The following is a 57671-nucleotide window of genomic DNA, read 5'->3' as shown; positions in this document are numbered from 1 at the left end:
ACGCGAATCCGAACAGCAGCATGCCAACCAAGGCGCCGGAAACGTCAAGCAGTCTCTTTAAAAAAAGTTGTCCTTCATTGAGGCTGACTAAGTGAAATTTGAGAACTGGGATTTTGCCTACCATAGCCACATCTGCTTTTGTCAAGTCAGTATTTTGAAGCTCCAGTACCATAGTAATCGTTATGCCCGTGCACTGGCACTGATTAAGCTTTCCTTTAATCCTTGGATCAAAGGAAAGCGGCTTAACCACTGCCAGTTCGTCGACGACTTGCGTGGAGGTGATCTGATCCAGGTGCTCCAGCGTCCCTAAGTCCTTAAGGTCATCATAAACATCAGAGTCGAGGATCTTTACGTATCCAATTATATTAAGATTTAAATAACTGTGTTTTTGTATTTCCGCGACATATCTTCTGCCCACGTCTGAAGCGCCAATAACCAAAATATTCCTGGTTTGAATGGCTTCACTCTTTCCAAATTCAATGTATTTAAGCACCGCTCTGGAAAGCGTTTGAAGGATTAGTATTAAGGAGACTAAGAGCACAACGCATTTATAGGTAATAGGCGCCTTGAAGGCGGCAGTTGAAATGTGAATAAGAAGGATCGCGAGGACGCTGCATGCGGCCGTTTTCATCAGAATTCTTCCAGTGAACTTTCCTTCAGCCTCAATGATATTCTCATATAGGCTGGTCAAATAAAAGAGGGTGACATATATAGTGGACACCAGACTCCAAAGACCAATAAACTCAAGCGAACTCAATTCATCCAAAGACACAGCAGAGCCTCTGAACAGAGATTTGAACAGCAGCAGTGCGCAGAGAATAGTAAGAATATCTATTATGATATAAGCCATATATCTTATTTTTCTTCTCCAACGCAGCATAGGATCACCTCACGAAAGCTGCATAATAAATCAAGAAAGTGCCATTGTTTTAAGCCTTCGGAAGAGTCTCTGGTTCCAGATCCATCTCATAAAAATGGTCTTCCGTTTGATTCTGGTTGAGTAACCGGCCAATGACTGGCAATTACAGGTTATTTATTCGTGAATTATGATTATGAAGTTTGTGACAAAGGGTATAAATGAGAAAACAAAGCACTTTATGAATGTTCTATTCTAAGACTATTGTACCCATTTAAAACAATTCTAAATTCTGGATTTCCTTTGAGGAGGTTATGTGATTGAAAATTGCCATGATCGGTCAAAAAGGAATGCCCTCTCGAGCGGGAGGGATCGAAATACATGTGGAAGAAATTGGATGCCGGCTCGCCCAATTTGGGCATGAACTTATAATTTACGCCAGAGGTGATTATTGCAGCGAGATCCTGGATGACTACAAGGGTATGCGGATCGTACATATTTCAAGTGTGAACACAAAGCACTTTGACACCATCAGTTATACAGCAGCCGCTACTATCCATGCTTTGAAATCAGGGGCAGAGCTCGTTCATTTCCATGCGCTTGGACCATCCTTATTTGCATTTCTTCCCAGATTTTTTGGTCGTAAAGTGATTTGTACGGTGCACGGTCTTGATTGGAAGCGGGAAAAATGGGGAAGACTGACAAAGCTGATTCTAAAGCTGGGCGAGCAGATCGGTGTGCGGTTTGCTAATCAGACAATCAGCGTCAGCGAAACACTTCTTCCATACTTTGAAGAGAAGTACCGCAAAGTACCCAGGTATATTCCGAATGGAGTCTATGTGAAGCCGAAACCATCGGCAGAGATCCTGCTTGAGAAATTTGGACTGGAAGAGGAATCCTACATACTTTTTCTGAGCAGGATAGTTCCGGAAAAAGGCCTTCATTTGCTAATTGAGGCGTTTAAAGGCCTGAAGACTGACAAGAAGCTGGTAATCGCGGGTGGGGCCAGCCATTCTGATCAGTATTTGAAAGAAGTTAATCGTCAGGCGGAGGACAACCCCCAAATTCTATTCACTGGATTTGTCGAAGGTGAGCTTCTGGAAGCGCTCTTCGGTCATGCTTATCTCTATGTGCTGCCCTCTACTGTAGAAGGCCTTCCAATTTCACTCCTGGAAGCTATGAGTTATGGTACGCTTTGTCTGACCAGTGATATTGAGGAAAATAAGGCTGTATTGGGCGATCATGGCTATACCTTCCGAAGCAGAGATGCAGAGGATTTAAGGGACTGTCTGGAAAGACTTCTAACTTCAAAAAACGGTTATGATGATCAGGAAACCATTAATTACATCAAAGGGAGATTTTCCTGGGATGCTGTAGCAGCAGATACGGAGAATGTTTATAAATCTGTGTTCTAACCTGAGATTATAGCAGCAGGTCTGATAGGAGGGGCAGCTATGGAAAAGTCATACGAGGATAGAAATTGGGCGAATGATTTCCTGTACTTTTTCAAGAATCTTTGGATCGCTGGAGTTTCAATGGTCGTGGGTGCAGCCATGGCGGTGATTCTAATCGCGAACCTGTCTCCTGTCTATAGAGTGAGCGCGACCTATTACTTAAACAAATCTGAGTTGAATAGTGCTTTCTTTACCATTAATGAGTTCGAATTCTATAATCTTCTGCTTTTGGATATTGAGCAGCTTATTGGGAGTCGGAGTTTTTTTAATGAGGTCAAGGCTGTACCAGGCGTTGAAATAAATATTGACGACCTGACCATGGAGGAATACCTTGAGAATTTGTACATGGAAATTAATACTGACTCCACTTTTTTTAAAGTGGGTTATGACAGCTCGAATACTGAGTTTGCCATGAGTATTTCAAAGCGAATTGAAAGTATTTTATCCCGGGAAGCGGCAAAAATTGTTCGCATTTCAACAGTGGAAAATGTGGATAGCTCATATTTGTCTCAAGAGCCAGTCGCACCCAATAAGGTTATGCTGATCCTTCTTGGCGCGATTTTGGGAGCATTCATTGGAATGAGCGTTATTCTCGTTAAGTTTCTTGTGAACGGGGAGCTCAAGACCTATATTGAGGCTGAAATCATTACCGGGAAAAAGGTACTGAGCTATTCGAAATACAACATGAAAAAGAGAAATATCATGCACCTTCTGAATACCATGAACAATGAGGATTATCATAAAGTCTGGCAGAATGTCCTGAATGACACTGAGCAAAACAGACAGAGATTCTGCACTGTGCTTACCTGTGATGAAACAGGCAAAAATGAGGCTTTTGCTTTGACGCTGGCTCATTATATGGGAAAAACCTTTGAAAAAACTTTGTTTATTCCAGTTAATCCCTCAGAACCCTTCAGCAGCATATTAACCTATAGTTATGGCCATGAAAACAGGCTTATAAAAGCACTTCTTCAGAATGAGCCTTTGTCAAAGCTGATTCGAAACGTATCCTATTCCTTTGACATATTGATTGGGACGGATAACCGCATTGGTTTCAATTCAGAGACAGTGGAAAAGTTTGACACACTCCTTGATGAGATTGAAAAGACTTATGATCTGGTAATTGTAAGTATCAGCACAGAGGAACGCCTGCTCAGCAGCCTGGCTAAAAAAGGTCCTGTCATATTAGCGGCATCCAATAATTCCAGTCGCAGCAAGGTGCGTTATATTGTGTCGAATTTCGAAGAACAGGATGTACGATTCCTAGGAATTGCCTTCCAAGAATAAGGGCGCCTTCACGGCAATGCTGTTGAATAGGTGATCCTTATATAACAGTCAAAGTGTGGCAAGATTGCAGAAGGTAGGGAGCATCATGACACTATTGAAGGAGTCTGCTTTCAGTTTGTTTGGCAAGGCTTATCAGAGCGTTTTGGCACTTGTGTTTGTTATGTTCATATCCAGATTCCTTACTGAAAATCAATATGGAACCTATAGGCAGGCCCTTTTAGTCGCGAATACCATCAATCTAATCCTGCTTCTTGGCATGAATGAGACAATCTCCTACAACTATCGAATCATTGACACTATCAAGCGCAATCAACTCATTACCAACATGTTCGTTATCAAGATCCTGGTTATCCTTCCGGCAGCTTTTATTCTTTTGCTTTCCAGGACATCGTTGAGTAATTTTATGAACAATGATCTCCTGAACGATTATATGCCGGTGATAGCGGCACTGACTATGATTTATGCATTTGAAAGTTTGTTGGAAAGCTATTACTTTGGGTCGGGACAGGCTGTTCTTATGGGAAAGCTTCAGGTCTTATCCTATTCAATTCACTATTCTTTTGCGGTTATAATTATCCTGCTGTCAAAAAGCGAATTTTATTTAATCGTTGAGATTGCGCTGTTTGAGCTGATAAAGAGCGTTGTGATGCTCACAATTATCCTTAGGAAAGAAACATTCAGGTTCAATTTTAACTGGCCGTATCTAAAAGAATTGGTTCGGTTTTCATTTCCAATGGGTGTCTCCTTAATCCTGATTACATTGAATGTCTATGTAGATCAAATGATTGTCTCCGCAAATTTCTCAACAGAGGATTACGCCATATACAACAATGGTGCTATGAACATCCCAATTGTTCAATTGCTGACGGTCACTGTAGGTTCAATCGTACTGCCAAAACTTGCGAAGGAGACCACCGAAAAGTCATTTGAAGATGGACTGCTCCTGTGGAGAGGCGCGGCGACCAATACGGCACTGATTCTCATAACCTTCATGTGGCTGTTCATGATTTTCACTAAAGGCTACGTCCGTTTTGTTTTTTCTGAGCGCTATTTGGATTCCATACCCATCATGAGGGTCTATCTGCTGCGATATATGATTACTTTCGCCATCTATTGCCATCTGTTAATGGTGATTGATAAGAAAAAGTATATTGCCGTTATTTCCCTTTTGGGGATTGTAGGCAACATAATCCTAAGTCTGTATCTAATAAGGATATTTGGGATGATTGGCGCTGCAGTGGCAACTGTGGTTATTCAATATTTTGTTAATTTTATGGAAATATTTACTGTTACAAGATTCACAAAGACAAAGTTCACCGACATTTTTGAATTTAAACGCCTTGCAAAAATTCTGATGACCTCTGGTTCCATTGCAGCCATTTTTGCTTTGATCTCAACACTGTTGCCGCTTGGAGATATCCTCAACTTCTTTGTTTATGGAACCTTATATATTTTGACAACTTTTATCACTTATTTCGCATCAGGTCAAATTGACAAATCACTGATTCAAGTCGTGCTTAAGGGCTTATCCTCGCTGAAAGGAGCCTGATGCATATGGAATATATCATCGTTAAAGTTCTAAGGCTGTCAAAGCGGTATAGGCCATTGTTCATAATGCTTGCAATTTCACTTATTCTCCTGATCTCCTATGTGATGTTCCTTATAGACGGTATTTTTGGAATTCTGACTTTTTTTGGTCTTTCGACTTTGCTTTATTTTCTTATGGCGCATAGAATCAGGGAAATGGTCTTCTTAGCTTTAATTCTAATTGTTGAGAATATCTTCTATATTTTCGATCGATCAAGATTAATATTTATTTACGATCTGAAACAGCTTGCAGGTTTCTTTTTGCTGGTTGTGTTTATCTTGTATCTTCCCAGAATAGTACAGAGCAAGTTTTTACTTTTCAAAAGCATGATGCTGTTTATAGGCTATCACATCATTTCAGTCTTTACTGCTTATTTCACTATTGGCCAGCCACTCATCAAGGGCATCTATAATCTCATGATACCCTCTCTGATTCTTGTCTATTTCTTTGGATGTTTTCTCATTGAGGATCAGAAGCGATATGAGAAATTCAAGACTTTGCTGATCTACTGCTCAATAGTGGCAGGTTTAATTTACATATTGCAGGCTTTTCTGTATCCAAAAATAATTTTTCTGTCTACAGATTTCAGGTACCGATACGGCAATATCCGTTTCACGGAATTCACTGTGTTCATGCTGTTTGGCGCCTTTATTACTATGAACGAGCTTTTAGTCAGACCGGGAAAAGAACTGAAGAGTAAGCGCTTTCTATACGGTCTGGCGCTGCTTATTCAACTTGGCACTTTTCTTTTAATATCTCAAAGCCGCTTTATTACCTTGACATCGCTGATACTGATTGGATTGGCATTGACAACCCTTCAGAGGAGAATCCCAAGGCGTTGGATTCTGGCTTTTCTATTATGGTTTACGCTGGGAATAACCAGTCTGTTAATATTCTTTTATCTTATGGGCAATGTACCACGACTGGATTTTATTTTTGAGACCATTGAGGAAATTGTCACAGTTTCCGGGAATTTGGAAATCAGGTCGTATGCTGTCAAATATTTTTTGGAAAATCTGAAAGGTCATTGGTTATTTGGTTGGGGATCCCTTAATATAGATTATCCGGAAGCGTTGTTTGTATCAGGAAGACGACTTTGGCATTATATGGTGGATGTTGGGATTGTTGGGTACACCTATCAGTATGGTTTTCTTGGGAGCCTTGTCTCGCTTCAACTGACGTTTAAATCACTACAAATTTCATGGTGGATCTACAAGAAAAACCGGAATGTTTTTTTCCCACTTCTGTGTAACGGTGCAGTTTTGATAAATTGTGTGATGGTTTACTTTTTTCAGGAAACAATGGCATTGTTTTATGTAGGACTGATCTATGTCTTTATGGAATTCGAGTATAGAAAAGCCTTTGAGAACGAAAGGGGGGCTCTTAGCAGTGAAAATTCTGATGATCTCACCATGTCCAATGCACCCCTCCAATCAGGGAAACAGAGCCCGTGTTAGAAGTCTTTGCCACGCTATTCAATTAGCAGGTCATGAAGTCGATTTTCTGAATGTGATCATGGAGGCAGGTGACACAGATAAGGATCGACTGTTTGTTGGTGACAGTCACTATCACTCTGTTGAATTCAATTTTAATGAAGCACCCCTCAGCATTGTAAGACGATTTGTAAAAAAGTTTACGGATAGACAATTTATGTTTTATGTCAACAACGGATTAGATGATTATTGTTCTATCAAGACAGTTAACTTTGTCAAGGATCTGGATCAAGTGAGGGGTTATGATGTTCTTTGGGTAGAGTACATATTTTTCAGCAGAATTCTTGAGCACTTTGGATGTGAAAAACTAAAAGTTTTAGATACCCATGATAGATTTACAGATCGTTATAAACTCTATATTCAAAATCACATGCCATACAGGTGGTTTTCTGTATCAGGTGAGGACGAGAAAAAGGCCCTTCTTCGCGCTGACGTCATCATTGCCATCCAGGAGGAAGAAGGCAGGATCTTCGAGCATCTGATCGAGGGACAGAGGCGGGTGAGCGTCATTGGGCATCATGTAACGCTCAGCAAATTGCCTCTTTCGAATCCGAAAGCAATGCTGTTCCTTGCCTCAGGCAATGATTTAAATATCATGACTATTCAACATTTTATCAAAGAGATTTTTCCGATGGTCAGGCGCGAAGTTAGCGACGCTGAGCTCATTATAGCTGGCAGCGTCTGTAATCACCTTCAGGTTGAAGCAGCTGGCATCAGAATGATTGGCATTGTTGAAACACTGGAGACCGCATATGCCATGGCTGACATTGTGATCAATCCAATTTCAAAAGGAACAGGCCTAAAAATCAAAAACGTTGAAGCATTGGCCTTCCACAGGGCCCTTGTCACCTCTTCCAATGGGGCTGAAGGGCTTGATTGTGCCGGTAACACTCATTTTATTGTAGCGGACGAGCCCGAAGAATGCGCGAAGGCCATTGTTGGTCTAATGAAGGATGAAGCCCAGCTTGCAAGAATCGCAGATTCTGGCTATAGTTACGCACAAGGATTCAATGAAGCGGCTGCCAGAGAAATTGATGCTGTTCTAAGCCTGGAAAAGATTATGCGTTGAGGTTTTTATGTCCTTGCGTGATATTCCCAAAGTTTGGTTTGGGGAGGTTAATGCCATGATAATGACAATTTGCGCTTCGAACAACAGAAACGCCATTGTGGATGGCTATGTGGGATTGATCAACCATTTCCACAATAAAAAAGAGCTGATCGCCATCATTCCTGGACTATGCAAATCTGAGGAATTTGATTCAGAGATCCATAGTCTGGTGTTTGAGCACTTCAGAAATAAGGGCAAAATAGCCTCCAAATTATACTGTTTAAGCTTTTACATAAGACTGGCTCAATTGGCCAAGCAGGAGACCGTTGAAGGAATATTTATTTACAGTGATAGCGAATGGCCCAATCTTGTTCACTTGATGATCCCAACACTAAGAAAAATTAAGACGACGGTTTTCATTCATGATCCTAAGCACCATTCGGGAGAACAAAAGATCATTAGGTTTATAAGGAGATTCGCCTACCCGTTTTACGCGAGGAAAGCCACCTGTATTCTATCTTATGAAAAGGCAAAATCAGAGATAGTCGAAATCCATCCGATTTTTAAGGAGGCAAAGCTGGTCTCGGTACGGTTGCCCAGCATGTCAGTCATGGAATTTCAGGATTTGAGGCAAGTGGCAGAGCAGCATAATGCAGCTCTGGAATATGACCTGATTTTTTATGGCAGACTGGAAGCCTATAAAGGTGTGGATTTATTGCTTCAAGCTAACCAATACCTACACACGACAGGCAGATCTGTAAGAATAGTGATTATTGGTGGTCGCGGTGAGTTGAAGGAAGAAGTTAAAAAGGCAGCGGCACAGGATCCAAGTATTACTTTTTTGGATGATTATATATCTAACAGAGCATTAGCAGAATACATAGTGAAATCCAGGGCTGTGATTCTGCCATATCGAGACGCGACAGGGACACAGACTATTCAAATCGCAAATTACTATTATAAACCTGTTATTGTTAATCGTGTAGGCTGCTTTGACGAATATGTCGTTGAAGGGAAAAACGGGTTCTTTATCAGTGAAATGACACCTGAGGGTGTCGGTGAGACTATTCATTCTACGCTGGAGCAAATGGCTGGGCTTGATTATAATCCTGCAAATCTCAGAGAAACATTTGATGCGTTTTTTGACATTGATAATATTGCCAGGGAGATCGAGGACATCATTCAAGGGTAATAAGAATGTTCATTTTTCTTAATCACTCACTGAAGCATAGAGGCAGAAAAGAAGTCACCTAATATATAGAGACGTTAATCTCAATTGCGCGATCAAAAGGGATTTGGACACAAAAAAATAGTGGGGGAGGGTTAATTATGGGATTGCTTGAATTTTACAAGGGAAAAAGTGTGTTTATAACCGGACATACAGGTTTCAAAGGTGCTTGGCTGTGTAAAATTCTTAGTAACGCAGGGGCCAATATTACAGGATATTCACTGGATCCCCCTACCCAACCCAATCTATTTTCTTTGATTCAATCAGATAAGAGGATGAGAACTGTCACAGGAGATGTCAGAGATTTACAAAGTCTCTTGGAATGCATGAGGGAATCGCAGGCAGAAATCGCTATCCATTTGGCAGCTCAACCTATTGTAAGAACTTCATTTACAGAACCACGCTTAACTTATGAGACAAATGTTATGGGAACAGTCAATTTCTTTGAAGCCATCCGGGCATGTGATACGGTCAAGTCTGTGATCAATGTGACAACTGACAAAGTTTACGAGAACAAGGAATGGATCTGGGGGTACAGAGAAAATGATACACTGAATGGTTTTGATCCCTATTCAAACAGCAAATCCTGCTCTGAGCTGGTTACTCATTGCTATAAGGCATCCTTTCTTGGGGATAAGGAAATCAGTGTTTCCACCGCCCGAGCAGGCAATGTGATCGGAGGTGGCGATTTTGCTGCAGACAGAATTATTCCCGATTGTGTCAGGGCGGCACTTGGGAGCAAAATGATCCATGTTAGAAATCCTGATTCCATAAGGCCTTATCAGCATGTTTTAGAGGCTCTTGGTGCCTATCTTTTAATCGCGAGAGCACAGTATGAGAATCGTCAACTTGAAGGGGCGTATAATGTCGGTCCGAATGAGGAAGAATTCATCACTACCGGTGAACTGACGCGATTATTCTGTGAATTGTGGGGAGAAGGCGTTGAGGTCGACTATGAAACCAGCAATGGGCCTCATGAAACTGGCCGCCTAAGATTGGACTGTTCAAAAATAAAAAGCCACTTGGGCTGGAGACCGAAATGGAATATTGAAACTGCTTTGGAAAAAACCATAGTATGGTCAAAGGCTTATTCCGTAGATTCTGACATAAATGAAATTATGGATGAGCAAATCATAGAATATTTTGCAAAGGATTAAGAAATATCAAGCGCGAACCTTCAATAAACTTCAGGAAGATAAGATGTCTGTTTCAAATTTGAAGCATCATTCAATTTGACGTCATATTCTATTAAGAGGTGAAGCTTATGTCTTTTTTATTCATGAAGACCTCTTTGGAGGGTCTGATCTTGATTGAGCCAGATTGTCACTTTGATGAGCGGGGCTATTTTATTAAGGAATTTGAAAAAGGTGAGTTCTTAAAAAATGGAATTGATATTGAGATCTATGAGACGTTTGAGTCTATGTCTCATAAAGGAACTTTGAGGGGGCTTCATTTCCAGTCAAAATTTCCACAGGGAAAACTAATACGTGTGACTCGGGGGTCCGCGTTCGATGTCGCAGTAGACCTCAGGGTGAATTCCCCAACATTAGGACGTTGGGCAGGCTTTGATTTGGATGAACGGAATAATTGCATTCTCTACATCCCGGAGGGTTTCGCGCATGGGTTCCTGGCTCTTGAAGATGAAACAGTCATTACCTACAAGTGTACCGATCGGTACAGTAAGCCTCATGATAGTGGAATCTTGTGGAATGACGAGGATTTGGCAATAAAGTGGCCGCTACATTTAATTGAGGGTGAGCTGACTATCTCTGAGAGAGACTTGTTACATCCTAGTTTTAGGACTTATTTGAAAACCTTGTCATTACCGAAATAAAGACGGCGCGTATCCTATCGTGATATGAAAATAATTCACGATGGGAAACGCGCCTTTGTTATTTTTGCATGTATTATTCTTTAAACAACTCAAACGTAGGGATCCTGCGGTTTTTTTATAAAGAGGTTCTCATTCAGACTGTAAGATCCCTTCATGAAGATTTTATGCTTTACAATCCACCAGGCTGGCACCCAAATGTATTTATGCATCGCTGGTGATGCACTTCCGACCATCCAACAGCGCCTGTCACAGGATTTTGTCTGTTTTCTGATCTCATTGGCCTGCTCAGAATTCCAAAGTTCCTCCCAGCTCTGATCCTTCAGGTTTCCCATAACCGCTTTTTGAACCATTCCGTTGCATGGAATAACATCACTGTATGGATCAATGAAAAATCCGTTTTTTGACATATCGCATGGTAACAGTCTTGGATTTCCATAGAGATAATTGATCAGGCCGTGGTTAAAGTAAGCGCGGAACCATTGTTTTGGAGAATTGCTTTTCAACATCTCATTGATCAGCAGTTCGATATTCTTAGAGACCCGATATGGTTCAGATATTCTATTGTCCATCTTATGAAAATAAAAGGAATTATGGAGAGTTGACGTGGCGAATTCAAGTCCAAGCGATTCCGCGAGATTGTAGAGAGGGATCAGATCTTCACAATTTATATCCTGTATGGTCATGGCCAAGCCAATGTCTTTATGGCCCATATCAACCAGTGTTTTCAGCGTCTGATAACCACGTTCAAACCCGTTTGGGATCCCACGAATCTGATCGTTGGTTTCAGCCAGTCCCTCGATGCTGATGCGAATGCCGACATTTGAGAAATTTCTGCATAAGTTCAGGATCCGGTCTGTGAAAAAGCCATTGGTTGAGATAACAATTCGGTTTGTCTTTTCATAGAGTGCTTCGACTATTTCAGGTAAATCCTGGCGAATGAAAGGCTCACCGCCTGTTATATTAGTGAAAGCCATTTCAGGCAGTTTTCTGATCACCTCAAGTGTGATTTCTTCATTTGGTTCTGTTGGATATTTGAAACAGTCGCACATATTACAGCGCGCGTTGCAGCGATAGGTGACAATAACAGTGCCATAAAGTGATCTCTTACTCATAATATGCCCCCACAAGTCTCAATGCAGATCAGGCTTGGTAGATTTGCATCAGTTGATCGCAATATTCAGGGAGTGTCGCGAATTTTTTGCTTAAGCAATTCATTCTATAAGAAGATAATAGTTCCTGGTCATTCCAGAGACGTTCTATAGAGCTCGTCAGAGCCTTATAGTCGCCACTGGTAAACAACTCGCCTGAGACACCGTCTTCGATCAACTCAGGGATACCACCAATATTGGCGCCAATGACAGGTGTCCCCAGAATTTGAGACTCCATGACGGAGAACGGGCAGTTTTCGTACCATTCAGAGGGGTAAATACTGAAACTGGCTTTCCTTATGAGATCATCCAATGCTGCTCCTGTTAAAAATCCAAGGTTTGTAACGTTAGGCATGCTGCAAAGTTCTTGTTCCAATGGTCCTGTTCCAGCAAAGACAAATGGGATCTGTGGCAGGGACTTACAGGCATTAAGAAGTGTCTTAATACCCTTTTCCACTGAATAACGGCCAAAATATAGGACATACTGCTCTTTATTTGACTGGATTTCCTCAAACTCAGCTATAAAGTTATGAAGCGGTATTGTTTTGCCTTTTAAAGTTGGATTGGCGGAGATTTTATCTTCCATAAAATAGGAAGGACAGATTACATGGTCAATAAACTTATATGTTCCGAGTCGTCTGTAAAGGTATCCCTCAAAGGCACCAATCAGGCTTCTCGCCAGTGAATTGTGTATACATTTCAATTTAACGCAATTCCAGTAGTGGCCTTCCTGACACCGTTCACAGTTTTCTCTCGTGGAAGGTACATTCATCATATGATTGGGACAGATCAACTGGTAATCGTGGGCTGTATATACAATTGAGATTTTTCGCTGTTTTTTTCTCTCAAAAGCTTTGATTTCATAAAGTATGGAAGGGGTGATCTGAAAATTGAAATTATTCAAATGGATCACTTCTGGGTCGAACGCTTCAAGTATAGCTCTAATTTTCCTCCTGGCTTCAAGCGAATAGATAATTTTAAAAGGATAAACCAATTTAACCAGCTTGCCAGAGTGAAAGTCCAGATTTGAAATGTAAGCGTCAGCACGGTTGGAAACAGTTCGTCGTTCATGATCCATTCCAAAGTACTCGACTTCGTGCCCATGAGCTTTTAGATAGTCACCAAGTTTAAAAATATAGGTTTCGGAGCCGCCGTTTGGAAATAGGAATTTGTTGACCATCAATATTTTCATGGTTTAACCAGTCCTTTAAATTATGAGGGTTAAGTGATGATATCGAATAGTTTGATCAGTCATATTTTTCTTCGATATATTACCCGGGAAGTTATTTGTCCCATTTTTTCCAGAATGCGTTATTTTTTCTCCAAAGTGCTTCAAGATAGTTCAAATCACGTTCGTGGTCAACACAGGCCCATAAACCCTCATGCCGAAAGACAGCAACCTTACCTTCAACCGCCAAAGTATCTAAAGTGCCAATTTCGAGATCGCAGGCAGGATCTGTTGAAAGATAATTCATGAGCGTTTTGTTAAATACCATATAGCCACCGTTAATCATACCTTGTGATGCCTGTGCTTTTTCTTCAAAGGCAGTGAGTACATCGCCGTCAGCAGTCAACTCCCCAAATCTGGCAGGGGGGTGAACGCCAGAAATTGTGACAATTTTACCCATCTTCTTGTGAAACTCAATTGTCTCCAGTATGTTGATATCTGCGACACCGTCTCCATAGGTCAACAAATTGATGTCTTCATCCAAAAAGCTCTCAATCCGTTTAAGTCTAGCGCCTTTCAAGGTGTCTAGCCCTGTCTCGACCAAAGTAATTTTCCAGTCATCCTCACAGTGATTGCTGTGATATTCGATACTTTTTTCTTTGAGATTCACTGTAAAATCGCTGTTCTGTGACTCGTAGTGTAAAAAATAATCCTTGATCACGTCGCCTCTGTATCCGAGGCAAATGATAAACTCCTTAATGCCATAGTATGAGTAAATTTTCATGATGTGCCACAGCAGAGGTCTGCCGCCAACTTGTATCATGGGTTTTGGAATGGTATTGGTCAAATTGCCCAGTCTGCTGCCATAGCCGCCTGCTAAAATAACCAACTTCATTCAGAGCCCTCCTCCGGGTTTTGCGCTAATAGTTCAAATCATATTTCACACCAATAAACTTTCTCATCAAGGTATGTTTTAAGCCTGATTTAATATCAGTATCAGTCAAATAACCCCAAGTGTCGATCAAGCCCTGAATCTGCAGGTCTGTAAGTACGGTGTTCATGAAATATAAAAGCCGCTTGTGCCTTCGAATCTGATCAATGAGATAATGCCGGATGTCATGATCAAGGTACTCCCAGATTCTCAGAGTATCCTGATTAGCGCTGGCATTTTGCGCCACTCTGTAAAAATTCAGGGTCTCGTTGATCAGAAACACATTAAAGTGTCTGCAATAATTCGCGTGAAGGACGTAATCACTTGAAGGGTAATAGTCAGGATTATAGCCACCAAGTTCAATAAGAAGTTCACGCTTCATCATCACGCCAAGAGAGCCCGCACTTTTATTGCCAAGGAAAAAATCAAATAAAGTAAGGCGTTTTGAATGTCTTGATAGTATTTGCTTCAGCTTTGGAAAATGGCTGTTATGAGTCTTGACACGTTCTGAGTATCCGCCTTGATAGACCGTGTTGTATTTAAAAAAAAGACCATCCACACCCTGAATCATGTGTTTTTGACATTCAGAAAGGAAATTTGGGCTCAACCAATCATCATCATTCAGAATTGATATATAGTCTCCTCTTGCCAATTCAATACATCTGTTCCAGTTGCTGTACAGGCCGACGTTAGCCTCGTTTTTAAAATAATAAAGATTGTCTCTTTGGTACTTCTGGATTACTGCAGGAACATTATTTTCATCCGGATCATTATCCACGACTATGATCTCAAAGTCTTCAAAGTCTGTTTGACTGAATGCGCTTTCAAGAGCATGTTCAAGAAGCAGAGGCCGTTTGAAGGTAGGGATGGCAATGGTAACCTTCCTTTTGATTCTCTCTGGGTTATCTTCGAACGGGACTGATTTTACAAGCCTGATTTTTTCGAAGTTGTCCTGATAATCGAAAAAGCCTTTTGACATATGACCACCTCCGCTGGCATAACGGTCACGACGATTACCATTACTAATTTTTTATAGTTATACCCCAAATAGTAATATAAAAAAGCCAATCGTGAATTTTTTCATCAACATCACACTCTGCAATGTTCATGAATTTTATTATTTAAAGGATCTTTAAAAATGAAGAGGGAACACAAGTCGATTTCTTAAATGACCTGTGTTCCCTAAAATTTAAAAGATTAAATGTGGCAATTAGTTGACTAGTATTTTTGATCCAACAAGGCAAGCGTTGTTACCTTGTAAAGGTCAAGTATTCTCATTCCGCCGAGATCGTTACCTGTTAAAGACAAAGAGACGACGTTGCCATTTTCTGTTCCAATAGCAGCATTGAAGTTATTTGTTGAACCAATGACAAAGACATTGTTTTTGATATTTCCATTCTTAAGATTGTAAATGTGGATCGCAGGGCTCAACGCGATGCTAGTGTTGATAAATTTGTTGCTGTCTACAGTAACATTGTCAATAAAGAGCCGGCCAAGTACTAAAACATTGTTGCCATCAGAGATCTCATTGTTGGCCACATAGACATCTGTGCCATCCAGAACGAAGTTGGACCATTTATTGTTGTATACTTTGTTTTTTATGATATCTGCATTTGTTGAGGTCATATTGTCGCGCTTTTCCAGGTTTGGATCTATGGAGCTGATGCCATTGTTGCATTTGGAAATATCATTCTCGCTGATCACAATATTGGATGTTCTGCTTCCATATTGAATACCATTCGCGAGTTTATTTTTGATAACGTTTTTGTGAATGGTTATATTTTTTGCATAGCCTGGATTTTCCCGCATGCCTGAAACAATGGATATACCTTCGCTGGTGCCACCGTCCATGTAGTTATTTTGGAAAACAGCATTCTCCAGATAGAGGTTGCCAAGCCATTCAGGCATAGCCATTATGCCTATATCAGTATTAAGTATAGTGTTGTTTTCGATCAGAATATCATTAACTTTACTCTGAAGGTTGATAGAGATATAGCCGTTGTTTCGGAAAGTGTTGTTTTGAACTTTAATTTTCGTTGAATCCAGGACCAACAGCAATGATACACCAACCTGATCGTTAGCATAAACGCCTCTGGTTTTACCACCATCCAGGGTAAAGTTTCTGAAGGTTATATTTGTTTGGTCTTCAGCTGACACCATGGATTGAACCCATGGCGCTGAGGAGTAGATTACCGGCAGATTGAGGACCGCTTTACCCATGCCGTCATAAATCGCGTTACTTTTCAGGCTCAGCCCCTTGATATTCATTTGTGGAATATCGAAGTAATAGATTGCATTGCCTGAAGAAATAGCACTATTAACCGCTTTAGTGTCATCATGAAGAACCATGACGCCGGAAGCAGAAGTGGATGCATTTGTTGAAAGGGTAAGCTTATTTCCATCAACCGCTTTAACAGTTGTGATCAGCCAATAATTGGTTTCTTTGTTATTACCAGCGCTCTTAATGGCAATGCCATGTCCAACTTTAAAGTCATGGGCGGAGGTAGAAAGCGTCAGAACGCTGGAACCTGCTCCAATACTGCCGGTGAATTCCTTGAGACTTCCAGAGATATTGGAAAAACTGCTTAGATAAACTTTTTTCATGGTGGCGTCTGCTGTACTGGTAGCTAAAGTGCTGGACTGGCCTGCAGTTGATGTAGAAGCTGTAGTGCTGGTGGAAATTGAAGCAGATGTGGAATTAGTAGTAGAGGTAGTAGGATAGGTAGGTGCCGATGGCTGGGTGACGACAGGCTGGGTTACAGCAGGCGCCTTCACCTCTACAGTTCTATATGCGTATGCAATATTTCCAGCAGCATCAGATGCAGTATATTTGACAACATATTTGCCTGCTACACGTGTGTTGACAGTATTCGTTGCTGTGACAGTAACTCGTCCGCTGACACTGTCATATGCAGTCGCGCCAGCATCCACATAGGATGCTCCAACAAGTATTGAGATATAACTGCTGCCGTTAAGCGAAATTACTGGTGCAGTCCAGTCCTTTTTAACATAGTTCATTCTTTTGCTGAAATTTGTGGCGCTCGTAACAGAATAGTCGTAACTGCCAGTATATTGAGTCGTATAGGCAAGGCTTGGCATTATGCCCAGGATCAGTGCTCCTGTCAAGAGCAGTGCTAATTTTTTCTTAAACTTAATCATATGTCGGTCTCCTTTGGCTGTAAGTATTCTACTCAAATAAAAGATGCTTCAATGACCCAATTCGAAAGTTATGTTGCTGGTTTGGCCATAAGCATATTAATGGCTTGCTTGAATTGCTTCTCCTTTCCACACATTTCAATAAACAAAAAATATGGTCTTGCGTTATTGCTGCTGCACTGTTAAATACTGTATCTATTTCAACACAATACAAAAACTTCCCTTGGGTAACTGGCTGCCATTTAACAGGCCCTTTAGTTTTGCGTCCCAATCTTTCGATTGGTTTGCCGTTTATCAGTAGAAGTTTTTATTGTATGTGATGCTCACGCACGTTGAAATTAATTGCTGAAATTATAACAGACTATGATGATGGATTTGATATATTCAATTTCTATTGATAGTGTTCAACTTCTTACTGGAGTTCTTATGTTGACATAATATTAATTTATAAGCGTTGTTATGTCAACACATATATTGTCGAAATTTTGGTTACAATATGGTTATGAGTATCTGCGATTTAGCTCAATAGTCTTGTACCGCCTGATTGAAGGGTATTTATATTATCAGTCTTGGATCGATGACTATGTAGTTTCGTTAACAAATTAAAGAGGCTGATTATGTAGTTGCGCATAAAATAATTATAAATTGATTAAAGTGTATTATGTAAATATATGGGGTATAAATTCTAAAAAATTAAGAAATTATTAAATGTCGGGTTACACAAAAAAACATCAGCTGCCATATAAAAAGGTGGAATGGGTTATGAGGGACTGAGTGATTTTATCATTTCAGAATAATTTTGCATAGATAGAAAGCATGGCGCTTCAGACATCTGAGAGGGGTGAGATCAATGTTAAAAACAAATTGTCATAAATTGTTGATGGTGTTTTGTCTTTTGATACTTTTTTCTGCTCCGGTTTATGCGGCTGATCCAATTCAGATTACCACCTGGGAGGAGCTCGACAACGTAAGAGATGGATTGGATTTGGATTACATACTTATGAACGATCTTGATCAAACTACAGATGGCTATGATACCTATGTTGGCGTTGCAGGAGGCTGGTCGCCAATAGGTGTATTTGTTCCAGCTGATATTGATGGGTTAAGACTTGGTGAATGGGATGCAGACGCTTCAAGCTCTCCATTCACAGGCTCATTTAATGGCAATGGTTTCACGATATCAGATTTAATTATTGACCGATATTATGAAGGAACTAATGTTACTGATGACCCTCCATCTTATGATAGCTTCGGTCAAGGTCTTTTTGGCTACTTAAATGATGCTGAGGTTTATAACCTTAAAATTTTAAATGCCTCTGTATCGGGTTTCAGACATGTCGGTATTCTTGCCGGATACACTCGATCGTCGACGCTGTCTGGTATAGAAACCAGTGGCGAGTTAAATACGCGCCATAATGGAGGCGGGCTTGTAGGAACGATTAGAGAGAACACTCTCGTTCAGAATTGCAGTTCGATTGCTGATGTTGAAGGCGATGGCGTAGACGGCGGATCACTGCGTACCGGCGGCTTGTTTGGCGCTGTCCATACCAGCACGGTACAGGACTGCTTCACAAACGGAACTGTAAAAGGTGACGCAATGGATCAAGGTGGTCTCGCAGGTTCTATTTATGGAACAATTGTCGGTGGAGATGATTATGATAAATATGATAAAAACTCTTATGTTGGTTCACTCATCATAAGATGTCATACTTCTGGCCCTGTCTCTGGCAGAGGCGCAGTTGGAGGTTTGATTGGCAGCACCAACCAGGCTTCAGTGGTTGAGGACTGCTATACTACTGGGGAAGTTTTCGCTACATCTCAGGAGGTAGGCGGATTAATCGGAAACACCAATTATTTTTCTCATGTCATAAGATCTTACTCGACAAGCGATGTTACTGGCAACGGTTCGTGGGTTGGTGGGCTTGTTGGTATTGTCTGTAACTATTCTGTTGTCGAACAAAGTTTTGCTACCGGGGATGTTTCAAATGGAAGAATACTAACCGGCGGACTAGTTGGACACTTGAGTACTGGCGGAGTAATCCTTGACAGCTACGCGCTTGGCAACATTTTAGGTCTCGGCGGCGGAGTCGGCGGTTTGGTCGGAAGTGTTGAAGGTGTGCTTTTAAATGATAAGACCGACCCATCAGATGATGAAGTCCTGGGCGCAACCATTTTAAGAAGTTATTCAGCAGGAAGTCCGGCTGGCCCTTACAGTCTTGGCGGTTTAATTGGGGATATCCGACAAGGGACAGTAACTGATAGTTATTGGGATATTGAAACGAGCGGAAGGGAGGATTCACCAAGTGGGACTTACCTCACCAGTTATGAAATGCAGCAGCAAGGCAGTTTTTCAGAGTGGGACTTCGGAAGTGTATGGGGTATTGAATCTGGTTCTTATCCATATCTGCTATGGCAAGAAAATGATTATATCCCATATTTGCCAGTCTTGAATGCTGTTTATGATAACGTTGAAATTCAAGAAGACAGCGCTGTGAATTTGATTGATGTCTTGCTTAATGACATAGGTACTCAATTGGAAATTGACGTTGTAACAGCAGCGGCCAATGGCGATGTTGAGATCTCTGATAATAAGGTTTCCTACAGCCCTATGACTGATTTTTACGGATTTGACAGTTTTGAATATACTGTCAGTGATGGAAGCGATAATACTGAAACTGCAGTAGTGTTTATAAGAATCAATAATTACGTAGCTGAAAATGATACATCGAGTGTAAATAAAAATTCTTCGGAAAATGTAATAGATGTGTTGGCAAATGACATTTACTCAAATTCAAATAATGGGATATCTTATTCGATAACTGCTGTCACTGATAGCGAAAACGGTACAATTACTTTCAATTCGAATGAGGTTATCTATACACCGGATTTTGATTTTTATGGTGATGACAGTTTCAGTTACACGATAACAGATACTTCTAATGAACAAATAACATATACAGCAACGGTTTTTGTTACAGTTTTAGATGACAATAATGTTCCAATGGCATTTGATGACACACGGACCGTTTATCAGGACAGCGTGAACAATACAATTAATGTATTGGCAAATGACACTGATTTGGATGACGACACGCTGGTGGTTACTGGTGTGACTGAAGCCTCAAACGGTACTGTGACGTTTACAGCTTCAGCTGCTTCCTACACACCGGATGCAAACTATACCGGCACAGACAGCTTCACCTATACCATCAGCGATGGCAATGGGGGAACTGATACGGCAACTGTCACTGTAACAGTTAAGGAGAAAACCAGCAGCGGTGGCAGTAGTGGTGGCGGAAGTATAACTGTACCAGAACCTGAAATAGTAGTAACAACGGAAAGTACCCTTCAATCCACAGTGAATTCAACTGAAATTTCATCTGTAATAAATAACGGAAGTGCAGTTGCGGATATTTCAACTGACATCGTGGATGCGCTTTTAGATAAAGCCAAGGGTACAGAGGGTAACGAAAAAGGAGATTTGATTGAGGTCATAGTTGAGGTAAACGGTGATATTGAAGGCATTGAATTTAATCTTCAATCCACGGACTTAAAAGAACTTGTGACGTCATCAGAGGCAAGTTTCAAATTAACATCTCCTTTTATATCCATGACTTTTGACTATGATGCGCTAAAAGTTATAGACGCAGTTAATACGCAAGGTGAAATCGTCATAGCGGCTAGCGCGGTAATGGACAACGAGCTTTCAGAAACAGACAAGCTTTTAGTCAAGGACAGACCAGTCTATGAACTGACAATCACAAAGGGAGGAACTAAAGTTACGAGTTTTGGTGAGGGTCACGTCACAGTTGTGATTCCATATGAACCTAAAGTTGGAGAAGACCATGAAGCCATAGTGTTATACTTCCTCTCAGATCAAGGCGTTTTACAACTGGTCACTGGAAATTATGATGAGCAGTTGAAATCAGTTGTTTTCGAAACGAATCATTTTTCAGAATTTGTGATTGGTTACAATCCTATAACATTCGCAGACGTTACAGAGCAAGCCTGGTATAAAAATGCAGTTGACTTTGTTGCCGCTCGTGGAATTGCTTCTGGCACAGGTGCTAGTAAATTTGAACCAGAGACTCAATTAAACAGAGCTGATTTTGTAGTAATGTTGATGAATACTTATGCGTCAGATCTGGAAAAACTAAGTGGCAACCAACAAATAGGCAACTTTGATGATGCTGGCAACACCTATTACACAGACGAGCTGTTGACAGCGAAAAGACTTGGATTAATTAACGGCACTGGACAAAACCTCTTCGAACCTGAGCTTGAAATAACCAGACAAGAGATGATGGTTATTTTGCACAATATGCTCAAGGTCCTGGGGGAAGTGCCAGCTCCATTTATGAATCTGCAGCTTTCAAGTTTCAATGATGCGGATCAAGTAGCGGATTGGGCTGAAGAAGCGATAGCTTCGTTTGTCAATTCAGGTATTGTTGTTGGGTACAACTATAACTTAAATCCTGAAGATTTCATGACTCGAGCTGAAATAGCACAAATTCTGTTCAATTTACTATCCAAATAATTGAAGGATTTATGAAAGGGTGAAGTACGCAATTTGTACTTCACTTTTTTTATAATGTGAACATATAAGACTTAATGTTTGATTTTAAGGTAATAGTTATTCACTTCTGAAAACCATTAAGTATACAAGATTTTAAGGAAATTCCGTCGAGTATTATGTAAACAAAAGGGTATATAAATACAAATTCGTGATGATTTAAAGGGAGGATGCCTATGTATCGGTATTCAAATGTCAGATATTTTTTTATAATACTTGGGTTGTGATGGGGGATAACCAGTAAAAGAAAGAGGCGGGGACCATGATTATGAAAAAGTGCATAAGCTTGATTTTAACGGCATGTCTTTTATTTGGATTAAGTATTCCAGTTCACGCGGCGGAAATTCCGACGGCAATTTTTACTTGGGAAGATCTTTACAATGTAAGAAGCAACATGAATGCAGACTATATTTTAATGAACGATCTAAACGAATCATCCGCCGGCTACACTACCTATGTAACTGCTTCAGGATGGCAGCCAATCGGTGAGTTTGTCGGAACACAATGGGATCCGGATCCGCAACAGAGTATGCCATTTACTGGAACATTTGATGGCAATAATCACACAATATCCGGGCTTATCAGCAACAGGCCAACAGATGATGGTGTCGGGCTTTTCGCTTACATACGCTCAAGTACAGTTAGTAATCTCAATTTTTCCAACGTCAATATCTCTGGTCATCGTCATGTTGGCGCATTGGCAGGCTTTGTCTATAGTTCAACAGTGAGAAATTGTCATGTCTCAGGCTATGTCAAATCAGAATATAATGTTGGAGGGTTGCTTGGAACTGTCAGACCAACCTGCAATGTAATTGACTGCAGCTCCTCGGCGGTTGTCGTCGGCCAAATGGTCATAAGAAGCTCACTGCGATGCGGTGGTCTGATAGGCGCAGCATACAGCAGCTATATTTCAGGCTGTCATGCGAGTGGGAGAGTAACAGGCAACTTCTTCGATACAGGGGGTTTAATTGGGTCAATCTATGATGGAACACGAATTGACGACTGTTACACTACCGGCGATGTCTTTGGGACAGGTGCAGTGGCAGGTCTGGTTGGCAGTACGAACCAGGCTTCGGTCATCTCAAATTGTTATACTACCGGCACAGTCACAGGATCTTCCCAAGAGGTAGGCGGACTAATTGGAAACATCAACTACGGAACGTCTGTATCTAACTGTTACTCGACAGGCAATGTATCAGGTGCCGGCGAATGGGTAGGAGGTCTCATTGGTATTGTCTGCAATAGTTCCACCGTCCGCAGCAGTTACGCTCTTGGAAATGTCACCAATACCTCTTCACTGACTGGCGGACTCGTCGGTCACTTAAGTACCAATGCAGCAATTTACAATAGTTATGCCAGAGGCAATGTTTCTGGCAGCGGCGGCGTTGGCGGCCTTGTTGGTTTAATGGATAACGGCACAGTGACAGGATGCTATTCCACGGGCACTTCCAGCGGCGGTTATGCTGTGGGGGGGTTAATTGGCGCCAGTAACTCCAGCACAGTGACGGACAGTTATTGGGATATGACGACAAGTGGCCTTACCAGATCTTCAGGAGGCAATGGTCTTACGACAACGCAAATGGTTCAAGCGTCAAGCTTTCCTGGCTGGAATTTTACTGATCTTTGGCAGATAAAAACCGGGGCCTCCTATCCATATTTCTTATGGCAAGGTAATATCAATATTCCTTATGCGCCAGGAATTACGCCAAACACTTCTCCGAACGCTGCAAATGACAGTTACAGCGTCAGTGAGGACAGTGGCAGTAATTCTTTGAACGTCCTTTCTAACGACGCCGACCCTGATGGCGACACCATCAGCATCACCGGCGTGACACAAGGGGCAAATGGTACTGTTGGCTTTAACGCCTCCAGCATCAGTTATACACCAAAAGCCAATTTCTATGGTGCTGACAGCTTCAGTTACACGATTAGCGATGGCAAAGGCGGCACGGACAGCACCACGGTTTCTATTACAGTGACCAATGTCAATGACGCGCCAATTGCTAACGCCGATTCAGCGACTGTTGCCCAAAACAGCACAAATAATTCAATCGATGTTCTCGCTAATGACAGCGACCTTGACGGAGATTCAATGACACTTCAATCTGTCACACAGGCAGCGCATGGAACGGTCAGCATCGCTGCCAATAAGGCCAGCTACACGCCAGTCTCTGGCTTCAGCGGCTTAGACAGCTTTGAATATACCATTTCGGACGGAAAAGGCGGAAGCGCCACAGCGACTGTATCGATTGCAGTCACAAGTGTCAATGGCGCTCCAAATGCTGTAAATGACAGTTACAGCGTCAGTGAAGACAGTGGCAGCAATTCTTTGAACGTCCTTTCCAACGACACCGACCCTGATGGCGACACCATCAGCATCATCGGCGTGACACAAGGGGCAAATGGTACTGTTGGCTTTAACGTCTCCAGCATCAGTTATACACCAAAAGCCAATTTCTATGGTGCTGACAGCTTCAGTTACACGATTAGCGATGGCAAAGGCGGCACGGACAGCGCCACGGTTTCTGTTACAGTGACCAATGTCAATGACGCGCCAATTGCTAACAGCGATTCAGCGACTGTAGCGCAAAACAGCAGTGGAAATATCATTGATGTCTTAGCTAATGACAGCGATCTGGATGGGGATTCTCTGATCCTTGAATCCGTTGTTAAACCGACACATGGAACGGTCAGCATCGCTGCCAACAAGGCCAGCTATACACCAGAAGCCGGCTTTAGCGGTGAGGACAGCTTTGAATATACCGTTTCAGACGGAAATGGCAGCACAGCTACTGCGAAGGTTGATCTGATTGTCATTGATCAGACAGCTCAACTTCAAATTACTATGAGTACATCCACAAGATCTGTCGGGAAAAACATTTTTGTCAAAGCTACTGCAACAGTAACTACCGGCATTCCAAATGCTTCCGTTAAAGGTGTCTGGTCTGACGCGACGTCAGATTCCGACACTGGGACAACTGACACAACAGGAAGTGTAACGCTGGTTTCCAATGAAATTAAGTACAAAAGAGGAACTCTGACATTTACTTTTAAAGTCAATTCTGTAACAGTTGGCGGAATTGATTACATTCTTGAAGGTGAACGCCAGGATACAATAACTTATATTAAATAGTCGTACAGGTGTTCAACAGAGGAATCCGGGTCAGATTACCGGATTTCTCTGTTGTCATCAAGCACGGACTAGATGAAACATGTTATAAATGCATATCAAGATGTGGAATTTTACGAATAACTATGGACATTTGCATGATTAATCTGTAATCTAATAAAGGCGTTAGAGTAATCCTGCTGATTAATATAATGAAATGTAATTGGCGTAGCTGAGGTCAAAGTTCTGGCTTCTTTTAGCGCCAATTTTTTTCATGAAGAGAGGTTTAAATGAAACAACTCATTGTTGTTATTCTATCCTATCTATTGATCCCAATTTTAATCCGAAAGAAAGTCAAACTGAGTTACACACTGCTCATCACGGCTGCCTTTCTCAGCGCGCTTTCGGGGATTGGCGGTGAAGCCATCTTAAAAATCCTGAGATCCCTGTTTACCTCGACCTCGTCGCTGAACACCATTTTAGTGGTCGCCATGGTCAGTATCCTCGGTGGGCTGATGAAGCACTACGGTCTTCTGGAGCGGGTCGTTGAGACACTTCAAAGGATTACCGGCAATAAGAAGGTCTCCATCATTCTGATCCCGGCACTGATCGGAGTACTTATTGTACCGGGCGGCGCCATGCTGTCCGCGCCGTTTGTCAACACCATTGGGGAAGAGCTGGGGATCATCCCGGCACGGCGTGCGGCCATCAACCTGGTGTTTCGCCATGTGGCCATGTTTGTGCTGCCATTTTCAACGTCTCTGCTGGTCATTGGTTCCATACTGCCGGAGCTTAACATCTACAAAATCATAGGGCTGAACCTTGTCATGATCGCAGCCATGCTGCTCCTGGGTCATCAGCTGTTTCTGAAAGAGGTTAAAGTTCAAACCGTTGAAAAATCAGGGCCCCGGCTAAAGGATCTCAAGGATCTGCTCGTTTACAGCTCGCCTATTTACATTTGCGTCCTGATTAATCTCATCTTTGGCATACCGTTTTATGCAGCCATGCTTGCAAGTCTTGCCATGGCGTATATCTTAAGTGATAAAAAGGACTTCGTGAAGATTGGGAAAAAATCCTTCAACGGTCACATTGTGCTGACCGTCATGGCGGTGCTGGTCATGAAGGATGTCATCATCCACATGGAGGACCTGATGGGGCTGGTCAACGCGCTGTTCAGTGCCAGCGGAAGTATCTTGACCGTCTTTGCCGTTATTTTCTTTACGTCCCTTCTGATTGGGTACATCACGGGATACAGCGTTGCCTCGCTGGCCGTCACGCTGCCTTTAATTTCTGAGCTGGGGGCATCCCTGGGGATGCTCCACATCTACACTTATTTTGCCTTTGGATGCGCGTTTATTGGCTATTTTTTCTCGCCGCTGCACCTTTGCCAGGCCTTTACGCTGCAGCTTATGGGGGTCACCACCAATGAGCTCTATGCGCAGTACAAGCTCTATGCGCCACTTCTGATTGGGGCACTGATCGTCTCGGTGGCGGTAATGCTGGGGATTGTGGCGCTTGTTTAGTGGGGGTTGAGTGACCATCGGCAAACCAAAAAAGCTTGAGGACGACATAGTCAGCCACGAAACCGCCTGAAAATAAAACATAAAGATGGGAATGATCCTGCTTGAAATTCAAAGACAAAGTCATACAGTTCATGACGGGCAGAAACGGCGGCGATCAGCTGTCTACATTTCTGATTGTCACATCACTGGCCCTGAGCCTGATAGGACAAGCGGCCAATTTGGAATTTCTGGTATTCGTCGGGTATCTGCCCCTCGGATATGCCCTCTTCAGGATCCTGTCCAGGAACGTGGAGAAGCGAAGGCTCGAAAACTACAAGTTCGCGATTCTTTTCAGCCCACTCTACGGGAGATCCTATAGGTTCGCCACGCGCCTCAAAATGCGGGCTGAAGAGGCGAAGATGCATAAATATGTCAAATGCCCACAGTGCAAAGCCATGATGCGTGTGCCACGAGGGAAGGGCAAGCTAATGGTGACGTGTCCAAAGTGTCAGAACAAGTTTCCGAGTAAGTCCTGAAAACTCAATTTCTGCAAATAAAAAATGGTGCTGTGACAGGTTGAAATACTCTGACCTGAACAGGACCATTTTTCATGTGTAAATTTAATAAAATAGAAAAGAAAGTTGATGGGAAATCGCCGACCAGGTTTGAGAGGTGCTATGGAAGCAGAAGACGGTGTCACGAGACTTTGGCCTGCAGAAACCGTCTTCCGCAATTTTTTACTCCGCCATAACAGAGATTTGAACCATGGACAGTTCCGTGCCGCCCATGCTGTTGGCGGTGACCATGACTGAGAATTCAAAGCCCAGGCGCTGGCCTGAAAAGATGGTCATGTCGCCCATTTTTGTAGTCTCGACCCCTGCCACAGCGCTGAAGACGCTGGTGTAATAGGCTGCGATCTCAGATGGTGCAGCGCTGGTTTTCAGTGTCAAGGTGTAGCCGGAGGGTTGACCTTCTGAATCCGGAAGGGCTTCAGAGATGATCAGTTTCGCATTTTTCGGAAGCGGCACAACCTCCACTGGGTATCCGGATGGAAGCGTTGTCCCTTCCTCGAGATTGACGTTTGGCGCGCTCCCCGGTTCTGAGTCTAAGAAAGCGTCGCCAGCCCAGACTTTAAACAGCGTATTCAAGCGTTCATATTTAACCTCAGAAGGCGCCTCTCCTTGACGGTTTAGTCTGCTGAGAACCGTGTGAAGCGGATTCAGCAGCGCTTCAGTCCGTGAGTCAGCCTTCTCAAGGCTTTCCGCCGCGCCAAACAGATCCTCAAGAATCACAAGGACTGCGTCAGCATCTGTATCCGCGGTAATTGGCGCCATAGCCCTCAATTCAGACAACCCTGAAGAGAACGACCGCGCAGCATCCGCATAAGCCTGAAATGCGCCTTCCAGCTCAGGCAGGGCAGCAGCGCAGGTGGAAGTCAGTCTTTGCTGCTCCGGACCTGCACCGGTTTCTCCAGAGGCCTCCAGGACGACCCCTTCCAATTTACGCGGTGTACCGCTGGTTTCCGGCTGATTACTGGTCTGCTCCTGACTGCTGACAGAAGCGCCTTCCGGCAGAGGATCCATTCGCTCGAGCTGACGCGTCACTTCCGGGTCTGAAACCAAAGCGTCCGCTGCTCGCAAAATGGTATTCGAATCGCCGCCGCTCAGGACCCCTTCGCCGGCCGCGCGCGTCACAATTTCCTGAATCCCGGCAGAGGCATCCGCCGCACCTGCCAAAGCGTCTCCCAGCCGCGCGGTCTCTTTCCAAGCCTCGGGCTGGTTTTCAGCCATGGCTTCATAAGCCTTTTGCGATTCCTGCGCGTCGCGGATCTCCTCCGCTGCCTCTAATGCTTCTTCGACAGTGACTTCAGTATACTCACATTCAAAGTATCCGCTGGGATAGCCATAGAAGCCGTTAGTCAGTTGGGCATAGCTGTCAAGGCCGTGGTTGTAGGTTCTATTAAACGTAATATCCGGCAAATTTGGCATCAGATTCAGGACTTCATAGGGGACCTCCTCCGGCTGATTGGTCACGCCGCTGACCAGCACAGAGTCCACTGCCGGTGAGCTCAAGGTTACCCAATAGGTTTTGTGTGGCGGGGGATTTGTTAGGATGACCCGATCCATAGGACGCATGCGGACAGGGTTGTTTGTGAAAACCAACTCGTAATCCGAGGCTTTTTCGGTGCTTGACCCTGAACCGCCGGCAGTGGCCGTGGCACCCATCAGTTCCTTTTTCACCAGAATGCCGGTGCCGTAGTACTCGTGATTCTCGCCGCTGTAATACTGCGTGCTTCGGGTTGAGACGCCGGTGGGCAGGTCCGTGAATGTAAAGCTGTCTTCGCCAATATAGTACATGGACCGGGCAATCAGATAAACCGCCTCTGTTTTTGGATCGTAGACCAGCACCTCATCAGAGGTCAAATAATGTTCCCCTGAGCCGTTTAATTTGTCGCGCTCCGTCTCGCTGCTGATCACCGAGTCGTCCTTAATTGTGGCTGTGCCCTTATAAAAGGTATAGCCGGCCAAGAGTTCCTTTAACAGGTCTTCCCGCACCTGCAGCTCCTGCTCCAGAGCTGCAGGAACGTCTCCTGCCGGTTGTTCGATTCCCGGAGCGGGCGCAAGGTTTTTTTGCTGGCAGCCGCTCAGCGTCAGGGCGGCCAGCAGTATGTAAGCAAAAATTGTGGTTCGCGCTTTGAGCCCACGCGTGATCCGTCCCTTTAAACAATGGGAATTTTGAGTTGTCATGGGTTGATTGAGCCTCCTTTGTGGGTATTCCGGACATCCTTAAATACTTATGCCGATAGTCATCTGCGCCAACTCTGATCAATATGCGCACGCTGCGCCAGTCAAACGATGGATCAGTTCTACTGTCGCGATATTTACAACCTTGATACCCAAATATACCTATGGATAAAATTTCATACAAAGATTATAATGAGTTCAATATCCTACACATTAGATTATCAAAATTGAGATGAAATTATTAGGGTAATAAATGTACTATTAGAAGTAATAAATGTACTATTAGGGGACGGTGAGACCAAGTGAAGGTCATGATCGTAGGCGCGGGAAAATTCGGGTATCGGTTAGCCGAGACTATGGACAAGGAATGCATTGAGGTCACTATCATTGATACGAATAAGGAGGCCATTGAGCACGTCCGGTCCCATCTGAAGGTGATGGCGATCACGGGGAATGGCCTCGACAGCCGGCTGTTCAGGGAGCTCGACGCCGGTCTTTTTGACATGTTTGTCGCTGCCACCAGCAGTGATGAAACCAATACCATTGCCTGTTACCTGGCGAAAAAGCATGGCGTCAAAAAAGTAGTCGCCAGAATCCGAAAGCCAGAGAATGTCCGGCAAAAGGAATATTTGATGAATGACATGGGGATTGATCAGGTCGTCAATCCTGACCTGGCCACTGCCCAGGAAATGACGCGCTTTCTTATGAAGGGTTATCGCTTTCAGTCCGGGGATTTTGAACGCAGCAAGCTCGTCATGATGGACATTTATGCGAACCGGATGCCTGGCCTTATTGGAAAACAAGTCAAGGAACTGCGCAGGGCGGAAAATATCCAAGGGCTGTTGATTCCGGCCATTAAACGCAATGGCCAGGTTTTAATTCCGGATGGCAGTACGGTGATTGAGTCGGAGGACCTCCTGTACATTATTGGCAAGAGCCCGCGCGTCACAGAGGTTCTTAAGCGTTACAGGATCAGCGTGGACACCCGCCAAATCAAGAAAGTTATGATCTTAGGCGGCGGGAAAATTGGGTTTTTTCTGGCCCGGCAGCTGCTTCGACTCGGCGTTCAAGTCAAGATCATTGAGCAGGACAGGGATCGCTGCATGTACCTAAGCACTACGCTGTCGGATTCAATCGTTATCCACGGGGATGGCACGGATATCCAGCTCCTGGACGACGAAGATCTGCCACAAATGGATGCCTTTATTGGCGTCACCGGCTATGATGAGCATAATCTGCTGATGGCCCTGATGGCCAAGCAGGAGGGTGTTCCCATCGTTATTTCCAAGGTTACTAAATTTGGTTACCTCAATCTCCTTGGCAAACTCAACATTGATTTTGCCCTAAATCCTACGGATACCTCTATTGCGGAGATTCTCAAATATGCCAGGGGCGGCCAGATCGTCGCCGCCACAATGCTCCTCGAGGGCCAGGCCGAAGTCGTCGAAATCATCATTCACGAGGACTTAGCCTGCGTCGGCGAAAAAATAAAGGATCTCAACCTGCCAAAGGGCCTCGTGATTGGCGCCATGATCCACAACCATCAGGCTGTCGTCCCGAATGGGAGCACCGTTCTGAATGTGGGAGACCGCCTCGTCATCTTTTGTCTGAACTCCAACCTCGACGCCCTTCAAACCTTCATCCGCCCCAACAACGGCGGGCTGCTTCGACACATCGCCATTAAAATGGCCGAACAGAGCGAAATACCAGAGGCGAGTCTGCCTATGGTCAGCATCAGCCAAATCAAAGCCGCCGCTAATATCGGGGACATTTCGGACGAGTAGGTTGAAGCTGGCGAAATCGGGTAAAAGAATAATGCTATCAAAAACCATCGGCAAAAACCCGGTTCTGAAAGACGCGGGTCAGCCTAAGAAAGGGGATCATCATCATGTTATGGAAATGCACAGCCTGTGGGTACCTTCATGAAGGCGATGAGCCTTATGAAGTGTGCCCAAAATGCGGCGCGCCAAAGGAACAGGCCGTCAAGCTTTCTGATGAGGACGCCAAGAAGATCTTCGATTCCGACCGCACGAACGACATCCACATGGCCATCATTGGTCTTGCCATGAAGATCAAGGATCTTGCAAAGGAAGGCATTGCCCTCAACCTCGACCCAACTTGCGTCTCAGATTTCAAAAAGGCTCACGACGACGCCTGGGTCATCAAGGAACGCAGCAAAGCTGAACTGGCAAAACACGCCAGCAAGGGCAAGTGGTAGGTACATAACTACACTGGAAGAGACTTATGCTGGACCCCAAAATAGGAACGACCGCGCGAATAAGACTCGCGCGGTCGTTTTTGGCTCTAATTCAGCAAATCTGAATCCATGATGATGTAGTTCGCCCTGTGGATATACAGGCTCTTGCCGTCTATGTTGAGACGGGTCATCTTTGGCAGATCGTCAGGGACGGTCACGAAGACCTCTTTGCCTTGATAGACACCAATGGGAATGCCCATTTGGCTGGAAATGATGATGGTCTTGTCCTTGCCAATCTGGTTTTTGATGTCGTTGACGAAGCGGTCAAAGGGTACAAACCCGCCGCCCTGGCCGCCGCCGACTTCGGCAGGTACAGCGTAGTCCTTGACCATGTCAAGGCCCTCTTCCGCGAAGATGACGGTGTTGCCGACCTGAAACATCTGGTCGCCATTGACGGTGATTTCGATGACCTCGGATTCAAATCCCGTATTCTCCACGCTGAAATTGGCGGAGTTTTCGAGCAGGCCTACGGTTATTTTGCTGCCTGTGATTTCGAGTGTTTTGTCAGCGTAATCGTCGTAGACCGAAATGACGAAGCGTTGGCCAATCAGATCGCCTTTGATTTTCGCCATGGCGTCCCTGATGCCGGCGCAGCCAGCGGCGGAAGCAATGACGGCCGCGACCAATATTAACAGTGCAAATTTTCTTTTCATGATGAAGGACCCCCTGTATTAAAAGTACTTGAGTGCTGATGTGCTGATGTGTTGATGTGGATTAGAAGTTAATACTACCATAGATTTGTAACAATTTGAAAATATTATAAGAAGATCCTCCAAATTTCTGGTATACTAATAAAGGCCTGACAAAGGCCTTTTATTTTTATGCTGGAGTTGAGTGGATTGATTCAAGAGCTCATTAATGTTATATCTATTGAGATGACGGTTCTGTTGACGGCGGCAATGCCTGTCATTGAATTGAGGGGTGCCATACCGGTGGGGATTTCACTTGGGTTGTCACCGCTTCACGCGACATTGCTCAGTTTTATTGGGAGCATTATTCCTGTACCGTTTATCCTTTTCACAATTCGTCCTGTTTTCAATGCTTTGAAGAAGACGAAGACTTTTGAAAAAGTAATTCATAAACTGACTCATAGATCGCTGAACAACAGCGGACAGATTCAGAAGTACGGGGCATGGGGACTTTTGGTTTTTGTGGCGATTCCACTGCCCGGGACTGGGGTCTGGAGCGGCAGCCTCGCGGCGGCGCTTCTGGATATGCGCTTTAAATGGGCGTTTCCTGCCATTCTGGTTGGTAATCTCATAGCTGCAGTGCTGATCTTTGCGCTAAGCCACGGGGTTGTATCAGTAATAGGCGCATAAGCATCGATATTTCCGGCAGAAGGTGTCGCCTATTGGGCACCTTCTGCCTTGTTTTTGGACGGCCTTGATTTTTTCTTCTGTTTTTAGTAAAGTGGGTACAACAATTTGTGTGAGGTGGTTGAAAGTCATGTTGACAAAATATAACTTAAAGCATGAGGATGCAGTACTGATGGTCATTGATATTCAGGAGAAGCTCGTCCCGACCATGAAATACGGCCATGATGTGGTAAAAAGCACCAATATCCTTATCGAGACCGCAGAAGCTTTTGATATGCCTATAATTGTCACTGAACAGTATCCAAAAGGGCTTGGCAAAACTGTTGAGAAGGTTCATCTTGACGAAGACAAAACCAAGGTCTTCGAAAAAATGTCTTTTTGCGGCCTGACCCCTGAGGTGGAGGAATACTTGAGATCCACTTACCGCAAAAGCGTCATCATTACCGGTATGGAGACGCATATCTGCGTTTATCAGACTGTTCGGGATCTGCTCTCCAAGGGCTATTATGTCTTTGTTGCCAAGGACGGGGTCTGCTCACGTACGAAGGAAAATTATCGCAACGGGCTCGCGCTCATGTCAGAGATGGGGGCGGTCGTCAGCAATACTGAAACGCTGATGTTCGATTTGCTGAAGCTGTCAGGGACGCCAGAGTTCAAGAAATTGTCGAAGCTGATAAAATAGATTTTATTAAAAGATTAAGGTATAGAATAGCGCGGCGGAAGTTGCAGTATGGACTTCCGCGGTGCTGTTTTTTTGTTTGAGGACAAAATGTGGCGCGGCGTCAGGGGCAGGAAGAGGGTTACTGGGACTCATTTCTATGCATGGCCGGTTGTTGCGACAACTTGCAAATTCTCGTTAGGGTAAACGAAGTTTTAAACGTCTATCGGGGTCAACACCTTGCTTCCTGGCATCCGCAGTGACGTGAAATGAGGGGGGACAAGGGATCAAGGGCAAAAAAAGAAAGAACGTACCAGGCTCCCACTTCCAGATGATGCCTGGCACGTTCTTCTAGCCTTCAATCAAACGAATTTCGCTGGTAAGCACAGCGGCTTTGCCCAGCATGTCGGCGACGCCGCAGTAACGGTTTTGTGACAGGTCCACGGCCTTCTCAATCTTTTTGAAGGAAGCCTGCAGATCTTTGCCGGTAAACTCGTAAATCATATGGATTTTCGAATAGGTCTTAGGATGCTCTTCGGTCATTTCCGTTTCAACTTTCATTTCAAAGCTGGTAAATTCGACTTTCATTTTGTTCAGGATTGACACGACATCCATACCGGAACAGCCGGTGAGTGCGGAGATCAGGAGCTGTTTTGGCCGCGGGCCGCGATCTTTGCCGCCAAAGTCATCATCTGAGTCCATGATCAGTTTATGATGGCCATCCAAAGTCATTTCAAAGGCCATGCCGTCCAGATGCTTGGTGGTATATTCCAGTTTCATAAAACTCCTCCCAAAGTTGTGTATGAAAATTAATTCAGATTACATCCAGCGGCACTTTTTTGTCCGGCGGCGGAAAAGCCTCGTCCAGACGGGCCCAGTCTTCATTGCTGAGTGTAACATAGAGGCCTTTAATCAGGTCGTCCACATGGGCCGGGTTTGAGGTGCGCGGAATGGCCGCCGTTTGCGGATCCCGAAGGGCAAAGAGGAGCATCAGCTGATGAAAGTTGATGCGGTTTCTGGCGCAAACTGACAGAATGACCGGATTTGAGACCAGCTCTTTTTTCAGAGTACCACCCTGTGCCAGAGGGGAATAGGCCATCAGCGCCACGCCGTGGGCTTTCATCCAAGGCAGCAGACTGTGCTCAATCCCGCGGGAGCCCAAATGGTACATGACCTGATTCACCGCGCATTTATCGCCGCCCTTGACGGAAAACAGCGCTTCCATATCCGCCAGGTCGAAGTTTGAGACACCCCATCGTTTGATCTTCCCCCTGGCTATCAGTGCCTCCATGCCCTCCACGGTTTCCTGCAGCGGTACGCCGCCCCGCCAGTGAAGGAGATAGAGGTCCAGATATTTGGTCCCGAGCCGCTCCAGCGTTTCAGTGCAGCTTTTGGCAATTTTTCCTTCACTCGCGTTGTGGGGGTAGACTTTCGACACTAAGTAAAGCTGTGCGCGATCCGCGTCCTGAATCGCCTTGCCCACGATGGTTTCCGCACCGCCGTCACCATACATCTCGGCGGTGTCAATCATGCGGATGCCTTGTTCCAGGCCGCGCTTGACCGCCTGCAGTTCTCTGGACTGATAACGGAACTGTTCGCCCAAAAACCAGGTTCCAAGGCCGAGCCTCGGCATGGAACTGCCATCTTTTAAACTCAAATTCTCCAGCTGCAGCATCTTGCTCCCCCCTTCACCTATATAAACTATTTATACCCTTATTTGAAGATCACTGGACGCCCACTTCCCGCGATTATCGAATAGAAATTCGAAGACATGGGTATAGATGCCATATCGATGTGGTGATCCTTTGTGAAGTCAGCACTTTTAAAGGTTTTTTGCCGATGGTCACCCGTCTCCACACCACAAAGCATAAGCATACCAGGAGGGAAACTATGAGGCGCAAGGACCGCGAAATGGACCGGAATTTTGGACTTCATGTGATAGATAAGGCGCGATTTGGGGTTCTCACGACCATCGGCGAAGACGGGATGCCTTATTCGGTGCCAGTCTCTCCGGCAAGGGTGGGTGACAGCATTTATCTGCACAGCGCGCCTGAGGGCAGAAAGATTGACAACCTGAAATTCAATGGCGCAGTCACCATGGTCTTTGTGGGGGACACCCACATTCCGGAGCCTATTCAGCCGGAGGAATTTGAAGCACTGAAGGCCGCAAACCAGGTTTCAGCTGTGGTAGCGAACAAGTTCACTACGGAATTTGAATCCGCTATTCTCACAGGAACTGCGGTCTTTGTGACGTTCGACGAAGAAAAACTGAAGGGACTCAGGGCGATTTCGGAGAAGCTCACGCCCCTCAATATGCCCTATTTTGAGGCTGCAGCTGAAAGCGGGATGGCGAGGACCGTCGTGATCCGGATCGATATTGAAACACTCACCGCAAAACGAAAAAAATACGATGCTGACGGTGTCGAAATGAAGTGGGGCAGAATGGAGTAAGGTCTGTGACCGGATTTTACGTGCCCATTTGAGGAGGGAACCTATGTCATTAATTGTTTGCGTTTTCGTTGGAGAGGGGATTGTGCTGGCCAGCGACAGCCGTTCCACCTATAATCGCATGGAGGAAACCAAAGAGAAGAAGGTCCAGACGCTGGGGATTCACACGACAGATACGACGTACAAGACCTTCCTGTGTCCCAATCAGATTGGCCTGTCCGTCTGTGGGGAAGTCTCCATAGACAACAAACCGCTGACAGGGTATATCGAGGCGTTTATTCGCGAAAGCATGGGGCCTGAGACAGATATAGATGAGGTACCTGAAGCCTTGATTACCTATTTCAACCGCTTTGACAATGTGCCGAATTCCAATTTTTTCATAGCGGGGTATAAGAAGGTTGGCTCAGCCTATGAAAAAAGGCTGTGGAATGTCAATATCAAGTCGAAGCGCGCCAAGCGGGAGGGCACAGAGAATCAGGGCGCGTCCTGGTCCGGTGAAGTGGATGTTCTGGCCAGACTCCTGAGCCCAGCTCAGATTAAAAAACCCGATGGCAGCACCGTCGACTTCAAAGCCCACGACATTTCCTGGAACTATTTCACCCTCCAGGATGCCGTGGATTTTGCCGAGTTTGCCATCCGCACCACGGTGGACACCATGAAGTTTCAGAACCGTCTGAAAACCGTGGGTGGACCTATTGATCTATTGATTCTTAAACCAGGGGAGGCTTACTGGCTGCAGCGAAAGGTGCTGAGTGTGTGAGGTGTGAAACTGAGGGTTGATAGGCGGAAGCCGCAGACACCCGGTTTCCGCGTGGCCGACAAGTGGATGAAACTCGGTGTCAGACACCCGGTTTCACTTCCAACTTGGTATGACATGGTTTTGGAGTTTGACAATGTAAGTTTGTAGGGGGATCGTAATGGAAAACGGCATAATGCTACAGGCCTTCGAATGGTATCTTCCAAATGTCGGACAGTATTATAATCTATTGAAAGATTTGGCTGGATCATTAAAGGAAGCAGGCTTTTCAGCCGTCTGGATTCCGCCCTGCTGTAAGGGCACAAGCTCAAATGACGTTGGTTACGGCATTTATGACCTTTATGACTTGGGTGAATTTGATCAGAAGGCCACCGTGAGAACCAAATACGGAACCAAAGATGAACTTGTTCAAATGATTGAGGCAATGCATGCAAACGGTCTCCAGGTTTATGCGGACGTGGTCATGAACCATAAAGCCGGGGCGGACCACACGGAAACCTTTATGGCGGTGAAAGTCAAACCGGAAGATCGAAAGTCAGAGCTTGAGGCCCCGAGGGACATTGAGGGCTGGACCGGTTTTGATTTTCCGGGAAGAAATGGCCAATATTCTGCGTTTAAATGGAATTTTAATCATTTCAACGGGGTGGATTATAATCAGCGGGATAGCGAAAAAGGTATTTTCCGAATCCTTGGGGAGAATAAAGGATGGAATCTGGGTGTCTCCTATGAGTACGGCAATTATGACTATTTGATGCATGCAGATCTCGATCATGCGCATCCGGAGGTGGTTGAAGAACTCATCACTTGGGCAGAATGGCTTATTAATACAACAGGTGTAGACGGTTTTCGCCTGGATGCACTGAAGCATATTGATACGGCTTTCATAAATGTTTTTAGACAACGTCTCACTGAGAAATTTGGAAGAGACTTTTACATGGTGGGTGAATACTGGGTTACGGATTTCCAAGTTAAGAAGACTTACCTTGAAAAAACGGGACATAAGATTGATCTATTTGATGTAGGTCTGCACTTTAATTTCTATGAAGCCTCCATCAAAGGAGAGGCCTATGACTTGAGGACGATTTTTAATAATTCAATCGTAGAACAATTTCCTGAACGTGCTGTCACCTTTGTGGACAATCACGATTCTCAACTGGGACAAGCCCTGCAGTCCTGGGTGGAGCCCTGGTTCAAGCTGCATGCCTACGCACTGATCCTGCTCAGAGAAAAGGGCTATCCCTGCGTCTTTTTCGGTGACTATTTTGGATCCGGGGGTCAGACGCCTTTTGAAGGATTGAAGGATCAGATTGATCTTCTGATGAAATCAAGACGCGAAGCCGCCTACGGAGACCAAGCCGACTATTTTGAAGATCCGAATAGGATTGGCTGGGTGAGACTCGGTACCCCTGAACACCCTGAAAAGCTGGCGGTAATTTTAAGTACCAAAGAGAATGGCGTTATCCCGATGTTTGTCGGGGAAGACCAGGCGGGTCAAAGTTATGGGGATTGTCTCGGTAATGTCGAAGATGCTGTGGTCATCCGTGAGGACGGTTTCGGGGAATTTAAGGTGAAGGCTGGCAGGGTGAGTGTGTGGAGGAGGAAGTGAGTAGTGTAAAAAATTAAAGTGCAGTAAGGAGGTTTACATTTTTTTCAATGGCGTAACCGAAATGGGTTTTGAATGATTGTACACGAAGTGACGATATATTCCTGTATGATTTTCTGTCAGTCGGTTAAGAATTAGATTGAGTTATCATCGGTTTAATTTATTAAAGTCGAAAATTTGATTGACATATTTAGTTATTAGATGTAACCTGTATACAGGTAGTATATTCAGAAAATTCAAATTCTTATGTGGGTTGTATATGGTTTAAATTGACAAAAGTGCTTTTTTCGGATAATATTTCAAAGTCAAATCCGAGGAGGTAATACTTTGACCAGACAAACAAAATTAGTCATTCCGAAAAAAAAAGCACAGAACCTGACTGATATAGCTTATGATTCCATAAAGCATATGATTATTTATAATGAAATCAGAGCTGGTGAATTTTTAAGTGAAAACGTGCTTGCTCAAGCGCTTAACATGAGTAGGACGCCAGTGCGGGAAGCTTTAAAAATACTGGCCAGTGAGAGTTTAGTTGAAATTCACAACGGAATTGGAATATTTGTACGAAATATTACAACAAGGGAAGTCCATGAGTTGTTCGAAGTCCGTTCTGCGCTGGAGTGTGCCGCAGTTAAATCCTTCATAAAAAATGTAACAGAAGAAGATCTGGCCGAAATGGAAAAAAGTTGGATTGAAAGCAAACAGAAGTTGGAAGATGGAATCGAGGTTTCATACGAGGATTTGGCAGGTTCAGATCATAAGCTTCATGCTATGATTTTGGATAAGTCAGATAACTTAATTATGCAGGACATAATGCATAGTATCCGTCAAAGGATTCAAAGAATCCAAGCTTTATCTATCAGCAAATTTCCTTATCAAGCAGTTACAATTCAGCAGCATTTGGACATTATTCAGTCAATCAGAGAGAAAGATGAAGAGAAAGTTAAGCGTTTATTGGCTGAGCATATACTATTTGCGGAGAACAATGTATTGAAAGATCCGGATTTTCATCTATAAAGTTAGTTGAACAGATTATTATCACATTGATTCGATGGTTGGCATAGTGAATTTCTAACAAATGAAAGCACTTTTATATTTCAACCTGTATACAGGTTGAATGGTGCGTGAATATAGCTTTAGTTTCTTTAAAGTTTATGAAATTTGAGAAGGTGCTGCAAAATAATACATTCTTACAAGGAGGCAGAATTGTGGAACTGACAAAGTTCGAAAGGGAGATGCTTGAAGGCAAGCATGGAGAAGGTACTGCAATCGCTATGAAAATTCAGGTAGCAATTGGAGATTCTTTTCACGCAAAAAGAATGGTACCAATAACGCGTGCTCACGTGGCCCTCAGTAATCAAGAGGCTGACCTTTGGTTCGCAGAAAAATTGTTGAAAGCGGGTGCGCACTGTAAAATTCCACCGACTGTAAATCCAGGGTTTAATCTCAACTATTTCAGAAGTGCAGGTAAAGTCACTGATGAATTCGCGAGCCTGATGCAGCGTACTCACGATACTTATAAGGCACTTGGCGCAGTACTATCCTATAACTGTACGCCATACATACAAACCAATGTCCCATTCTTTGGAGAAATTACTGCCTTTTCTGAGTCAAGTGCAACACCTTACATCAATAGTGTTTGGGGAGCAAGATCGAATCGAGAGGCAGCTCAGAGTGCACTATGTGCTGCTATTACAGGTGTTGTCCCCGAATATGGACTCTTACTCGATGAAAATCGATTCGGCGATATCTTGGTCAATGTTGAAGCTGATATAAAAAGCGATTTTGAATATCAACTTCTTGGATATATGGGAAAGAAAATTGGACCGGGCATTCCTGTTTTTACTGGTCTCCCTACACCAATCACGCCTGAATCTTTTATGAATCTTGGGGCACAACTTAATACCTCTGGTGCATATGGCATGTTCCACGTTTTGGGTGTTACACCTGAAGCACCAACTATGGAAGCCGCGTTTGGCGGAAAAGAACCTAAACGAATAGTTACAATCACAAATGATGATCTGAAGGAGATTCTGTCTCAAATCTCAGAGCCCGGTGAACAAAAAATTGACTTTGCCATGTTTGGTTGTCCTCATTTCACCCTTCGTCAAGTTCAGATCATCGCTGAGCGTATCCGCGGCAAAAAATTAGCTGTCGAAATGTGGATCCTCACCTCGAGTCATACTAAAGAAATGGCGGATCGAATGGGTTTCTTGGAGACGATTAGAGAATCCGGTGGGGATATAGTATCAGACACTTGTCCGGATCAACCATGCTGGCACTATCTTTCAGGAAAAACCGGTATAACGGATTCTCCAAAATGTGCCTATTATCCAAAACGCAGGGGGCTGAATTTTGTCATAAGAGACCTTGAAACCTGCATTGACGCCGCGCTGAAAGGGGAAATCGATTAATGTCTGTCAATGAAAAAAGTTTTTCATGCCATCGCATCTCAGAAGGTATCGCTGAGGGTGAAGTAATTGTTTCAAAAGACGACATTATGTTTTATCTGATCAATCCTGAAACAGGAGAGGTGATTGAAAAGGGCCATGATCTAGAAGGTAAAAGCATTGCTGGTAAGATTTTAGTCTTTCCGGGCGGAAAAGGAAGTTCAGTGGTCCAAGCCGACGGTCTATATCAGCTGGCAATGAAACAGAATGCACCTAAGGCTATGATCATTCAGAATCCTGATACAGTGCTTGTTTCCAGTGCTATCATAATGGAGGTCCCTATGGTGGATCAATTGGATGAAGCATTCTATGCTGAATTAAAAGACGGCTGCAAGGTCAGGGTGGATGCAAATTCAGAAAGAGTCGAATTTATCTGATTCATTTTGGCAAATTGAATTGTTTTGGAGGTGAGTGATCAGAACTTTAAATTACTTATAGTCTAAAGGTCTGGGTTGTTTGGAGTGAACATCAAAATTGAGGAGGAAGACTATGAAAAAGTTATCTGCACTTCTGTTGATTCTTGTGATGATTATTGGTATGACGGCTGGCTGCAGCAGTCCTGAACCTGCGCCTGCAACTGAGACACCTGCCGAAACCCCTGCAGAAACACCAGCTGAAAAAGTTGTCATAAAGGTGGCCCACATTGTTTCTGAAGATACAGCGACACATCGAGCTGCAGTTGCTTTTAAAGATTACGTAGAGAAAGAATCAGGCGGATCTATTGAAGTTCAATTATTTCCAAACGGACAATTGGGTGGCGACCTTCAAATTACTGAAGCTGTCGCGTTGAATACCGTTCAGATTTCAATACCATCAACCGCTGTCCTGACAGCATATGACCCAATTTTTGGCCTCCTTGACTTACCATTTATTTTTAAAGATGTTCGTGCAGGTTTTAATGCTTTAGATGGTGATCTTGGAAAGAAACTGGATGAAAAATTGGCGCCGGTCGGTCTCATGAACTTAGGTTACAGTTATAATGGCGCCCGAAGTATGTCAAACAATGTCAGACCAATCAACGAACCAAAAGATCTTGAAGGCATAAAGATGCGTGTTATGGAAAGTCCAGTTTTCATAGACATGTTCAAATACTTGGGCGCGAATCCAACGCCTATGAGCTTCGGTGAAGTGTTTACTGGTTTGCAGCAAGGCACAGTTGATGGTCAGGAAAACGCGCCTGCTCTTGTTTATGCATCAAAATTCTATGAAGTACAGGAATTCTACAGCCTAACCAGCCACGTTCAATCTTATCTTGTCAACATCATCAATGCTGATTTCTTTAACGGTTTGTCTGAAGATCAACAGAATGTTGTCAAGGACGGTGCTAGAAAATTCCTGGTAGAAGCAGAACGCGAAGACGAAATTAACGACAATATTGCAACTGTTGATAAGCTGAAAGAAGCAGGAATGAAAGTTAATGAAATTTCTGCAGAAAATATGCAGAAATTTATGGATGCACTGGTTCCAATGCATGACAAATATAAAGCGGAATTCGGTCAAGAATGGTTTGACCTTATCGATCAATACAACAAATAAATTTTCCCCTTGCAATCTTTGTCCCATTTTGCCGGGAGGTTGTACTTGCCTCCCGGCATCTTTCTAAATTTGGTAAATGGTCAAGAGAATTTTGTTATCTTAATGAAGTTTATATTGGAAGAAGGTGACGTGGATGAGAAAATTGCTTCGCCTCTATACTAAATTTGAAGAGCGATTATTAGTCGCAAGCCTTGTTTTTACCGTTACGTTGATCTTTATACAGGTCATAATGAGATATGTATTTAATAATTCATTATCATGGAGTGAAGAGCTTGCGCGTTACATATTTATTTGGCAAATCTGGTTAGGAACTGGTGTGGGAATTCGTTTGAAAGAGCAAATCAGGGTTGAAATATTTGCGAAGAAACTAAGTCCTGCTGGTGCAAAATGGTTAAATGTCATAGCCTTGACGATCCTGTTGCTGTTTTGCGTTTTTCTCGTCATTAATGGTTATCAATTAGTGATGAAAATAGCGGGAAGAAATGCACTTTCGACTGCTTTGAAAATTCCACTCAGCTATGTCTATTTATCCCTGCCATTTAGTTCAGCTATAACGAGTATCTATATCCTTGACCAACTTGTTGAATTATTCAAACCAGCAAAAGAAACGGAAGGGGGGACAATATAAGATGGAAGCGTTGTTTCTGTTTGGATCCTTTATTGTCCTGATCGTTCTCAGCGTACCAATCGGATATGCAGTTGGCATATCGACGGCTATAACACTGTTCTTATTTTCGGATATTCCACTTGTAATGGTGACCCAAAACGCAATTGCTGGGTGTGATTCATTTCCTTTGATGGCTATACCGTTTTTCATCCTTGCTGGAAGCCTGATGAGTACAGGCGGTGTGGCAAAGCGACTCCTTGATTTTGCTAACATGATCTTTGGTTACTTTACTGGCGGACTTGCTATGGTTACAACGGTATCATGCATGTTTTTCGCGGCCATTTCCGGTTCGGCCATGGCGACGACATCGGCTATTGGAACGTTCATGATCCCAGCTATGAAGGAAAGAGATTACGACACAGGTTTTGCTGCATCTTTAACTGCTGCTGCAGGAACCATCGGTGTCGTCATTCATCCAAGTATTCCGTTCGTTATCTATGGTGTCGTTGTCAACACTTCCATAAGCGACTTGTTTATTGCAGGTTTTATTCCTGGTGTTTTAATGGGTGTTGCATTACTCGCGACCTCTTATATATTGGCTAAAAAATACGGCTACAAAGGCACTGGGCATTTTCCTAAACCAAAAGAAGTTATAACGTCCTTCAAAGAAGCCATTTGGGCAATATTGGCACCAACCATCGTCCTCGGTGGCATTTATGCTGGCGTTTTTACCCCTACGGAAGCTGCGGTCATTGCAGTCGTCTACTCAGCGTTTGTTGGCGCCTTTATCTACAAAGAGCTTACCTGGAAGCTGCTTTACAAATCATTATTTGATACTATTTTGATCAATGGCATCACAACCTTTATGGTGGGTTTTTCCATGGCTTTTGCGGGGTATCTGAGCATTCAGCAGATCCCAACGGCGATTGCAGATGCTATCATGACCCTTACAACCAACAAAATTTTGCTTTTGTTGATCATAAACTTATTTCTTCTGGCGATAGGTTGTTTAATCGATAATATTCCAGCGACCATCATCCTTTCCCCAATACTCCTGCCAATTGTGACTCAACTTGGCATGTCACCTATCACTTTTGGTGTTGTCATCACAATGAACCTGGCAATAGGTTTTGTCACACCACCATACGGTATCAATCTGTTTGTGGCATCAGCTGTAGGTAAGGTTTCTATTGGCAGCATGATGAAATACATGAAATATTTTTTGCTGGCTTTGATCATAGTTTTAATGATCACGACTTATGTGCCGGCCACCACAATGTTTTTGGTTGATTTGTTGAAATAAGTAAATATGCATTCAAAAATACTTTGACATCAGTGATCTATGGAGGTGCACTATGAAGTTAACCGTTGAAGAAAAAGATATGCTCGAAGGCAAATATGGAGAAGGCATTGCAGCGGCAATGAAAATTCAAGTTGCAATGGGTGAGACATTTGAGGCTGAACGCATGGTGCCCATTACACGGGCTCATGTGGCATTAAGTGCTCAGGATGCAGATCTTTGGTTTGTGGATAAACTTCTCAAGCTAGGTGCGCATTGCAAGGTATCACCAACTGTCAATCCGAGTATTGACCTTAAATATTTGAAAAAACATCTTTTTGAGATTCCAAAGGCTGGTATTGATATTGTCAGTGCCACAAATGAAGCTTATAAGCAAATTGGGGCGACATTAACCTTCGATTGCACACCGTATTTACAACAAAACGTTCCAGGGTTTGGAGAAGTCATCGCCTTTTCGGAATCCAGCGCCACACCTTATGTCAATTCAGTATTTGGGGCAAGAAGTAATCGGGAGTCTTCTCAAAGTGCACTTTGTGCCGCCATTACAGGCTTGGTTCCGGAATATGGGCTGTTGTTGGATGAAAACCGCAAAGGCGAAATCTTGGTTGAAGTCACTGCCAAAATAGAAACAGATTTTGATTATCAACTCCTGGGATGGTGCTATCCAGAACTTTATAAAGGGCTGGAGATTCCGGTTTTCACCGGCATAAAATCAAGACCAACGCCTGCTGGATTCATGAATTTTGGAGCTCAACTCAATACCTCCGGCGCTGTCTCCATGTATCACATGGTAGGAATTACACCGGAAGCGCCAACGCTAGAAGCTGCATTCGGAAACAACAAAATAAAACATCGGATAAAAATTACAGATCAGGACTTGGCTGCGACCAGAGAAAGGCTGTGCAGGGAGCCAGGCAAAATCGATTTTGCCATGTTTGGATGCCCTCATCTCACTATAGATCAAGTAGAGACGATTGCTAAGACCGTTGGTGAGCGTAAATTCGCTGTGGACTTTTGGGTGCTGACCAGTTCGTTAACGCGTGAGCTAGCGGACCGCATGGGTTTCTTGGATGTCATTCAACGCGCTGGTGGTCATATCATCGCGGATACATGTATTGATGTACCACCTTGCTGGCAGCCGTACTACGGGAAGAATGCAGTCACCGACTCTCCGAAGTGCGCTTATTACAACGAGATCAGAGGAATTAAATTCAAAATTCGTCCGTTGGAAGAAGCGGTTGAGGCTGCGATTCTCGGGGAGGTGCTTAAATAATGGGAACAAAATTTTCCTGTAAACGAATTTCTGAAGGTTACGCTGAAGCTGAAGTCATTATTTCAAAAGATGCTGTGTGCTATTACTTGGTTGAGCCTGAAACCGGGTTAGTTGTCGAACGTAATCATGATCTGGAAGGCCGTAATATTGCTGGCAAGATTTTGATGATGCCGTCTGGAAAAGGCAGTTCAGTAGTCCAGGCCGATGGTCTTTTTAAGCTTGGACGCAATCAAAAAAGCCCCCTTGGTATGATCATTGAGCATGCAGATCCGGTATTAGTTTCAAGTGCGTTGATATTTGAAGTGCCCATGGTCCACAAAGTAGACCCTGAATTCTACAAGCTGATAAAAGATGGTGATCGGATTATTCTGAATGCCACAGAGGGCTGGATTGAAATTTTGTGACCATAAGTGTTCGAGAATTCAATTCAAACTGCCATACTTAAATTGATTACCCGAACTAGAGGGAGGCATTCAATTCATGCAAATGAAGATACCCTATGGACCAGACAGTATTACTTTTGAAATTCCAAATGAAAATTTTTTATTTGAAGGCAATTTAAAGAACACAAAGGGGGAGTCCCATCTAGCTGATGCAGTTCGAAAAAGTCTGGAGAATCCCTTTGGCTGCCAGCCGCTCAAGGCATGCGTGAAACCAAAAGACCGCGTCCTCATATTGATTGAGGATGCGACTAGATCAACGCCGGTTAAGGAAATCCTGCCTGTTTTAGTCGATTACCTTCTAGAGTGCGGATTGACGTACGAACAGATTGAGATTTTGACGGCACCTGGATCTCACAGGATGATGACGGAAGCAGAAATACTGGAGAAAGTTGGGCCGGATTTATTCGATAAAATCAAGATCCATCAGCATGATTACCAAGATGAAGGCAGCATGATCACTATGCCTTCAGTCTTCGTAAAAGGATTTGAGATTCCTGTTCAGGTCAACAAAAAAGTCAATGAAGTGGATTTCATAATTGGCATTGGAAATATAATTCCGCATTCAGATGCTGGATTTTCAGGTGGAGCAAAGATTCTGCAACCAGGCATTTGTGGATACCCTACTACTGCCGCAACACATATTTCGGCTGCAATGCTTGATGAGATCCCGCTTGGCGTTGTAGACAATCCGTGCAGGCTTGGAATGGAGCAGGTCGCAAGACAAGCGGGATTGAAATTCATCATCAACACCGTCAAGAATCATCTTGGCGAAGTTATAGAAATTGTCAGCGGTGATTTTGTTGAGGCCCATCGGGAAGGTGCCAGAATTTCAAGAAATGCATTTTCTATTGAAATGCCAGAACTTGCCGATATTGTCGTCGTCAGCTCCTACCCTGCAGATTTGGATTTTTGGCAAGCTTTGAAAGGGGTTACCTCAGCCTATTTTGCTGTCAAGCCAGGTGGAACTATTGTCTTTGCCAGCCCTTGCTATGAAGGTCTTGCCCACAATCACCCCAAATTTTCTGAATGGTTGAGTATGAGTTATCATGACATTCTCGAAAAAGCAAAGTCTGCACCAATTGATGACAAATCGATTGATCTCATTTCAGCTGTTCTTGCTGTATGTAATTCAAGAGCTCGAGAAAAAGCTCAGATTTTAGTTGTATCACATGGTCTGAGTGATGAAGATGTCGAGGTATTGGGCTACAAACGTGAGGAAAGTGTACAGTCAGCAGTGGATCAGCTGCTAAAGCGGAATCCTGGCGCAACCATTGGCATCCTGCCGCGTGGTGGGGACTGCTTGCCGGTATTAAAAGGTCAGGGAGAGGGCGAATTTTGTTAAATGCTTGAATTCATGTGCTGACCAGCGGTACATTTCCAAAGTAACTGTGCATTATTAAAATGGATTTTGCCTGAAATTCTCCAAAGGGTGAACCTCTTTTGCACAGAAATTTCAAAATCACTGTACTGGCTTGCGGCTCAGGGAGGTTTGATCCTTGTTTAGAAATTGTTTAAAGCAACTCGACCCCTACAAAGCTGGAAAACCGATCTCGGAGCTAAAGAAAGAATTAGGTTTAGATCAGGTGTACAAATTGAATGCAAACGAAAATCCCATGGGCCCATCAACTGAAGCCATGAAAGCGATTGCTACGATTATTGATCAGATCAGCACTTATCCGGATGCAGGTTCAGACAGACTTAGACTTGCGCTATCTGGGCTGTTGGGTACTAAGCCGTCACAAATCCTTCTCGGAAATGGCGGAGACGAGATTATCAGACTTGTGACAGAAATTTTAATTGATCCAGGGGATGAAGCTATTGCCAGTGTTCCCTATTTCACACTCTATAGAAATAATGTCCAACTCATGAATGGGATTCTCAAAGAAGTTCGTTTTGAGTCTTTTGATTTCGAACCCCAGAGAATACTGGAAGCAATAACCTCAAAAACCAAATTAATTTTTTTGACTTCCCCTAATAACCCTACCGGTACAATTATTCGTAGGGAAAAATTAATTGAATTACTTGGACAGGTACCAAAAGATATAGTCATTCTGCTTGATGAAGCCTATTACGATTATGCAGCAGACTGTCTGGAGTATCCGGATGGCATTGCTTACCTGAAGGATTACGATAATCTGATTGTGCTAAGAACATTTTCTAAATCATCAGGTCTTGCAGGTATGAGAGTTGGATATGCTGTGTCTTCTGAAAAAATTATAGAGGCTTTACTTAAAGTCAAGCTTGTGTTTAATGTTAATATATTGGCTCAAGCGGCTGCTCTAGCGGCGCTTCAAGATCCTAGACATGTTCAGAAAAGCATACAGCAAAACAAAAGATCATTGAAAAGGCTGTACGATTATTTTGATTCTAATGGACTCGAATATGTGCCATCCTTCGCCAATTTTGTATTTGTAAATTTTGATCGACCTGTTTTGGAGGTAATCCAACATTTTTCTAAGGATGGGATCTTTATAACACCTGGCACGGTCTGGGGATATGACAATTGGGGAAGGATTTCCACTGGCTCAGATGAAGCTATGACCGCAGTGATCAATTCAATGGATCGATGGATGAAGAAGTAAATATTAAGCGTGCATACTTTTTGGATACCTCTATCCTGCTAAGATTCAAAACCCAGCGACACCCCCACGGGGGTGTCGTTTCCTTTCTCCAAATATGCTATAATAATCCATACGTATTCACACTGACAAGGAGGTCGATACCTTGGAGCTCACCTATTACAAATGCCCGCTTTGCGGCTTTGTTTATCAAGTGCCGGAGTACTGGATGGACTTTTCTCCTGAGGAAACCCTGGAGATGACGCATATCAACCTGGAGACCAAAGAAGTCTGCACTGAGACAACGCTTCAGAAGCTGAAGCCTTAACATGACGACGCCGGAGGAACCCATCTTGATGACACTTAAAATTGCGATGCTGCACCTTAATGCCATTGCCGGCAAACTGGAGCATAACAGGCGCCTGATCGAGCGCGGCGTTGATACCGCCCTTAAGGCGGGCGCGAAATGGATCATCACCCCGGAAACCGCTGTCAGCGGGCTTCAGTTTTCCCATTTGATAGGTACGGCCTGGATTGAGGCGCAGCCGGATGCCTGGACTCTGGAGCTCGGAAGGCGCGTGAGTGACGCAGGCGCTTATCTGTTCCTTGGTCAGCCGGAACGAGGCGAAGATGGACTTTTTTATAATACTGTCTTTGTGCTGGGTGGTGGGCAAGGGACCATCGGCAGCCAGAGGAAAATGATTGTGCACTCGGACGGCTGGTCGAGCTTTGGCGAGGAGATTAAGCCGGTAGTCATTAACCAGATCCGTGTGGGCATCATGATCTGTGCGGACGCTTACACCAATAAAGTCGCGGACGGGCACCTCGCTCAGGGGGTGCAGGTGCTGGTGGCGCCAAGTGCCTGGGGACCCGGGCACTACGGACCTGAGGGCGAGTGGGAGCAGCGCTCCAGGGAGACGGGACTGCCGGTGTTTGTGTGCAACCGGACAGGAGAGGACAAAACCGTGAAATTTTGGGAGGCCCAGAGCCTGGTGATCCACCGGGGTGAGCGTCTTCTGACCCACAAAACCCAGCGCTCCGAAGCGCTGATTTTCGAATGGGACTTTGACGCCCAGAGGCTGGTTTCAAAAGACTTCGAAATAGTTACCCTTGAAGAACAATAATGCCATGGAGGCGATCCAAATGACCCATCCTACAGCTGATCAAGGACCTATCAGTTTTACACTCAGACAGTTCCAAAAAAGTGACCTCGATTGGGTCATAGACCGCCATGACAGGCTCTATGCGGAGGAACAGGGTTTTGACGATACTTTCCGCCCCTACGTGGAGGGACCGGTCTACGATTTTGGCGCTACGGCAATTCCTGAAAAGGAAAATCTTTGGGTAGCTGAGGCCTGGAAAGGCACAGGGTCTGAAGGTATACGCGCCGGCATGATCGCCATTGTCCGCGTGGACGACACAGAGGCTCAGCTCAGGTGGTATCTCATTGAGCCCGAATACCGCGGCTTGGGACTAGGCCGGACCATGATGCGCGCTGCACTGGAGTTTACAAAGGCGGCGGGTTACAACAAAGTATTTCTCTGGACCGTCAGCCAACTGGATGCTGCGCGCCACCTTTATACGGATTTTGGTTTTCAGATTACCGAGATCGAGACCCACGACATCTGGGGGAAGGTTCAAACTGAAGAACGGTGGGAACTGACACTTTAGGCAGTAAGGATTCACCTGTAACCGACAGCATTGACGGACAAGTATGCCAAATGGACATCCTGTTTCTCATAAGCGCCGAATACCGGCCGCACCCGTGAGTTGGCTTCATAAAACCTACATATGAAGGAGAAAAGAGCCATGAACGTCGTCAAGCTTATCCGGAGTCTAATGCTGCTGCTCCATGTTTTCGTTGGCGTGGGTGCTATCGCAGGTGGTCTTGGTGCCATCCTCAACCCTGTCGCACCGGGAGGCGCAAGTGTGGAACTGCTCAAAACAGGTCCCTTTGAGACCTTCCTCATCCCTGGGATCATTCTATTTACCTTGTTTGGTCTCGGCAATCTGGCCGCAGCCTCTTGGCTTGTACTACACTGGAAGCAGCCGGACCGAGGCGCTCTGATCCACGGGTACGCCTCTGGCATCCTGGGCGCAGGCCTGATCATCTGGATTGTCGTTCAGTGCCTGATGCTTCGAATGATTGTGCCCCTTCACGTCATAATGTTCTGCGTGGGTGCCCTACAGGGCCTGTACGCCCTTAAAGTTCTTTGGGAACGCAGCGCGTTTCCGGTCAGCCTGGTTAAACAGGTGCTGGGCGGGTTGAAATAACTTAATGAGGGTGCCCTCAGAGAATCGTCAGCTGCCAGTAACCTCTTAAAGATTTCTCTTAAATGGGCACCCTTTTCCAATTGAGCACCTATTACGAATGATATAGGCAGGTGAGTGCATGAAGGACCGCATTTCGAATGAACAGATCACAGCTAAATCAAAGTCCCGAGTAGGGAAGGCCGCTCTTTGGATCCTCCTGACGGTCACCGCCTCCACAGCTTTTTTTGGTGCTCTGCCGATGGTCTTCGCCACTCAGGCCCCACCCAAAGCCACTTCACAGCCCCATGCCCCTGTTGCTCAGGAAACCCTTGAAGCCATTGAAAACCTGAATGCCGAGGAACTCGTCCTGTTGTCTGAGCTCTTCGAGACCGCTTCGCGTATTGATCAGCTGGAGGCTGAAATGGCCGTCATCCAAAACGACATCAGCGCTCTTGGCGGTCAAATTGAAGAAAAGCAGTTTCAGATCAACGAAAGCGCCAAGGCTTATGACGCTGTCAGAGACACACTGGGGGAGATCCTGAAATCCCAGCAGCGGGCGGGTGCTGCCTCCAACCTCGAAGTTGTTCTCAACGCCACAAGTCTCAAGGATCTGCTCAGGCGGTTAAATCTGCTCAGGGAATTGTCCCGCAAGACAGATACCCTGATGCAGGAGACCCAGGCAGCGCGCCTCAGGCTGGAAGAAGAAAAGGCGGCACTTTCATTGCTCTTTGCGGCGCAAAAGGCAAAAGAAGCAGAGCTGGCAGAGACCCTGCGAAGCCTGTCTGAAGCACGAACCGCCCTCGAATCCCAGCTGCAGGCCCTGGCCTCAGACCGGGCTTTTTATGAGGCGAACCTCAAGAAACTGGATCAAAGCTGGTCCGCCTTCAAACCCGTCTTCACCGAGTCAGTCACCGCTCTGTCAGAAATGCTGGAGTCAGGGGATGTTCCTACTGGGACGATTGAGCTTGAGTTTTCTCCAAGCGGGGTTCAAGGGCGGATCACGGATGACAAATTCAACACAGCGCTCAGCAGCCGGCAAGACCTGCCCGAGCTTCGCTTTGACTTCACAAAAAAAGGTGTCCTCATGACCTTTGTCAAGGAAAAGGCTGAGCTTCAGGGGTATTTCGAGATTGTGGAAGAGCGCCAACTGGCATTCAAAGTCGAAAGCGGCTCTTTCCAAGGCGTTTCAATGAGCAAAGCCGCCCTGGAGGATCTGGTTTCAAGGGGCACCTTGACCTTTGACTTATCAGGCACCCTGGGCAAAAGCACACTGCGCCGGATCACCCATGAGGATGGGACGATTGCGCTCACCATAGACATTAAACTTTTTTAGGAGGTGTCCCATGATTCATGCCGAAAAAGCCAGTCTGACCTACCGCGACGGGACACAGGCCCTGAAAACCTTCGATCTTCACATTCCAAAAGGTGAGCTGGTCTATATTACCGGTCCCAGCGGCTCGGGCAAGACCAGCCTGTTAAAACTGCTGATGGGCATTGAATTCACCTCCTCCGGCAACTTGGAGGTTTTGGGCCAGCCTATGTCGCCACACCACGAAAGTGCCATTAGAAAGATGCGAAAGCAGGTCGGACCCGTCTTCCAGGATTTCCGACTTTTAGAAGGCCGGACCGTTCTGGACAACGTCCTGCTGGGCATGCGTTTTTTGGATATCAAGCCTCATGACAGGAAGGTCAGGGCGGAGGAAAGCATTCACAGAGTGGGCCTGGACCATAAGCGCCATCATCCTATCAGCAACCTGTCCTGGGGCGAGTGTCAACGCGTGAGCATTGCCAGGGCTGTCGCCCGGAACCCCATTCTGATTGTTGCAGATGAACCCACCGGCAACCTGGACAAAGACAACGCGATCCACATCCTGCGTCTCCTGGAGTCCTTCCGTTCTCCTGAGACAACGGTTGTCATAACGACCCATGCGACGCATCTCATGACCACGGGTCAACCGCTCCTGCACCTGATCATGGAAGCGGGGCAGATGACCGCAGAAAGGCGGGGTGCAGATGTCTAAACTGCTGAGCAACCTGGGCTACGTCTTCCAGGAAGTTAAAACTATCTTAAGGCTGAACGGCATTTCCAGTCTCCTGTCCCTCATCAGTCTGACCCTGATCTTTTTCGTGGCTATTTTGGCTATGAGCAGCTGGCAGATCAGCACCAGCCTGGTTCAGGCCCTTGAGAACGAGGCGGAGATCAGCGTTTATTATGACGCGGCCCGGGTTGAAAGCGGCGACCTGGATTTGTCCGACCTGATCTCAGAGATTGAGTCTGCCGATGGCACCCTGACCACACTCCCCATCAGCGCAGAAGACGCCTACACGCAAATGTCCGTCATTTTAGGGCAGGACGCAGCAGTTCTGACCCAGTTTGACGAGAACCCCTTCGAACCTTATTTGGAAGTGGGCATCGATCTGAGCAAGCTGACTGAAGTGATTGCCGAGATCAAAAGCCTCGACGGTGTGGTCTATGTCCGGGACAATCAGACAGTGCTGGAAAAGGTAGCCTCCATTGCGGGCGTCGTTTCCGGGGTTGGGATTTTTGTAGCCTTAGCCGTGGGACTGGCCACCTTAATGGTCACCTCCCACATCATTCGCGAAGGGGTGCATTCCAACCGCGAGCAGATTATGACGCTGAAACTGCTGGGCGCCCCAAATGGATTTATCTATCAGCCCTATGTCATGGGCGGCGTATTGTTGACCACCTTGGCAGGACTCCTGGCAGCCGGACTCTTTTTGTGGTTTGTGACGGTCGTCAGTGCAGATCTGGCCGAGGTCATTACCTTCCTGCCGCCTGTTAATGCCGACCGTATGATTTCTGTGACTTTGTGGGGCGCGGTGGCGGCGAGCTTTGTCCTTGGCCTGGCCGCAAGCCTGCTTGGCCTCAGCATGATTCGAAATCATGGGATGCGGGTGTAAAATAAGAAAGGAGCGGACAATAATGCTGGATACCAATCTTAAACATCTTGTGACAGCCAAAGAGCTGGAGGATACAATTAACGAAAATGAAAATGTCATGGTCTGCTGCGGACGCATGGGTCCTATGTGTATTCCGGTCTACGGTGCTATGGAAAGTCTAGAAGGCAAGTATCCTAATGTAGAGTTCAGAGATATGGAATTTGATTCGCCGGAAGCCAAAATTATCAAAACGCTCCCTGAATGCCGCAACTTCAGAGGGCTGCCATTTACGGTCTATTATAAGAGCGGCAAAGTTGTCGCCGCAACCGCTAGTATCCAGACAAAAGATCAGATTACTGAGATTTTGGACAGGGAATTCAAATAGAAGCAGGTTTAGGCATGACTGACGCGAGTGGTCGTGTGTGTGGTGATTGATACTAAAAAGGGGAAGAAAGTCCCGCCCCTGCTGGCAGCTGCAGCAGGGGCGGGACTTTCTTTCCTTATTTTTTTATGCTAAATTAAGATAAAGATTAATGCAGCTACCCCATAAAATAAATTTTCAGAGGAAGGGTTGATTTAAGTGATATCCAACAAAATGATGGAACAAGTCTCAAAGAGCTCCGTGATCCGCGCCATGTTCGAGGAAGGCAAGCGCCTTGCCAGCATTTACGGTGCAGAGAACGTCTATGATTTCAGTCTTGGCAATCCAAATGTCGAAGCACCGGAAGAAGTTAAAAAGGCAATTATAGAAATTCTTCAGGAAGAAAAACCCGCAGCCATTCATGGTTACATGAACAATTCCGGCTACGAAGATGTGCGGGAAGCGATCGCTCAAAGCTTGAACAAACGCTTTGGAACGGGCTTTAACGCAAAAAACATCCTAATGACCGTTGGTGCTGCAGGGGGATTAAATGTCGTTTTCAAGACGCTGCTCAATGCAGGAGACGAAGTCATTACGTTTGCGCCATTTTTTGGGGAATACAACAGCTATGCTTCCAACTATGACGCTAAGCTGGTCGTTGTTCCTCCTAATACGGTTGATTTTCAGCCGAACCTTGATGCTTTCAGCGATCTGATTACAGACAGAACTAAAGCCGTTATAGTCAATTCGCCAAATAATCCAACGGGTGTCGTGTATTCGGAAGCGACCATTATCAAGCTTGCCGAAATCCTCAATGAAAAGCAGAAAGCGCTGGGCACCAGCATCTACATAATTTCTGACGAGCCTTACCGCGAGCTGGCTTATGACGGTGTCGAGGTACCTTATCTCACCAAATACTATGCCAATACTATTGTGGGCTATTCTTACAGCAAATCGTTGTCCCTTCCAGGGGAGCGCATTGGCTATCTGGTTATGCCAACCGAAATGGCGGATTTTGAAAACTTTGTCTCCGCGGCGAATATTGCCAACAGGATCCTTGGCTTTGTCAATGCACCTTCTCTGTTCCAGCGCGTCATTGCCAAATGTCTGGATGCCCAAGTGGATTTGGAAGGTTACAACCGGAACAGGGAACTGCTCTACAATAATTTGAAGGCTTTCGGTTATGACTGCATCAAACCTGAAGGCGCGTTTTACATGTTCGTCAAAGCCCCGGTTGCAGATGATAGAGCATTCGCTGAGATGGCCAAGTCAAAAAATATTCTCTTGGTACCCGGCAGTGCCTTTGGATGCCCGGGCTATGTCAGAATCGCTTATTGTGTCGCTTACAGCACTATTGAGAACGCGTTGCCAGGCTTCAAAGCTTTAATCGAAGAATGCCGCGCTCAAGCCTAGTGCTTAATCCTGACAACAATTAAGACGATTGCCTTTCTGCGTCGCTGAAGGAGGTCTGTGCCATGATCAGGGACATGATGGACTCAAATGAATATCAGCTTTGGGAGGGAAAACCTGAAAAGGTGACCTATATTATAGGAAATCCAGTGATGTATATAGTTGCTTTGGTCTGGGGTGCCTTTGACTTCGCGTTTATTGGCTTGATGTTCGGGGTTGGCGGTGGCTTGCCTATGGGGTTTGGACTGTTCATGATCCCATTCTTCCTGCTGCATTTGATGCCGGTCTGGATCGCAGTGGGCGGGCCCATCTACAGGGCAATCAACTGGAATTACATCCAATATGTGTTGACGGACAAGCGGATCTATATCCAGTCCGGAATCATTGGACGAGATATAAATGTGGTGGAATTCATGGCGATCAGCGAACCTGAAGTTAACGTCGGACTGATTGAGAAGCTGAGAGGCTGCGGCACCATACGCCTGACACCAAGTATGTATTGGGATGGAGATGGGAATCGGCGTACCTCCAATAAAGGTGCGCTGCTGCATATTGAGGATCCCTATAATGTTTACAAGAGGATTAAGCAAATGTCGGTAGATATAAAAAGCGACATCCATTACCCAAATGCGCTGAGACCGGAAGAAAACCCTGGTTATAATACGAAATATGATCCAAAGTCCTGACCATCTAAAACCGGTGTTAATCGTCGACATTGGTAAACCGGATGAGGCAGTGAGACTGACGGAGTTGCCGGACAGCGGCGACGTCAGCTGCTCCCGGAACGAGCAGCATGTGACTTATGTGCCGAAGCGGCCTATGGATGAATTGCTGATTAACAAATAGACTCAAGACTTAGGATGAAGGGATTAAAATTTGCCCAATCCCAATGGACTGTCATAAGTAATAGTATGCAAAAAACGAACAACCCCGGTCGAAAAACCGGGGTTGTTTTTTTAAAGTGTGAAATTCAAACTATGTTGTTCTTCTAGCCAAAGAAGTTCATGAAGGTGGTGATGATGGCGGCATTGAAGAAGTCGATGAAAAGGCTGCCTACCAATGGAAGGATGAAGAAAGCGACTGGTGATGGACCAAAACGGCCGGTGATGGCTTGCATATTGGCAATGGCGTTAGGCGTTGCACCCATACCGAAACCGCAGTGGCCGCCAGCAATAACCGCGGCGTTGAAGTCGCGGCCCATGACATTGAAGGTCACGAAATAAGCGAAGATGGCCATAAGTATTGTTTGCGCGAGCAGCATAACGACCATTGGGACAGCGAGTTCAGCGAGTTCCCAGAGTCTTAAGCTGGAGAGGGCCATTGCGAGGAAGAGTGAAAGAGCAATGCCGCCAATCATTTCAATTTCAATTTCTGGTGTCTTCCAAGTCTTTTTAATATCAGAAATATTTCGCATGATAGCTGCTGCGAACATAGCGCCAATGTAGGACGGGAAAGTCATGAACTGACCGAGAAGGGCAGAAATGATGGTGCCAATCCCCATTGCGAGGATAATTTGAATGGTTGCGGAAGTGATGGTTGCAGGAATCAGCTGCTCTTCAATAGGGGTTGCTTCGAACTCAGGATCTTCGTGCATTTGAGGGTAATCTGACATTTCAGCATTTTTTATTGAAGCGCCTGTTTCTGGTTTGAGTTTGTGCTTCTCAATGAGACCCTTCGCGATTGGACCGCCAATCATGCTGCCCATAACCAGACCAAAAGTCGCTGCTGCCATAGCAACAGACATTGCGCCGAGTGCGCCGCGATCTTCAAAGAGAGGGGCGAAAGCGCCGGAGGTGCCGTGGCCGCCGGTCATAGGGGTCGAACCAGTAGCCAAACCGATCAACTCGTTCAAACCGAAAACTTTCGCGAGGCTGACGCCAAGAATGTTCTGAAGTAAGACGAGTACGACAGCTACAGCTAAAAAGGTGAAGACTTTGACGCCGCCTTTTTTAAGGACGCGAAAACTTGCTGTGAAGCCAACGGTGGTAAAGAAAGCAGTCATTAATACGCTTTGAAGTGTGTTGTTGAAGACGAAAGCAAGAACTCCTGTTTGTCTGAGAACCAGGGCGAGGATCGCGAACAGAAGTCCGCCAATGACTGGAGCGGGGATACAGTACTTCTCAAGGACGCTGATTCGTTTTCTGAGGAACTGGCCAATTAGCAGAATGATGGTGGCGAAGGCCAAAAACTGAATCATATCCAGATTGAGTGCCAGCATTCCAAGTTCTTGATTCATTTCGAACATGTACATACCTCCTGAGATTAGGTTTTGAATGAGTGCGTCTTATTAATATATTCTAGAACCAGTGTAACACAGGTCGCTAACTGGCGCAAAAAAGAAAAAAAGCGGCAATACAAGGTATTCACCCGTACTGCCGCTTAATGCATAAATCAAAGTTTCTTACAGTCTGAGTTCATAGT

General features: G+C 44.8%; 51 protein-coding genes and 1 riboswitch (1 of these 52 running past the window's edge). Of the genes, 40 read left to right on the top strand and 11 right to left on the bottom strand.

Annotated features, from left to right (window positions below; all coding sequences use genetic code 11):
* A protein-coding gene (locus tag OEL90_RS07140) for a sugar transferase (RefSeq protein WP_291404375.1) crosses the window boundary here: on the bottom strand, nucleotides 1-880 show its 5' portion. It extends 530 nt beyond the left edge of the window; the window shows 880 of its 1410 coding nt (coding positions 1-880); it begins with the start codon at nucleotides 878-880; its stop codon lies beyond the left edge, outside the window.
* A gap of 296 nt (nucleotides 881-1176) precedes the next feature.
* Between OEL90_RS07140 and OEL90_RS07135 the strand changes: the two genes are divergently transcribed.
* The 8 genes from OEL90_RS07135 (at nucleotide 1177) to rfbC (ending at nucleotide 10788) form a co-directional block, all read left to right on the top strand.
* The gene (locus OEL90_RS07135) at nucleotides 1177-2271 is read left to right on the top strand and encodes a glycosyltransferase family 4 protein (protein WP_291404373.1); all 1095 of its coding nucleotides are present in this window, start codon (nucleotides 1177-1179) and stop codon (nucleotides 2269-2271) included.
* Between the two features lie 39 nt (nucleotides 2272-2310).
* Nucleotides 2311-3597 carry a GNVR domain-containing protein gene (locus OEL90_RS07130; RefSeq protein WP_291404371.1) on the top strand — a complete coding sequence of 429 codons (1287 nt, stop codon included), beginning with the start codon at nucleotides 2311-2313 and terminating at the stop codon, nucleotides 3595-3597.
* Nucleotides 3598-3682: 85 nt separating this feature from the next.
* A complete protein-coding gene (locus OEL90_RS07125) occupies nucleotides 3683-5146 on the top strand; it encodes an oligosaccharide flippase family protein (RefSeq protein WP_291404369.1) in 1464 nt (487 codons plus the stop codon).
* Between the two features lie 5 nt (nucleotides 5147-5151).
* Entirely contained in the window at nucleotides 5152-6642 is a 1491-nt protein-coding gene (locus OEL90_RS07120) for a hypothetical protein (protein ID WP_291404367.1), read from the top strand.
* Entirely contained in the window at nucleotides 6575-7747 is a 1173-nt protein-coding gene (locus OEL90_RS07115) for a glycosyltransferase family 4 protein (RefSeq protein WP_291404365.1), read from the top strand. Before OEL90_RS07120 ends, OEL90_RS07115 begins: the two co-directional genes overlap by 68 nt.
* Nucleotides 7748-7802: 55 nt before the next feature.
* Nucleotides 7803-8918 (top strand): glycosyltransferase family 4 protein, encoded by a 1116-nt coding sequence (locus OEL90_RS07110; protein ID WP_291404364.1) that lies wholly within the window; start codon nucleotides 7803-7805, stop codon nucleotides 8916-8918.
* A 137-nt stretch (nucleotides 8919-9055) separates the two neighbouring features.
* Nucleotides 9056-10111: a CDP-glucose 4,6-dehydratase gene (rfbG, locus tag OEL90_RS07105; RefSeq protein ID WP_291404362.1), complete on the top strand. Its 1056-nt coding sequence runs from the start codon at nucleotides 9056-9058 to the stop codon at nucleotides 10109-10111.
* A gap of 107 nt (nucleotides 10112-10218) precedes the next feature.
* The gene (gene rfbC, locus OEL90_RS07100) at nucleotides 10219-10788 is read left to right on the top strand and encodes a dTDP-4-dehydrorhamnose 3,5-epimerase (protein WP_291404359.1); all 570 of its coding nucleotides are present in this window, start codon (nucleotides 10219-10221) and stop codon (nucleotides 10786-10788) included.
* Nucleotides 10789-10877: 89 nt separating this feature from the next.
* Here rfbC and OEL90_RS07095 read toward each other — a convergent pair whose 3' ends face one another.
* The 5 genes from OEL90_RS07095 to OEL90_RS07075 all read right to left on the bottom strand — a co-directional run bounded on the left by OEL90_RS07095 (nucleotide 10878) and on the right by OEL90_RS07075 (nucleotide 17194).
* Nucleotides 10878-11900 carry a radical SAM protein gene (locus OEL90_RS07095; RefSeq protein WP_291404357.1) on the bottom strand — a complete coding sequence of 341 codons (1023 nt, stop codon included), beginning with the start codon at nucleotides 11898-11900 and terminating at the stop codon, nucleotides 10878-10880.
* Between the two features lie 28 nt (nucleotides 11901-11928).
* Nucleotides 11929-13128, bottom strand: coding sequence for a glycosyltransferase (locus OEL90_RS07090; RefSeq protein ID WP_291404355.1), 1200 nt, complete (start codon nucleotides 13126-13128; stop codon nucleotides 11929-11931).
* Between the two features lie 91 nt (nucleotides 13129-13219).
* Nucleotides 13220-13999 carry a glucose-1-phosphate cytidylyltransferase gene (gene rfbF, locus OEL90_RS07085; RefSeq protein WP_291404353.1) on the bottom strand — a complete coding sequence of 260 codons (780 nt, stop codon included), beginning with the start codon at nucleotides 13997-13999 and terminating at the stop codon, nucleotides 13220-13222.
* Between the two features lie 25 nt (nucleotides 14000-14024).
* On the bottom strand, nucleotides 14025-15014 hold the full coding sequence (locus tag OEL90_RS07080) for a glycosyltransferase family 2 protein (RefSeq protein ID WP_291404351.1): 990 nt from the start codon (nucleotides 15012-15014) through the stop codon (nucleotides 14025-14027).
* Between the two features lie 239 nt (nucleotides 15015-15253).
* Entirely contained in the window at nucleotides 15254-17194 is a 1941-nt protein-coding gene (locus OEL90_RS07075) for an immunoglobulin-like domain-containing protein (RefSeq protein ID WP_291404348.1), read from the bottom strand.
* A 220-nt stretch (nucleotides 17195-17414) separates the two neighbouring features.
* Nucleotides 17415-17490, bottom strand: a riboswitch (cyclic di-GMP riboswitch).
* A gap of 551 nt (nucleotides 17491-18041) precedes the next feature.
* Between OEL90_RS07075 and OEL90_RS07070 the strand changes: the two genes are divergently transcribed.
* The 4 genes from OEL90_RS07070 (at nucleotide 18042) to OEL90_RS07055 (ending at nucleotide 26911) form a co-directional block, all read left to right on the top strand.
* Complete coding sequence (locus OEL90_RS07070; protein ID WP_291404346.1) at nucleotides 18042-21728, top strand: Ig-like domain-containing protein; 3687 nt, start codon at nucleotides 18042-18044, stop codon at nucleotides 21726-21728.
* 298 nt (nucleotides 21729-22026) lie between these two features.
* A complete protein-coding gene (locus tag OEL90_RS07065; protein ID WP_291404344.1) occupies nucleotides 22027-24897 on the top strand; it encodes an Ig-like domain-containing protein in 2871 nt (956 codons plus the stop codon).
* 266 nt (nucleotides 24898-25163) lie between these two features.
* Nucleotides 25164-26396: a DUF401 family protein gene (locus OEL90_RS07060; protein WP_291404342.1), complete on the top strand. Its 1233-nt coding sequence runs from the start codon at nucleotides 25164-25166 to the stop codon at nucleotides 26394-26396.
* Between the two features lie 101 nt (nucleotides 26397-26497).
* The gene (locus OEL90_RS07055; protein WP_291404341.1) at nucleotides 26498-26911 is read left to right on the top strand and encodes a hypothetical protein; all 414 of its coding nucleotides are present in this window, start codon (nucleotides 26498-26500) and stop codon (nucleotides 26909-26911) included.
* Between the two features lie 201 nt (nucleotides 26912-27112).
* On the opposite strand, the gene OEL90_RS07050 is transcribed toward OEL90_RS07055, so the two are convergent.
* On the bottom strand, nucleotides 27113-29122 hold the full coding sequence (locus OEL90_RS07050; RefSeq protein ID WP_291404339.1) for a hypothetical protein: 2010 nt from the start codon (nucleotides 29120-29122) through the stop codon (nucleotides 27113-27115).
* A 308-nt stretch (nucleotides 29123-29430) separates the two neighbouring features.
* Between OEL90_RS07050 and trkA the strand changes: the two genes are divergently transcribed.
* Nucleotides 29431-30903 carry a Trk system potassium transporter TrkA gene (gene trkA / locus OEL90_RS07045; protein WP_291404381.1) on the top strand — a complete coding sequence of 491 codons (1473 nt, stop codon included), beginning with the start codon at nucleotides 29431-29433 and terminating at the stop codon, nucleotides 30901-30903.
* Nucleotides 30904-31007: 104 nt separating this feature from the next.
* Nucleotides 31008-31337: a rubredoxin-like domain-containing protein gene (locus tag OEL90_RS07040; protein WP_291404337.1), complete on the top strand. Its 330-nt coding sequence runs from the start codon at nucleotides 31008-31010 to the stop codon at nucleotides 31335-31337.
* A gap of 86 nt (nucleotides 31338-31423) precedes the next feature.
* Here OEL90_RS07040 and OEL90_RS07035 read toward each other — a convergent pair whose 3' ends face one another.
* Nucleotides 31424-32029 carry a DUF5052 family protein gene (locus OEL90_RS07035; RefSeq protein ID WP_300687655.1) on the bottom strand — a complete coding sequence of 202 codons (606 nt, stop codon included), beginning with the start codon at nucleotides 32027-32029 and terminating at the stop codon, nucleotides 31424-31426.
* Between the two features lie 186 nt (nucleotides 32030-32215).
* Here OEL90_RS07035 and OEL90_RS07030 point away from each other — a divergent pair, with 186 nt between their 5' ends.
* Both OEL90_RS07030 and OEL90_RS07025 read left to right on the top strand, forming a co-directional pair.
* On the top strand, nucleotides 32216-32695 hold the full coding sequence (locus OEL90_RS07030; protein ID WP_291404333.1) for a COG2426 family protein: 480 nt from the start codon (nucleotides 32216-32218) through the stop codon (nucleotides 32693-32695).
* 127 nt (nucleotides 32696-32822) lie between these two features.
* The gene (locus OEL90_RS07025) at nucleotides 32823-33374 is read left to right on the top strand and encodes an isochorismatase family protein (RefSeq protein WP_291404331.1); all 552 of its coding nucleotides are present in this window, start codon (nucleotides 32823-32825) and stop codon (nucleotides 33372-33374) included.
* Between the two features lie 327 nt (nucleotides 33375-33701).
* On the opposite strand, the gene OEL90_RS07020 is transcribed toward OEL90_RS07025, so the two are convergent.
* Together OEL90_RS07020 and OEL90_RS07015 are read right to left on the bottom strand one after the other, a co-directional pair.
* Nucleotides 33702-34130, bottom strand: a complete 429-nt coding sequence (locus tag OEL90_RS07020; RefSeq protein ID WP_291404329.1) for an OsmC family protein — start codon at nucleotides 34128-34130, stop codon at nucleotides 33702-33704.
* A gap of 34 nt (nucleotides 34131-34164) precedes the next feature.
* A complete protein-coding gene (locus tag OEL90_RS07015) occupies nucleotides 34165-35025 on the bottom strand; it encodes an aldo/keto reductase (protein ID WP_291404327.1) in 861 nt (286 codons plus the stop codon).
* A 215-nt stretch (nucleotides 35026-35240) separates the two neighbouring features.
* On the opposite strand from OEL90_RS07015, the gene OEL90_RS07010 reads away from it, so the two are divergent.
* From OEL90_RS07010 to OEL90_RS06895, 24 genes are all read left to right on the top strand, one after another.
* Nucleotides 35241-35801, top strand: a complete 561-nt coding sequence (locus OEL90_RS07010) for a pyridoxamine 5'-phosphate oxidase family protein (RefSeq protein WP_300687653.1) — start codon at nucleotides 35241-35243, stop codon at nucleotides 35799-35801.
* 43 nt (nucleotides 35802-35844) lie between these two features.
* Nucleotides 35845-36558: a hypothetical protein gene (locus OEL90_RS07005; protein WP_291404323.1), complete on the top strand. Its 714-nt coding sequence runs from the start codon at nucleotides 35845-35847 to the stop codon at nucleotides 36556-36558.
* Nucleotides 36559-36715: 157 nt separating this feature from the next.
* The gene (locus OEL90_RS07000) at nucleotides 36716-38161 is read left to right on the top strand and encodes an alpha-amylase (protein ID WP_300687652.1); all 1446 of its coding nucleotides are present in this window, start codon (nucleotides 36716-36718) and stop codon (nucleotides 38159-38161) included.
* Between the two features lie 324 nt (nucleotides 38162-38485).
* The gene (locus OEL90_RS06995) at nucleotides 38486-39175 is read left to right on the top strand and encodes a GntR family transcriptional regulator (RefSeq protein ID WP_291404319.1); all 690 of its coding nucleotides are present in this window, start codon (nucleotides 38486-38488) and stop codon (nucleotides 39173-39175) included.
* Nucleotides 39176-39282: 107 nt separating this feature from the next.
* Nucleotides 39283-40572 (top strand): aconitase X catalytic domain-containing protein, encoded by a 1290-nt coding sequence (locus tag OEL90_RS06990; RefSeq protein WP_331488110.1) that lies wholly within the window; start codon nucleotides 39283-39285, stop codon nucleotides 40570-40572.
* Complete coding sequence (locus tag OEL90_RS06985; protein WP_291404315.1) at nucleotides 40572-40985, top strand: aconitase X swivel domain-containing protein; 414 nt, start codon at nucleotides 40572-40574, stop codon at nucleotides 40983-40985. Before OEL90_RS06990 ends, OEL90_RS06985 begins: the two co-directional genes overlap by 1 nt.
* A gap of 112 nt (nucleotides 40986-41097) precedes the next feature.
* Nucleotides 41098-42144 (top strand): DctP family TRAP transporter solute-binding subunit, encoded by a 1047-nt coding sequence (locus OEL90_RS06980; protein WP_291404313.1) that lies wholly within the window; start codon nucleotides 41098-41100, stop codon nucleotides 42142-42144.
* A 133-nt stretch (nucleotides 42145-42277) separates the two neighbouring features.
* Nucleotides 42278-42772, top strand: a complete 495-nt coding sequence (locus tag OEL90_RS06975; protein ID WP_291404311.1) for a TRAP transporter small permease — start codon at nucleotides 42278-42280, stop codon at nucleotides 42770-42772.
* 1 nt (nucleotide 42773) lies between these two features.
* Nucleotides 42774-44054 carry a TRAP transporter large permease gene (locus OEL90_RS06970; protein ID WP_300687651.1) on the top strand — a complete coding sequence of 427 codons (1281 nt, stop codon included), beginning with the start codon at nucleotides 42774-42776 and terminating at the stop codon, nucleotides 44052-44054.
* A gap of 52 nt (nucleotides 44055-44106) precedes the next feature.
* Nucleotides 44107-45324: an aconitase X catalytic domain-containing protein gene (locus OEL90_RS06965; protein ID WP_300687650.1), complete on the top strand. Its 1218-nt coding sequence runs from the start codon at nucleotides 44107-44109 to the stop codon at nucleotides 45322-45324.
* Nucleotides 45324-45728 (top strand): aconitase X swivel domain-containing protein, encoded by a 405-nt coding sequence (locus tag OEL90_RS06960; protein WP_291404305.1) that lies wholly within the window; start codon nucleotides 45324-45326, stop codon nucleotides 45726-45728. Before OEL90_RS06965 ends, OEL90_RS06960 begins: the two co-directional genes overlap by 1 nt.
* Before the next feature lie 76 nt (nucleotides 45729-45804).
* Nucleotides 45805-47109 (top strand): nickel-dependent lactate racemase, encoded by a 1305-nt coding sequence (larA, locus tag OEL90_RS06955; protein ID WP_291404303.1) that lies wholly within the window; start codon nucleotides 45805-45807, stop codon nucleotides 47107-47109.
* A 154-nt stretch (nucleotides 47110-47263) separates the two neighbouring features.
* Complete coding sequence (gene hisC, locus OEL90_RS06950; protein WP_291404302.1) at nucleotides 47264-48349, top strand: histidinol-phosphate transaminase; 1086 nt, start codon at nucleotides 47264-47266, stop codon at nucleotides 48347-48349.
* A 142-nt stretch (nucleotides 48350-48491) separates the two neighbouring features.
* Nucleotides 48492-48653 carry a hypothetical protein gene (locus OEL90_RS06945; RefSeq protein WP_291404301.1) on the top strand — a complete coding sequence of 54 codons (162 nt, stop codon included), beginning with the start codon at nucleotides 48492-48494 and terminating at the stop codon, nucleotides 48651-48653.
* Nucleotides 48654-48681: 28 nt separating this feature from the next.
* Nucleotides 48682-49449 carry a carbon-nitrogen hydrolase family protein gene (locus tag OEL90_RS06940; protein ID WP_291404379.1) on the top strand — a complete coding sequence of 256 codons (768 nt, stop codon included), beginning with the start codon at nucleotides 48682-48684 and terminating at the stop codon, nucleotides 49447-49449.
* A gap of 19 nt (nucleotides 49450-49468) precedes the next feature.
* Entirely contained in the window at nucleotides 49469-49996 is a 528-nt protein-coding gene (locus OEL90_RS06935; RefSeq protein WP_291404300.1) for a GNAT family N-acetyltransferase, read from the top strand.
* Nucleotides 49997-50134: 138 nt separating this feature from the next.
* Nucleotides 50135-50599 carry a hypothetical protein gene (locus OEL90_RS06930; RefSeq protein ID WP_300687647.1) on the top strand — a complete coding sequence of 155 codons (465 nt, stop codon included), beginning with the start codon at nucleotides 50135-50137 and terminating at the stop codon, nucleotides 50597-50599.
* Between the two features lie 118 nt (nucleotides 50600-50717).
* Nucleotides 50718-51911, top strand: a complete 1194-nt coding sequence (locus tag OEL90_RS06925; protein WP_300687645.1) for a PcsB-like coiled-coil domain-containing protein — start codon at nucleotides 50718-50720, stop codon at nucleotides 51909-51911.
* Between the two features lie 10 nt (nucleotides 51912-51921).
* On the top strand, nucleotides 51922-52599 hold the full coding sequence (locus OEL90_RS06920; protein WP_291404295.1) for a cell division ATP-binding protein FtsE: 678 nt from the start codon (nucleotides 51922-51924) through the stop codon (nucleotides 52597-52599).
* The gene (locus tag OEL90_RS06915; protein WP_291404293.1) at nucleotides 52592-53500 is read left to right on the top strand and encodes a cell division protein FtsX; all 909 of its coding nucleotides are present in this window, start codon (nucleotides 52592-52594) and stop codon (nucleotides 53498-53500) included. The genes OEL90_RS06920 and OEL90_RS06915 overlap by 8 nt, the downstream gene beginning before the upstream one ends.
* Before the next feature lie 22 nt (nucleotides 53501-53522).
* Complete coding sequence (locus tag OEL90_RS06910) at nucleotides 53523-53864, top strand: hypothetical protein (protein WP_291404291.1); 342 nt, start codon at nucleotides 53523-53525, stop codon at nucleotides 53862-53864.
* A 195-nt stretch (nucleotides 53865-54059) separates the two neighbouring features.
* Nucleotides 54060-55253: a pyridoxal phosphate-dependent aminotransferase gene (locus tag OEL90_RS06905; RefSeq protein WP_291404289.1), complete on the top strand. Its 1194-nt coding sequence runs from the start codon at nucleotides 54060-54062 to the stop codon at nucleotides 55251-55253.
* Between the two features lie 62 nt (nucleotides 55254-55315).
* Nucleotides 55316-55936 (top strand): PH domain-containing protein, encoded by a 621-nt coding sequence (locus tag OEL90_RS06900; RefSeq protein ID WP_291404287.1) that lies wholly within the window; start codon nucleotides 55316-55318, stop codon nucleotides 55934-55936.
* Complete coding sequence (locus tag OEL90_RS06895) at nucleotides 55920-56096, top strand: hypothetical protein (RefSeq protein ID WP_300687643.1); 177 nt, start codon at nucleotides 55920-55922, stop codon at nucleotides 56094-56096. Before OEL90_RS06900 ends, OEL90_RS06895 begins: the two co-directional genes overlap by 17 nt.
* A 142-nt stretch (nucleotides 56097-56238) precedes the next feature.
* Here the strand turns inward: OEL90_RS06895 and gltS are convergent, their stop codons facing one another.
* A complete protein-coding gene (gltS, locus tag OEL90_RS06890; RefSeq protein WP_291404285.1) occupies nucleotides 56239-57495 on the bottom strand; it encodes a sodium/glutamate symporter in 1257 nt (418 codons plus the stop codon).
* Between the last annotated feature and the right edge of the window lie 176 nt (nucleotides 57496-57671).

This window comes from Acidaminobacter sp., from assembly GCF_030247605.1.
Lineage (GTDB): Bacteria > Bacillota > Clostridia > Peptostreptococcales > Acidaminobacteraceae > Acidaminobacter.
The sequence above is the reverse complement of the archived record's forward strand: the minus strand, read 5'-3'. Positions and strand labels throughout refer to the sequence as shown.

Coding starts and splice junctions, on each gene's coding strand:
- OEL90_RS07130 (WP_291404371.1), top strand. CDS start 2,311: ATGGAAAAGTCATACGAGGATAGAAATTGGGCGAATGATTTCCTGTAC.
- OEL90_RS07125 (WP_291404369.1), top strand. CDS start 3,683: ATGACACTATTGAAGGAGTCTGCTTTCAGTTTGTTTGGCAAGGCTTAT.
- OEL90_RS07120 (WP_291404367.1), top strand. CDS start 5,152: ATGGAATATATCATCGTTAAAGTTCTAAGGCTGTCAAAGCGGTATAGG.
- OEL90_RS07110 (WP_291404364.1), top strand. CDS start 7,803: ATGATAATGACAATTTGCGCTTCGAACAACAGAAACGCCATTGTGGAT.
- rfbG (WP_291404362.1), top strand. CDS start 9,056: ATGGGATTGCTTGAATTTTACAAGGGAAAAAGTGTGTTTATAACCGGA.
- rfbC (WP_291404359.1), top strand. CDS start 10,219: ATGTCTTTTTTATTCATGAAGACCTCTTTGGAGGGTCTGATCTTGATT.
- OEL90_RS07095 (WP_291404357.1), bottom strand. CDS start 11,900: ATGAGTAAGAGATCACTTTATGGCACTGTTATTGTCACCTATCGCTGC.
- OEL90_RS07090 (WP_291404355.1), bottom strand. CDS start 13,128: ATGAAAATATTGATGGTCAACAAATTCCTATTTCCAAACGGCGGCTCC.
- rfbF (WP_291404353.1), bottom strand. CDS start 13,999: ATGAAGTTGGTTATTTTAGCAGGCGGCTATGGCAGCAGACTGGGCAAT.
- OEL90_RS07080 (WP_291404351.1), bottom strand. CDS start 15,014: ATGTCAAAAGGCTTTTTCGATTATCAGGACAACTTCGAAAAAATCAGG.
- OEL90_RS07075 (WP_291404348.1), bottom strand. CDS start 17,194: ATGATTAAGTTTAAGAAAAAATTAGCACTGCTCTTGACAGGAGCACTG.
- OEL90_RS07070 (WP_291404346.1), top strand. CDS start 18,042: ATGTTAAAAACAAATTGTCATAAATTGTTGATGGTGTTTTGTCTTTTG.
- OEL90_RS07065 (WP_291404344.1), top strand. CDS start 22,027: ATGATTATGAAAAAGTGCATAAGCTTGATTTTAACGGCATGTCTTTTA.
- OEL90_RS07060 (WP_291404342.1), top strand. CDS start 25,164: ATGAAACAACTCATTGTTGTTATTCTATCCTATCTATTGATCCCAATT.
- OEL90_RS07050 (WP_291404339.1), bottom strand. CDS start 29,122: ATGACAACTCAAAATTCCCATTGTTTAAAGGGACGGATCACGCGTGGG.
- trkA (WP_291404381.1), top strand. CDS start 29,431: ATGATCGTAGGCGCGGGAAAATTCGGGTATCGGTTAGCCGAGACTATG.
- OEL90_RS07040 (WP_291404337.1), top strand. CDS start 31,008: ATGTTATGGAAATGCACAGCCTGTGGGTACCTTCATGAAGGCGATGAG.
- OEL90_RS07035 (WP_300687655.1), bottom strand. CDS start 32,029: ATGAAAAGAAAATTTGCACTGTTAATATTGGTCGCGGCCGTCATTGCT.
- OEL90_RS07025 (WP_291404331.1), top strand. CDS start 32,823: ATGTTGACAAAATATAACTTAAAGCATGAGGATGCAGTACTGATGGTC.
- OEL90_RS07020 (WP_291404329.1), bottom strand. CDS start 34,130: ATGAAACTGGAATATACCACCAAGCATCTGGACGGCATGGCCTTTGAA.
- OEL90_RS07015 (WP_291404327.1), bottom strand. CDS start 35,025: ATGCTGCAGCTGGAGAATTTGAGTTTAAAAGATGGCAGTTCCATGCCG.
- OEL90_RS07010 (WP_300687653.1), top strand. CDS start 35,241: ATGAGGCGCAAGGACCGCGAAATGGACCGGAATTTTGGACTTCATGTG.
- OEL90_RS07005 (WP_291404323.1), top strand. CDS start 35,845: ATGTCATTAATTGTTTGCGTTTTCGTTGGAGAGGGGATTGTGCTGGCC.
- OEL90_RS07000 (WP_300687652.1), top strand. CDS start 36,716: ATGGAAAACGGCATAATGCTACAGGCCTTCGAATGGTATCTTCCAAAT.
- OEL90_RS06985 (WP_291404315.1), top strand. CDS start 40,572: ATGTCTGTCAATGAAAAAAGTTTTTCATGCCATCGCATCTCAGAAGGT.
- OEL90_RS06980 (WP_291404313.1), top strand. CDS start 41,098: ATGAAAAAGTTATCTGCACTTCTGTTGATTCTTGTGATGATTATTGGT.
- OEL90_RS06975 (WP_291404311.1), top strand. CDS start 42,278: ATGAGAAAATTGCTTCGCCTCTATACTAAATTTGAAGAGCGATTATTA.
- OEL90_RS06970 (WP_300687651.1), top strand. CDS start 42,774: ATGGAAGCGTTGTTTCTGTTTGGATCCTTTATTGTCCTGATCGTTCTC.
- OEL90_RS06965 (WP_300687650.1), top strand. CDS start 44,107: ATGAAGTTAACCGTTGAAGAAAAAGATATGCTCGAAGGCAAATATGGA.
- OEL90_RS06960 (WP_291404305.1), top strand. CDS start 45,324: ATGGGAACAAAATTTTCCTGTAAACGAATTTCTGAAGGTTACGCTGAA.
- larA (WP_291404303.1), top strand. CDS start 45,805: ATGCAAATGAAGATACCCTATGGACCAGACAGTATTACTTTTGAAATT.
- OEL90_RS06940 (WP_291404379.1), top strand. CDS start 48,682: ATGACACTTAAAATTGCGATGCTGCACCTTAATGCCATTGCCGGCAAA.
- OEL90_RS06935 (WP_291404300.1), top strand. CDS start 49,469: ATGACCCATCCTACAGCTGATCAAGGACCTATCAGTTTTACACTCAGA.
- OEL90_RS06930 (WP_300687647.1), top strand. CDS start 50,135: ATGAACGTCGTCAAGCTTATCCGGAGTCTAATGCTGCTGCTCCATGTT.
- OEL90_RS06925 (WP_300687645.1), top strand. CDS start 50,718: ATGAAGGACCGCATTTCGAATGAACAGATCACAGCTAAATCAAAGTCC.
- OEL90_RS06920 (WP_291404295.1), top strand. CDS start 51,922: ATGATTCATGCCGAAAAAGCCAGTCTGACCTACCGCGACGGGACACAG.
- OEL90_RS06915 (WP_291404293.1), top strand. CDS start 52,592: ATGTCTAAACTGCTGAGCAACCTGGGCTACGTCTTCCAGGAAGTTAAA.
- OEL90_RS06910 (WP_291404291.1), top strand. CDS start 53,523: ATGCTGGATACCAATCTTAAACATCTTGTGACAGCCAAAGAGCTGGAG.
- OEL90_RS06900 (WP_291404287.1), top strand. CDS start 55,316: ATGATCAGGGACATGATGGACTCAAATGAATATCAGCTTTGGGAGGGA.
- OEL90_RS06895 (WP_300687643.1), top strand. CDS start 55,920: ATGATCCAAAGTCCTGACCATCTAAAACCGGTGTTAATCGTCGACATT.
- gltS (WP_291404285.1), bottom strand. CDS start 57,495: ATGTTCGAAATGAATCAAGAACTTGGAATGCTGGCACTCAATCTGGAT.